Source organism: Flavobacterium psychroterrae (assembly GCF_018380615.1).
Classification (GTDB): Bacteria; Bacteroidota; Bacteroidia; order Flavobacteriales; family Flavobacteriaceae; genus Flavobacterium; species Flavobacterium psychroterrae.
Map to the genome: position 1 here is coordinate 1 of NZ_JAGYVZ010000033.1, position 42,505 is coordinate 42,505.

Below are 42,505 nucleotides of genomic sequence, written 5' to 3' on the forward strand. Positions count from 1 at the left end.
CAAAATGTTCTACTAAAAAATCAGGAAGCATAAATTTTAAAAGATCTATAGGAGTCATATCAAATTCTTAGATTGCAAATTTCTGATTTTATTTTGACATTCCTCCCCAGGTTTTGTTCTTGATCCGTTTTTGCACCTGATCCGTTTTCGTGTTGATCCCTGCTCTTTGATAAAACATGTGCTTTTTGAAAAGTGTGCCAAAACAAAAAAGCCTTTAAACACTAGTGTTTAAAGGCTTTTGACTTTTAAAGTTTCTTCTGAAACTTCTACTGGCGGAGAAAGAGGGATTCGAACAAAACTGTCACATCCCGCTCTTATACTGCATTTTAATATTTTTTTTTGTACTGCGCCACGATTCTGCCATTAGGATTTTCGTTATTTTTATAAATATTGAAACTTCCATACCTATTCAAATCTTACTTAAATTATATTATAATTCATTATTGTCTCAAGTGTAAAAATACAAAATTTTTACAAATTAGTTCGAGGAAATAAATTTGAAATTATTTCAATGTCTAAAAGAAAAATTGCCTTAAGTTTTTGTAGCGAAAAGGTATCAAGTCCATATTTATAAATGGAGATCCTCTGAAAAAATATTTACTAATCCAAAACCAATTATTTCTAAAAAGACAGAAACAGATTCTTTAGAAGTCAAACAACTACGAAAAGCTCTTAAGGAAAAAGAATTAGAACTTGAGATATTAAAAAAGGCCGTTCACATCTTTTCCAAGAGCGATGGGAAATCTACCAATTCATAGTGAGCTATAAACATTTATATCCTATTGAAAAGATGTGCAGCGTTTTAAAAGTAAGCCGAAGCAGTTATTATAGATGGTTTAGCGGCGGGCCTTCTGCTAGATCTAAAGAAAATAGTCTATTTGCAGATTTAATAAAAGAAGTTTTTGATCTAAGCAGTCAAACTTATGGAAGTCCCAGAATAGCCGAACAGCTAAAAAGGAAAGGATATAAAATATCCAAAAGGAAAGTTGCTAAATTGATGCTTCTTAATGGCTGGAGAAGTAAACTTAAAAAACGCTTTAAAGTGACCACGGATTCTAATCATCGATATCCGGTGTGCAGTAATCATCTCAACAGAAATTTCACACCAAAATCACTCAATGAGGTTTGGGTGTCTGACATAACCTATATAAGAACAGCTGCCGGCTGGTTATATCTTACCACGATTATTGATTTATATGACAGGCAGGTTATAGGATGGTCATTAAGCACACGAATGTATACCGATCAAACGATTATTCCAGCTTGGAAGATGGCAGTATCAAAAAGAGAAATAACAGAATCTTTACTTTTTCATTCAGATAGAGGAATACAATATGCTTCGATAGAATTCAGAAAATTGATTAATAAAAATACTCTAATCACTCAAAGTATGAGTAGAAAAGCTAATTGTTGGGATAATGCTGTGGCTGAAAGTTTTTTCAAGACCCTTAAAGCAGAACTTATCTATCAGCACAAATTCACAACCATTGAAGAAGCTAAATTAGCAGTATTTGAATATATAGAAGTATGGTATAATAGAAAACGCCTGCATTCTTCTTTGGGATATAAAACACCTAAAGAAATGGAACTAGAATTTTATAAAATTAAAAGTGTAGCATAGGTCTTAAAAAAATTGTCCGACTTTTTGTTGCAAGTCCAATTTATAGATTTAAATAATAACGGTGTATTTACGGATTCGGGAGAAGAGGTATATTCTATTTTTAGCAGTTCAACTTTGACACCTCAGATTACTATACCCGCATCAGCCTTTACTGGAAATATAAGAATGCGAATCATAGTAAGTTACAACTCAATTACATCTTCTTGCGGCACGTATACTTATGGCGAAACAGAAGATTATACACTGAATGTGTCTGGAGGAACTGCGAAATTTAAACAAAGCAACATTACAGAAGAGATAAATACTTCAATGGTAATTTACCCAAATCCTGCCGTGGATATCCTTAAAATTGATTTTGCATTAGCAGAAAAAGAAGATATTCAAGTTGCTATTTATGATTTTAATGCTTCGCTTCTAAAAACAATCGATGCAAAGGGGAACGTGGGACAAAATAGTGTAGATGTGAACGTTTCAGATTTTAATTCGGGTCAATACTTTCTTATAATCAGAAGGGGTGAAGAAGTCGTAAAACGTTCTAAATTTATAATATCAAATTAATTTTTTTTTTTACGTATTTGCAGGTATAAGCAATTAATGTATTTCCTATTTCTTTACTAGAAATAGTTATTTTGATATTGGGAAGCTATTTTTCAGGCTTCCCAATATTAGATTTTTAGAAAATTGTTTTGTTTTATTTGAATGAATTCTTAAAATTATAAAGAAAAATCATTGTAAAAACTAAAAGTGTACATAAAGTTTAATTAAAAGAGTGGTTTTTATTTTTTAGTTCATTTTTTTTTCTACTTTTAACATCAAATAAAATCAGTTTCTTTTGATTCCAGGAAAAGCAAATACAATCACAAAAACAAAATCTCTGACTTTAAGAGGTCTTCAGCCTATCTTTAATTGCTGAATTAAATTGATATTTATACACCATTCTCAAGTGTATATATCATTATTGTATTTTTTTATCTTCTCAACCAAACCAAACCAAATGAATTTCACCAATTTATCAAACCGATGTATTGATTGCAAATCACTTTATCTAAAAGGTTTGCAGCCAATATTTAATTGTTAAAAGTTTCCCTTCTCAGTTTACAGATTTTTATACCAAAACGCTTCATTTTCATGAATAGTTACGGTATTTCTATTGTCAATTTTATTAAATTTTAAACCAGGAAAATGAAACTAAACAATAAAATAAAACTAATTGTTGTGTTGTTATCATGTATTTCAACATACGCTCAAAAAACTATAAAAGGAACGGTTATAGACAAACAATCCAATATACCAATGGTAGGTGTCAATGTTATTGCTCCTAATTCAAAAGCAAGTACAGTTACAGATTTTGACGGAAAATTTCAACTTCAGATCGCTGAAAATAACACCTCAATAGAACTATCTTATATAGGGTATCAAACTCAAAAAGTAACTCTAGATGGAAAAGACAGTTACACTATTTTCATGACATCCGGCCAAGGTCAAAGCCTGGATGAAGTGGTGATTATTGGTTATGGAACGCAATCTAAAAAGGATGTAAGTTCGAGTATACAATCTATAAAAACCAAAGATTTGCCTCAGGGAACCTCTTCAAGTTTTGAAAACAGTCTGCAGGGGCAAACTCCAGGAGTTAATATTAGTTCATCATCTGCTACGCCAGGAAGTGCTGTAAGTGTTAATATTCGTGGTGTTTCTTCTATTTCAGCCAGTAGTCAGCCTCTATATATAGTAGATGGAATTCCAATAGTATCTCGGAATAATTCAGCGCTGAATGCCAATATACAGCCTGTTAATCCCTTAGCGGATTTAAGTCCTAATGATATCGAATCTTTTACAATTTTAAAGGATGCTGCCGCTGCCGCTATATATGGATCAAGAGGGGCTAATGGCGTAATCTTGATTACCACAAAAAGAGGTAAAACGGGTGCAAGTACGGTTGATGTTAATTATTACACTTCTTTTGCTCAAATTTCGAACTATCCAAAAATGGTTGATAGTGAAAAGTTTAAAAGTTTTTTTAACACTGCTGCTGAATTTGACGGACTAGGTTCAGATTATTTTGATTGGATTGATACTTCAAAAGGAATCAATACCAATATTTATGATGAAATTTTCAGAGTCGGTATAACACAAAATTTAGACCTTAGCGTTAAGGGAGGAAGTGAAAAAACAAGTTATTATTTAAGCGGGAATTATTATAACCAGGAAGGAATCCAATTAGGTCAAGGCTTTAAGAGATTAAGTGCCCGTATGAATCTTGATCATACTATTAATGAAAAATTTAAAATAGGAAACACCTTTTTTGTAACACGAAGTGATCATCAGCGAACAATTGGAGAAAACGATGAATATGGCGTTGTCATTAATGCACAAGGATGGGATCCTACCCAGCCAATTTATGATGATAAGGGGAATTATACCAACCCATTTAAATACAATACTTGGTGGCCGCTTGAGAATCCTGTTCAGATTGCCAAAGAATATAAAAATACCTCTCAATCTACACGTATGCAGGGTTCAGCATATGTTGAATGGAAAATTATTCCGGATTTAAAATTTAAGTCTGCTTTTTCATTGGAATATTCCAACTTAGTTGAGGATTCTTACGTTCCCTCAGGCACAAATAAATCTAAAACTGGCGAAGGTATTTTTGCAACGTATCAAGAAACCAACTGGCTTTTGGAAAATACTTTAAATTACAATAAACAATTTGGCGAAAAGCATAATTTCGGCGCCATTTTAGGTTGGACAATACAAGAAAATGAAACTCGTTTTTCAGACCAGTCTGGTGTAGGATACGCTACCAACACAACCTCTAGTATTTCGGCAGCAAGTACCATAATTGCGAGTACTTCGGGCAGAAATCAATTCGGTTTGCAGTCTTTTTTCGGGAGAGCAAATTATGTTTATGATGAAAAATACATAGCATCATTTACGGTGAGAGCTGATGGTTCTTCCCGTTTTGGAGAGAACAATCAATACGGTTATTTTCCTTCAGGATCATTGGCATGGAGAATCAATAAAGAGAAATTCTTTAAAATTGAAAGCATTTCCGATTTTAAAATCAGGGCCAGTTACGGACTTACAGGAAATCAGGAAATTGGTTCAAACTGGAGAGGAACTTATACTTTGAATGCTAATTATAACGGAGTTCCCGGAATAGCGCCTAATCGATTAGAAAATCCGGACTTAGGTTGGGAAAAAACAAAACAGCTCGATATTGGTTTAGATTTAGGACTTTTTAAAAACCGAATCAATTTGACGGCAGATTATTTCAACAAACAAACAGATGATCTTTTATTGCAGGCTAAAGTTTCGGGGCTTACAGGTTTTAATTCCGTTTATCAAAATGTTGGAGCTATAGAAAATAAAGGATTCGAATTTGGAATTAATGCTGCTGTCTTTGATGGAAATTTTAAATGGAATACAGGAGTAAATTTAACATTGCTTGATAACAAGATCAAAAGATTAATCAATGATGGAGAAGAAGTAGGGAGAAATCATATTCTTAAAGAAGGACAAGAGGTGAGTACTTTGTATTTAATTAAATTTTTGGGCGTGGATCCACAAACAGGAGATGCAAAATTTGATGACGTGAATAAGGATGGGATTATTGATTTTTCTGACAGACAGATTGTTGGCGGTGCATTGCCAACCTATTTTGGTGGGTGGAGCAATAATTTTACATACAAAGGATTTACCTTAACGGCAAACTTCGTATTCTCTGGAGGAAATAAAATATTCAACCAAAGCCGCCATGTTTATGATAATTATGGTTATACAAAAAGCGGGATTCCTTATTCTAATATAAGCGAGAGAGTATATGATAATTATTGGAAAACGCCAGGCCAAATTACTGACGTACCAAGACCTTCTACAAAGGACGGGCAAATGCAGCGTTTTAGCACGCAGTTTTTGGAAGACGGGGATTACATTAGATTGAAAACTTTAAGTCTTGCTTATAAACTGCCTTCTAATGTCATTCGTAAAATAGGTTTGACTAACCTTTCTCTTTACATACAAGCCCAAAATATATTCACTATAACAGATTATTTAGGTTTTGACCCCGAGGTTTCGACAAATACCGCAAGTCAGCAAGATTTAAATAGCATGCAAGGGGAAGATTTTGGAACTTTAGGCCAGGCGCGCACCGTTACCTTAGGATTAAGTACAACATTTTAAAATTTAAAATTATGAAAATTCAAAAGATATATTTATTCTTGTCTATGTTGCTTGCCTTTACAGTTTTAGGATGTGACGATGTATTAGACACTAAACTAGATGATGAAATTCCGGCGGCAACGGCAATAACGGATAATATTTCATTAAAGGCCGCTGCTGTCGGACTATATGATGTGATGCAAAGTGGCACTTACTACGGTGGTGAGTTCATATTGGCTCAGGAATTAACAGGCGGCAATGCTAATGCGACAGGCTTTCAGGAACGTTTTAGGCAGTTGGACAATGCTATTGTTCCGCCATCTAATGCTTATATTCAAAGCAATTGGGTAAATGTCTATTCGCTTGTTAATGCCAGTAATTTAATTTTGCTAAAAATGGAGGAACTTCAGCTTCAAGATGATAATTCCGAAGGAACTGCGCTTTTTTGTCGAGCATTGGGGCATTTTGATGCTTTGCGTCAATTTGGACAGTTTACGGATCCGAACTCAAAATATGGTATCCCGGTTTCAACTAAATATTTAGATGCAAAATCGGCTACTGAAGTTTCCAGGTCCACTGTTGCTGAATCTTATCAGCAGATTATTTCAGATTTAAAGGGAGCAATCGCAATTTTAAAATATGACACTACTAGATTTTTCATTACAAAAGCGGCAGCAGAAGCTTTGCTTGCAAGGGTTTATTTATATCAGGGCGATTATGATAACGCTATAGTATATGCCAGTAAGGTAATTAGCAATACAACATATAAATTAAATACAAAATTTAATGATATTTATGATGTTGAAGGTTCAGCTGAAGCGATATTGGAATTACAGTTTTTAGGTATTGATGGTAATAGTTTAACGGAGTATTTATCCGTTTCCCCTCCAGAGGTTTCTGCTGACTACACTAGTTTTTTTAAAGCCATGGATGGGGACAACGACCCAAGAAGCTATAAATATTATGATTCAGGAAAAGAAGTTTATTGCGATAAGTATGGAACCCGTGACAGCGAAATAGATGGAAACGCAATTATTATCAAACTTTCAGAAATCTATCTAATTCGTGCAGAGGCATTGGCAAAGAAGAATCCTCAAAATTTAACTTTGGCTTTGGCTGATTTAAATGTGGTGCGTCAAAGAGCTTTACCTGCTAAACCTTATATTTTGTCAGATGTTCCAAATCTAGATGCTTTTATTAATGTTCTGATTGAGGAAAATAAAAGGGAATTAGGCTTTGAAGGACATCAGTGGTTTACCATGGTTCGATTAGGAAAGGCATCCTCAATTTTAAATATTCCTGCTTTTAGAACAACCTATCCGATACCACAAAATGAAATTACGATTGCGCGTGGCAAATTAGAACAAAATCCAGGATATTAAAAATTCCCATATGAAACTGCTAATGCGGAATTCATCATAAAAATCGTATTTCGCTTAGCAGTCTTTTTTAAAATTCGAAAAAAAAGAAAAAAGAAATGACAAACAAAATACCCTTTGCACTTTGTATACATGGAGGTGCGGGTGTAATAACTCCCGAGAATCTATCACAAACAGATAAAAAAAAGATAAAAGAGGACTTAATGCTTGCTCTTACTGCAGGAGAAGCAGTTTTAGCAGAAGGCGGTAATGCCGTTGATGCCGTTACAGCTGCAGTTGTAGTTTTAGAGAACAGTATTCATTTTAATGCCGGAAAGGGAGCCGTTTATTCCCGGAAAGGTAAACATTTGCTGGAAGCATCAATAATGGATGGTGCTACTTTAGAGGCCGGAGCAGTAGCGAACAGTATGAAAATTAAAAACCCTGTTGTATTTGCCAAAAGTTTATTAGAAAATAAAGACCTTATAATGATATCGGGTGAAGCTGCTGATAATTTGGCACAGCAAACTAATCATGAACTAGTGGAAAACGATTACTTTGACACTGATTTTAGAAAAGAACAATTTCTGGAGGCGAAAAAAATTTCTGAAACAGCAAGTTTTCTTGATCATACCAATTTAAAGATGGGAACTGTTGGCGCTGTTGCTATTGACAGAAAAGGCAATATAGCGGCTGCTACTTCAACTGGAGGTATGACCAATAAATTGGATGGACGTATTGGTGATTCTGCAATTATTGGAGCTGGTACTTATGCCAATAATAAGACTTGTGGCGTATCCTGTACAGGTGTTGGAGAATATTTTATCAGAGCCACAGTCGCTTCAATGGTTTCAAATTTAATGGAATTTGGGAACATGTCTCTCGAGCAGGCAACTGAAACAACGATAAAAGGCCATTTGACACAGCTAGGAGGAGAAGGAGGACTTATAGCAATTGATAAGGATGGAAATATTAATTTTTCTTATAACTCTGAGGGAATGTACCGGGGTTATGTTAGTGAGAAAAATAGTGAGAAGAAAGTTTTTATTTGGGATCTGGAAGAAAAAAATTAATATCAAAGAATGAAAATTTTCAAACAATTAACAATTGTAATTCTACTAATAAGTTTATCGTGCAAATCAAAACAAAATATTTCGGTCAAGAAGGATAATTTACCAGAAGGCAAAATTGTAAAAAATACAGCCAAAGGAAAGTTATTTGTAATTGGAGGCGGTAAAATATCAAAATCACTGATTGAGGAATTAATAAGCACTAGTAATTTAAGAGATGACGATTTTATTGTGATACTTCCAATGGCAAGTGAGGAGCCAGACTCTGCGGCGTACTATGCTAAAAAAGGTTTTGTTGAGGCAGGAATCAATCCTGATAAAATAAAAGCATTCAATTTAAAAAAAGAGCAGCAAAGTATTTATCAGATTGATTCTATAAAAAGAGCATCTTTAGTTTACATTACTGGCGGTGACCAAAATTTATTTATGTCCCAAATTCTTCATACACCAGCATACGATGCCATCCACACCGCATACCAAAATGGTGCGACAATTGCCGGAACTAGTGCTGGTGCTGCTGTAATGAGCCGGGAAATGATAACAGGTATTGAGTATAAACATTCTCAGTACAGCGGTAACTTTCGAACTATTGAATCAGAAAATTTTGAGATTAAAGAAGGACTTGGACTGCTGCCTTCTGCAATAATAGATCAACACTTTATTTACAGGATGAGAATGAATAGACTACTTGCAGTTGTCTTAGAGCATCCTGATAAAAAAGCAATCGGTATTAATGAATCAACTGCCATTATTGTTCATGGTAACTCGGCAGTAGTTGCTGGAGAATCGCAAGTTATCATTTTAAAAAACCCGAATAAAAATAGTATTAAAACAAAAAATGGCCTTTTGGGCGGTGAAAATATTCTTATAGACATTCTTCTGCCTGGAGAAAAATTTAAACTTTAAAAAAATGAAACTATTACAAAAATTTCCAGATACAATCACTATTATTTTAGTGATAACTATTCTTTTTATTGGTTTAACCTGGGTTATTCCTGCAGGAGAGTTTGACAGGTCACAGGTAAACAATACTGAGAAAATTATTGCAGGTTCGTACAAACATGTTGCGGCATCTCCTCAGGGAATTAAAGCTTTCTTAGAAGCTCCGATTAAAGGTTTTATTTCGGCATCGCAAATTATTGCTTTTGTCTTTCTGGTGGGAGGTGCTTTTTCGATTATAAACTTGACAGGTGCCATAAATGCTGGACTTTTTAACGTAATTGCGTTTAGTCAAAAAAAGCCAAAACATAAAATTTTCATTATTCCTTTTTTAATTATATTATTTTCTTTTGCCGGCGCTACTTTTGGAATGAGCGAAGAGATTTTAATCTTTATTTTAATTACGGTACCCATGGCAAAAGCGATGGGTTATGATGCAATTGTTGGTGCCGCTATTCCAATTGTGGGTACAGGTGTTGGTTTTGGAGGAGCCTTTAGTAATCCATTTACTATTGGTATTGCGCAAGGTATCGCACAAATTCCAATTTTTAGCGGGATGGAATACAGGATTTTTGTATGGTTTGTATTGACAACATGTGCTTGTGCCGTAATTACTCATTATGCAGCAAAAATTGAAAAAAATCCTCAGAAAAGTATATTATTTGGTATTGATGAAGAAAAAGAGAATAGCAATATTGAGGTGTCAGATTTTAAATTAGATGGCGCAAGGAAAATAATTTTATACGCACTTTTTGCTTCAATTATCATATTGATTTATGGGGTCAGTAATTATGATTGGTATATAAACGAAATTGCAGCTTTATTTTTGGCCTTAGCCATTTTTGTTTCCATTATTTATAGAATGTCTATGTCAAAGGCTATTGATGCTTTTATATGCGGTGCTAAAGATATGATGACTGCGGCTTTGGTAATTGGACTGGCCAAAGGACTTTTAATTATTACGCAGGAAGGCAAAATTATTGATACTATACTTAATTCCATTGTATCAATAACGCAGGACACGCCGAAGGCTATATCTGCTGAATGCATCTTTTTTTTTCAATCGTTTTTAAACTTTTTTATTCCTTCAGGATCAGGGCAGGCTTCTCTAACTATGCCCATTATTATCCCAATTTGTGATGCATCAGAAATCAGCAGACAAATGGCTGTACTTACTTTTCAATTGGGTGATGGCTTTACTAATCTTATCATTCCAACAAGCGGCGTTACCATGGGGGCACTTTCTTTGGCTAAGATACCCTATAGTAAGTGGTTTAAATGGATGCTGCCAAGAATGTTGGTGTTTTTAATAGCGTCCATGTTGCTGATTCTTCCGCCTTTATATTTATTTAATTGGTAAAATCATACTAAAATGAAAATACTAGCAATAACTTTTCTGTTGATTTTAAGCGCATGCTCTTCTGAAAACAGTCCGGAAAATTCGGTTCGACAAACACCAGTAGTGAAAAATTACATGTCTTATTTCACAGGAAATAATGTAGATAAAATAACTTTTCCACAAGGCGGAATCTGCTTAATGGGAGGAGCCACTGAAAATGATCAGGCAATGAAATGGTTTTTGCAAAGAGCAGGTGGCGGAGATATTCTGATACTAAGAACTTCTGGATCTGATGGCTATAATTCTTATTTATATACTTCTTTAGGTATTACTGTTAATTCTGTTGAAACGATTGTCTTTAAAAATGCTAAAGCGAACACAGACAAGTATATACTGGATAAAATAAATAATGCAGAGGCTATTTGGTTCGCTGGCGGAGATCAATGGGAATATATTTCGTATTGGAGAAACACTCCAATTTCTGAAGCTATTAATAAAGCTATAAAAAGAAAGGTAGTTGTGGGCGGAACCAGCGCTGGTATGGCTATTCAGGGAGGTTTTTATTTTTCAGCTCAAAACGGAACGATAACTTCCCAAGAAGCACTACTGAATCCTTTTGATAGTAAAATGACAGTATCAAATGATCCTTTTTTAGATAACGCCATATTAAAAGATGTAATTACCGATACGCATTATGATAACCCTGATAGGAAGGGGAGGCAGGTGACTTTTTTAGCCCGAATTATAAATGATTATAAAGTCCAGGCAAAAGGAATTGCTTGTGATGAATATACATCGATATGTATAGACGAAAAAGGAATCGCAAGAGTCTTTGGCAATTATCCTTCAAAGGAAGACGTCGCCTACTTTATAGTGCCGAATTCGGAAATTCCCGATAATAAGCCAGAAATTTTTAAACCAAATAATCCATTGGAGTGGAATCAGGGACAAGCCGCAATTAATGTATATGAAATTAAAGGCACCAGTTCTGGAAGCAATACATTCAATTTGAATAATTGGAAAGATGGAGATGGTGGCGTATGGAAAAAATGGTTTGTGGAAAGTGGCAAGCTGAAAGAGTAAAGATGCAGAAGGAATGTTTTTTAATTAAGTTTTAAAAAGAAAATATCAATAAAATTAAACATGTATTATTATCATCAAGAACACAATAAATTCATGCTGCCATTAAATGTAAAGAACGAGATGTCAAGACTGCGTGCAGTAGTTTTGGGTTCGGCCGTTCATAATGGGCCAACTCCATCAGTAGATGAAGCTTACGATCCTAAATCATTGGAACATATTAAAGCAGGAACATATCCTATAGAAAAAGACATGGTTGCTGAAATGAAGGCTTTTAATGCTGTTTTTAAAAAATATGATGTAAAGGTTTATCGTCCTGAATTGATTGAAAATTACAATCAGATTTTTGCAAGGGATATTGGGTTTGTAATTGATGACATTTTTGTAAAATCGAATATTTTACCAGATAGAGAACGCGAATTGGATGCTATTCAATATATAATCGACCAAATGGATCCTCTAAAAGTAGTTCATCCACCGGAAGAAGTTCATATTGAGGGTGGAGACGTAATGCTCTGGAATGATTATATTTTTATCGGAACTTATAAAGGAAGCGATTATAAAGATTATATCACGGCAAGAACCAATATGCAGGGAGTGAACTATATTAAAGAATTATTTCCAAATAAAATTGTAAAAGAGTTTGATTTGATAAAATCTAAGCTGGAAGCCCGTGATAATGCTTTGCACTTAGATTGCTGTTTTCAGCCAGTTGGTAAAGATAAAGGGATAATTTATAAAAGAGGTTTCCGTGAAGAAGCTGATTATTTGTATTTAGTTAATCTTTTTGGAAAAGAAAATCTATTTCATATTGAGAGAGAAGAAATGTACAATATGTTTTCGAATGTATTTTCGATTGATGAAAATGTTGTGGTTTCTGAGAAAAATTTTACCCGTCTGAACAATTGGCTTCGTGCAAACGGATTTACTGTTGAAGAAATTCCATATGCTGAAATTGCAAAGCAGGAAGGGTTACTAAGATGTTCAACTTTACCATTAATTAGAGATTAGAAAATCCAAGTTTCAGGTTTCAGGTTTGCTATAACTTGAAACCTGAAACCTGAAAAAAAAAACGTTTAGAAAATGAGACAAACTACAAACGCTATTGTAATGATTCGGCCAGTTGCTTTCAGAATGAATGAGCAGACTGCTGTAAATAATTACTATCAAAAAGTATTGGACGGACTTTTGCCAGGCACAGTAAATGCAAAAGCGCAACAAGAGTTTGATGCTTTTGTTGAAAAACTAAGAGTTGTTGGAGTTGATGTTACGGTTATTGATGATACTTTAGAAACGGACACTCCAGATAGTATTTTTCCAAACAACTGGGTTTCTTTTCACGAAAAAGGAGATGTAGCCCTTTATCCAATGTTTGCTGAAAATCGCCGTCGCGAGCGTCGTGAAGATATTTTAGAAACTCTTGAAGAAAAAGGTTTTGAAATTTCTACCATTATGGATTATACATCTGCCGAAGAAGCTGGTTTGTTTTTAGAAGGAACAGGAAGCTTACTTTTAGATCGTGCCAATGCAAAAGCATACTGCGCATTATCCCCACGTGCCGATAAAGAATTATTCATTAAATTTTGTCAGGATTTTGATTATACGCCTGTTATTTTTAAAGCTTTTCAAACTGTTGATGGGGAACGTAAGTTAATTTATCACACTAATGTAATGATGTGTTTAGGGGAAACTTTTGCAGTTATGTGTGCAGATTGTATTGATGATAAAAAAGAGCGTAAAATGGTTTTGGAGAATTTAAAAGCTGATAAAAAGGAAGTTATTTTAATTACAGAAGATCAGGTAAATAATTTTGCGGGAAATATGTTGGAAGTAAGGGGGACAAATGATAAGAAATATATCGTTATGAGCGCATCGGCACATCAGAGTTTGACTTCAATACAAATTGGGCAATTAGAAAATCATGCTGAAATTTTGAGTTCTAGTTTAGATACTATTGAAGCCTGTGGGGGTGGAAGTGCCAGATGTATGATGGTTGAGGTTTTTCTGTCAAGGCCGACTCGTACTTTGCGCCAAAAAATAAAAGTCAACTTCAATAAATACTAAAGATTAATTATTAGAGAAATAGTTCATTCAACTAAACTGAAACTGGACAAATATTGATTATTAATATTTTGTATTGCCTCCTTTTAAAGCGACTTAGCATAATATAATATAATTGTTCACATTTCTGAATATGAACAAAAAGGGATGTTTTATTTTTTTAGTTAGAGTGAAAAATCAATACGTTTGTCAGGAAATTATTCATGACTTGTATATCAAAATTTTAATTGTAGGAGTTAAAATGATTAATATGAAGTTTCATTAATACATTTAGTTCAAAAAAGTTTTGGTTAAATTTTTTTTGCATTAGTAGCAAGGAGTGGTGTCGGGATTTTTCGTTAAGATGGGAACTAATCTCGATACGCTTTTTGTATTAAAAAAAAATGAGCTATATATGTTTATATGTATTTTCTCGATTTTGCTCTATATCTCAGAGCTTGAAAATTAAATCTTCTCTACAATATTGCTTGTTCTATACTTCCTTTTCTTTTAAAATCTTTGGGTGTAAATCCGGTTTCCAATTTAAAAAATGTATTAAAAACAGACTTAGATTTAAATCCTGCCTCCAAAGCGATTGCCTCGATGGTTAGATTTTCATAATTTTCGTCCAGCAGTAGTTTTTTTGCTTCTTCGGCTCTGTATTTATTTATATACTTATTAAAGTTTTGGCCGGAATACTGATTAATGAGATAAGAAACTTTTTTAGGATGTATATCTACAAATTCTGCAAGGTTCATAACCGTTAAATTAGAATTTTTGTAGCATTTGCTTTCCTGTATAAAATCTTCAATCTTTTTAAAGTCAACACCGTCATTCACCGTTGTATCCTTATTGTTTTCGGGAATAATATTTGTTTTTATATAAATTTCAAAATCGGCCGGGATATGATTTTGCTTTATTCCAAAAATTGTTATCCAGTACAGAAATAAAAGAGATATAATACTATCTAATAAAAAAATAATGTCACGCAGTGTATTATCAAGAAATGATGATAAAGTGATCAGTTGAAAAGCATATGTGAGTAATAAAAAGATAGATGTTGAAATCAGCCATTTTAAATTAACTTTTTGAGTATTGGAGAAAAAATCTAAATATTTTTTATTATAATTTATAACTCTGTTCAGAGTGCGGGCTATCACTACAATTGAAAGTGAAGGCAGCAGTATTCCATATACTACGGTGAAGAACATAACATTGTTAATCCTGAATTGAAGTGAAAATTGTTCTGGCATACAGAACATTGTAGTCATAAAAAGGCATTCAATTATTCCCGGAATTAAAAATAACACTATTTTTTTTCTGCTTAATTTTTCCAACAAACTTTCGGCATAGAGATAGTAAACAGGCGCTACAAAAAAATAAAATCCGGTCGGGGTGTAAAAAAATCGGGGGTGCTTATCGATTGATATCTGGGTGGAGATTAAATGGTCAATAACAGGGCTGACAAATGCTATTAGAAAAGAACCAAAAAGTACCGCGGTAGTTTTCATTTTTTTGAAAAAAAGTAAATAAACCAAGGCAAAAAAAGCCTGAGCCAATCCAATATATAGAAATATTATGTTAAAATCCTTAATGTCCATAATGTTTGTTTGGGCAAAAATAGGTATTTAAGTCTTACTAGAAATGTTAAAAAGTTGTTTTTATCAGGGAATTTAGGAACAGAATAGTAATGCGATGATAATACTTACTAAAATCACAAGTGTCAAAAATACCATTTAAAGAATAGTTGTTTCAAACTAGTAATACCTTATAAATTGTGGCTTCTTTTCATTTGTTTTTTGCTTCCCGATAAAATTTTTCTTTGCATTGACCTTTCACTTTTAAAAAGAAGTCTTTGTTATTTGTTCGTATTTCTGAATTAGAACAAAAACACAGCTTATAAAACTTTTTACCGCATGTTTTAACTTTAGTTTTACATTTTGATAACAATTTTAACAAGTTAATATACTTCTGTAGGTTTAGGGGTATAGACATGAAACAGTTTATAAATGATTAAAATTAATAAATACAAAATCATATTTATAGCCATTACCGTGTGCATATTGATATTGAAATTACTGGCCGTGATGATCTTGCTTAACTAAATTAAAGCCTTTTAATTTATGTTCTGTTTGATTCACAGCTCTGGAACAACCAAAAAAACAACCAAAAAAACAACCTATTTATGAAAAAAATTATTCTGACAGCCATTTTAGTATTTTGGTCATCGTATAGTTATTGTAGATTAAATAATGACACTAAAAGTTTTAATCATAAATCTTTTATTTGGACTTCATTATTGCTTCATAAAGCTGCATTAACTACTGTTGACAATTCTAAAATTTGGGAAAAAACTTCAGTTGGCTTATATTCCGGCATGTCTGCCAGAAATAAGGATTATTCATCTGGCAGTGTTCTGAAGAAGAAAAATGTGAATCGGACAGCTGCATGTGATCAGCCAGCCTATTTATATGCCTCAGATATTACTGCAACTGCTGCAAAGCTGCAATGGTATGGTGGCTCTTCCGAGTATATTGTGGAGTACGGGCTAAAAGGATTTACTCCCGGAACAGGTACTATCGTTTCATCGATAAGTACAACGTTTTACGATGTCGAATCACTTAGTCCTTCAACAGAGTATGATTTTTATGTAACAGGAGTGTGCTTTGGTATTAACAGCGACATTTCACTTGTCGGAACTGTAAAGACAAGCGCTATTGGATCATTGTGTAATGAAGCGATACAAGTTGCCGGTCTTCCTTTTTTTACAGCTGATAATACTCTTAATTATGGTAATAATATTTACGACAGCTACCCGGGATGCGGAACTTCGTATGGATTTTTAAGAGGTAATGATGTCGTTTATTCTTTTACAAATTCCACTATCGGCGATAAGTCTTTGTCTGTTACCCTGGATCCGTTACAAACAAAAGGATTAGGAGTTTTTGTTTTTGAGCAGTGCAGTGACATAGCAAACAATTGCAGATTTTCCCAAGCTGATAACACTTCGTCGGTAAGAAATATTCCAGAGGTTATTGTAAATGCTGGAAAAACGATCTACATTGTTATTTCGTCCTCCGGAGCTCCGGAGGATACAAATTTTAATTTTAGTATCCAGGAAATTGCCTGCAAGGCGCCAATTGAATTGAAGGCGTCCGCCATTATGCTAAACACTGCAAAACTGAGCTGGCAGGATACCGCAGGGGCACCTGCCTGGCAGGTCTTTGTACAGACTGCTGGTGGCTCACTTCCAACCACCGATGGAGTAACGACCACTGATTCAAATAATTTTGTTGCCTCACAATTAACAGAAACGGCAGAGCCTCTTCTAGCCGATACAGGGTATCAATACTGGGTGCGATCAGATTGCGGAGACGGGCTTTTTAGTCCTTGGGCTGGCCCGTTGCGATTTAATTTACCATCCTGTTCTTCTGCTTGTCCGTACACTTTCAAACTTACTGATTCGGCTGGTGATGGATGGAACGGAACTACAATGGATGTGGTACAGAATGGCTTTATCGTGGCTACTCTGGGAGGGAACTTTAAGGATGGTACAGAGCAGGTTGAATCTCTTGCGTTATGTGAAGGACCCTTTGAGTTGTTTTGGAACGGAGGATTTTCTGATGATGAGCAGGTAGGGCTTTCTATTTTAAATCCTTTTGGACAAACGATTTATAGTCTGGACCAGACATTGGTCTATCCGGGTATTCAAATATTTGCAGGTACTGCAAATTGTAGTACCCCGGAATGTTTTCCTCCTAAAAATTTGCAAACTAGTGCAGTTTCAACAGATAAAGCTACTTTTTCATGGGAACCAGACGGTCCATTACCGGTTTCATGGGATATTTATATCAGTAAAGTTGGGGCTGCAGCACCAGGGAGCACTACTTTGGCGACAGAGAATACCACTTTATTTCCGTACGTAAATGGTATTGCATTAGAACCTGATACAGATTATAATTTTTATGTTAGAGCTGTTTGCAGTTTTTCAGGAGAAAACAGCTGGTCTAAGCCTGTTGCGTTTAAAACACTTGAAGTATGTGCTAGTCCAACTGATTTACAGCTTTCTGCAAGTACTTTAAATTCTGTGGATTTAACATGGAATGGAACTGCTTCGTCGTATCAATATATTGTGCTGACCGCGGGATCGCCAGAACCAAACGCTATGGATCCTGCCTGGGATCTTAAGCAGACACCAACTAATGGGGTTTCTATTACAGGACTTGCAACAGCTCGTCAGTATGATATTTATGTCAGATCTGTTTGTACTGCGGGAGTTTACAGTAAGGCCAAGAAAATTACTGTCAACACGGCTACTTGTCTGGCTGACAACCGCTGTTCCTATACTTTTACCATGACTACCAATTCTGAAGGAGGATGGGTAAGCCTGGACCAACAAATGGAAATCAGACAAGCAGGTACTGTAGTGGCAACAATAGGTCCTGATTTTGATGGTGGGGGACTTTTTGAAAAATCGGTGCAGGTATCACTTTGCGAAGGGGTTCCATTTGAAATATTCTGGAAAGAAGGTGGGTATTATTTTATGGAGGTTGGTCTGGCTGTAAAAGATGCTAATGGAAAAGGAATTTTTTACCTGCCTGCAACCAATTTGAACAGGCTTAAACCGGGAACTGTAATTTTTACCGATACGCCTGTTTGTAAAGAACAAACCTGTTTTGCGCCTACTACTCTGACTGTCAACAATATTCTTAGCGATTCAGCACAGGTGTCCTGGACAGAAAATAACAGTACGCCATTCACTCCCTGGGACATTTTAATTTTGCCGGCAACAGATCTGCCTCCAACCCAGGATGCTACGGGCTGGACAACCGTTACAACAAATCCTTTTAATTTGTCAGGATTAAATCCCAACACTACTTATGTTGTATATGTAAGAACAAAATGTTCTCCCACTGATCAAAGTTATTGGAGTTCGGGGACTGAATTTCATACTTTACTAGGTTCTGTTGCAGATTATTGTGATTACACATTTGTTTTAAAGACTTCCGTGGCAGGTTCAACATGGCATCCTGATATGTCATTGAGTGTTTTACAAGGGGGAAGAGAGATAAAAAGATTTACCGGTCCACCTACAGCTTATTCTGAATTTCCGGTTAAAGTGCCTTTATTTAATAATGAACCATTTGAATTGTATTGGAATGTAGGGGGAATTTTTGATTATCTGGTTGGTATAGACGTCTTGGATCCTGATGGTCTTTTAGTATATTCAAAAGATTTTGGGGTAGGTGAGCAAGGGACTGTTTTATATTCCGGTATATCCACCTGTACACCAAATCCATGTGGTGCACCTCTTCAATTAACGGCTACCAATCCTTCTACAGATAAAATTACCCTGGGTTGGACTAGTGTTGGCACACCGGATAAATATGAGGTATTAATTTTGCCTGCCAATTCATTATTTCCCGCTACAGATGCAGCAGGAGCAGTTGAATCCACTACAGCAACCTTTATACCGACTGTCTCCTCGGGTCTGGTAAAGCCCGGCGTTTTATATGAGTATTATGTTCGGGCTGTATGTGATGGAGGAGACAGGTTAAGCACCTGGTCAGGTCCTAAGAAATTCAGCCTGTTGCTAGCCAATGATGAATGTACCCAGGGTATTAGTATTCCTGTTAATCCTGGAGCTGATCTTGTAAATACAATAAACTCGACTATAGCTGGTGCAACCCAGTCCTCAAAGGCTTTAATGTGTTCTGGTGACGGAATGGGAAGTGTTGTTCCGGATGATGATGTGTGGTTTGAATTTACCGCTGCCTCAACAAATCACGCCATCGTAATTAAAAACATTAAAGGAATTTTGGATGCTGAGCCTTATTCGATCTTATCGTATCATTTGTTTGCGCCAAATGCATGCGGACTGGATGCAGCCCCGATAATTTGCCAAAGATTTAATGACTTTATTATTGCAAGAGATTTAATTCCTGGCCAAACTTATAAACTCAGAGTATATACTTTTGATGTAACACCCGACAGAGAAACACCCGATCTTACTATTACGTTCGATATTGGTGTCATTACCCTGCCAAATTACCTAAAAATTGATCCAATAGCTAATACAACTGCCCTAGAGGCACAAACATTGACAGAAAATTTAGTAAACAATGTATTGCTAAATGGAACATGTGGAACAGCAACTAATATTACATTCTCGACTGGTTTTCTGCACAATTATGCCGATTATGGTGGTACAGGTAATGGAATAGGAAGTTTTGATAAAAACGGATCTTCTTTTAGTCTGAATAAAGGAATAGTACTGGCGACTGGTACGGCCAAAAGAGGAGAAGGACCATTATCAGGTTTTCAGGGAGACGGAGGAGTGTACTGGCCAGGTTGGTCAGACGCATCCGGCGATAGTGATTTGAATAAGGAATTGGAAGATAATGGCCTGGCTGGGGGATCTGTAAATTCTACTAAATTAGAATTTGATTTTATACCTTCAGGAGATAAGATAGACTTTAATTTCGTTTTTGCCTCACAGGATTATGGAATTTCTGACTGCCGTAAAATATCGGATACCTTTATGGTTTTATTGACCGATGAGGAAACGGGGGTTACGAAAAACATCGCGGTAGTACCGGGAACACAAAAACCAGTTTCTGTTGCGACTGTTAATAATAATGATTTTTATAATGATGCTTTTGTAGACGGAGATCCTAATCATGGGACTGACGATTGCCCTTCGGCCAATGCAGCATACTTTGACAGGTATTTTACACCTTTAGGAGAATTTCTATCTGATGGTGGCAGCACCCTGCCAGGTGAGAATCCTTACCTAAACCCTATTAATTATGAAGGTTATACCAAACCTTTAAAAGCAACATCGAGTGTTGTTGCGGGAAAAAAATATCATTTAAAATTTGCCATCGCAGATCTTACTGATGATTGGGGACATGATGCTGCAGTTTTTATTGGAAGTTTTGATCTGGAGACAATTAATCTGGGAGCTGATTTATTGAAATCAAACGGTCAGGCAGTTTGTTTTGGAAGTACCCTTACACTGGATTCAAAACTTGATCCTGCTAAATTTAATATTGTATGGGAAAAAGACGGAGTAGTACTACCTGGAGAAAATAAAGCTACTCTAATGGTAAGTGCCCCTGGAGAATATAGGGTTTTATCACGATATGCAGATGTTGTCTGTTCGGGACCCACTACCGGATCTGATTCAATTATTGTTGAATATAACAATGAAATTGTTACAGGAGTGCCGGTTGACATTACGTTATGTTCTGTTGAAAGTTCAGCCACTTTTGATTTAACACAAAACTCGGCTATTATTTTAGGAACTCTGGGATCTGATTATTCGGTTTCTTATTTTACTTCCGCAGTAGATGCTGCAGCTAATCTAAATGTTATAGCATCACCTGGAGCATACACCAATACATCGAATCCGCAAGCCATTTTTGCAAGGGTTTCCAATTCTTTAAATAGTTGTTATAAAGTAGTTTCATTTACGATACAGCTCAAGGATTTATATCCTCAATTTACTCTAACGCCTGATTTTAGCTTATGCGAATTTGAAACGGCCAGCTTATCTGTTACGCCATTAAATTTTAATATCCCAGATGTAATGTATGCCTGGACTTTGGACGGTGCCGCATTACCTGATAGTACACCAACAATTGCCATTGTCGAAGGCGGGCGATACGAAGTAACAGTTTCCAATGTGTCTTGTTCCTCTAAAAAGCAGACCGTTGTTACTACCATTTTTGCCACAACGCCAAACTTTTTAGAAATAGGGCCTATATGTAAAGGTTCGGCAGCACCAATATTGGAAACGAGATCTCCAAATGGAATTTCAGGAGTTTGGTCTCCGGCAGTAGTTGATCTTTCTAAAGAGGCAACTTATATGTTTATTCCTAATGCAGATCAATGTGCCAACTCTCAGTCACTTGTAATAAAACCGGTTATCTGCGAGCCTCAGAAAGGTATTTCGCCAAACGGTGACGGATTGAATGATTACTTTGACCTGTCAGATTTCAAAGTTAAGAAACTAACTGTTTTTAACCGATATGGCCTTGTGGTGTTTAGTCTTGATAATTATACTAAACAGTGGTACGGGACAACAAATAGCGGGAAAGAATTGCCAGACGGCACTTATTATTATGTAATCGAGCAACAAAACGACAAACCTTTGACGGGATGGATTTACCTTACCCACTAGAGAATTGTAATTGGAACAGGGCTGTTGAGCGTGCCGGAAACTTAAAAACCAAAAAACTAAAATAATGAAAAAGATATATTTAACGTTAATTACAATCTTACTGGCATTACTTGATGCTCAGGGGCAACAGAATCCGCAGTATACGCAATATATGTACAATTTAAATGTAATTAATCCTGCCTATGCAGGATCTAAGGAAAATTTATCTTTTGCCTTATTGTATAGAAAGCAGTGGGTCGAGATAGAGGATGCCCCAACAACGCTGACTTTTTCAGGTTCAATGCCAGTGGGTAAAAATGTTGGTATAGGTCTTAGCGTAATATCAGATAAAATTGGTCCCGTTGAGGAAAATAATATATATGGAGATTTCTCCTATACTTTAAATCTTGGAGCAGAGCATAAGTTAGCATTCGGTTTAAAAGCCGGTGCAACGTTACTTAAAGTAGGTCTTTTTGATATAAACAATACACTGCCGGATCAGAATGACCCTGCATTTTCTGAGAACGTAAGCAGGGCAGACATGAACCTGGGGGCCGGATTGTTTTATTCAACGCAAAAATATTACGTTTCGTTTTCCATTCCTAATATTTTTACCTCTCCACATTTGGATATTGATAGGAGCGGCGAATCCCTGCAATATGGATCGGAATCCCTACACTATTTTTTGACGGGAGGATATGTATTTGATCTTAATGCGAACTTAAAGTTTAAGCCCACTGTAATGTTTAAATCAGCTTTCAGTGCGCCGGTCTCTGTTGATCTTACAGCCAATTTTTTAATTAATGAAAAAGTAGAGGCTGGTGCTGCTTACCGCCTAGATGATAGCTTTAGTCTCATGATGAACTTTGCTGTATCGCCTAATTTTAAAATAGGATATGCTTACGACCATATTATTTCAGATCTGAATGTCACAACACCTTCTTCTCATGAGATCGTATTGTTATTTGATTTGAATTACCCGAAAAAGATTTCTCAATCACCAAGATTTTTCTAACCCAAAAGCAATTCCTAAAAATGAAAAAGTTATATGTTATCTTTAGTTTTGTGATTGCAAATTCGATTGCCAATGCACAAAACAGCACTACCAAGCAGGCCGATAAATTATTTGACCAGTTTGAATATGTATCTGCAGCAAAGGAATATCAAAAAATTGTTGATGAAGGAAAGTCAGATAATTATGTCATTAAACGTCTGGCCGTTACCTATTACAATATGTTCAATAGTAAAGAGGCAGTAAAATGGTACGAAAAGCTGGTTCAGACGCAGCAGGATCCCGAAACCTACTACCAATATTATCAAATGCTGAAAGCCAATGGAAATTATGCAGCTGCCAATGAGCAAATGCAAAAGTTTGTAAGTCTGGCACCAAATGATCAAAGGGCGATTGCTTTTAAAGAAAATCCAAATTACATTCCAAGACTACTGGATCAGCAGAAATCTTTTGAAGTGAAATTATCGCAAATCAATAGTGATAAATCTGATTTTGGCGCAGTGCTAAATGGCGAGACAGTATATTTTACCAGTGCCAGAAATTCCTCCACCAAATCATATGGTTGGAATGAAGAACCTTATCTGGATGTTTATCAGGCTAAGTTTACTTCGGATCAAAGTGTGGGCGATGTCAGTTTATTAAAAGAAATCAACAGTAAATTTCATGATGGCCCAGTAAGTATAACTGCAGATGGAAAAACACTCTATTTTGCAAGTAATAGTTTCAGGGTATCCTCATTTGAAAAAGACAGAAAGAAAAATTTAAAAATAGGCAGAAACAGTTTATTTAAAGCTTCCTGGCTGGGTGAAAAATGGGGAAATATTACTGCTTTACCCTTCAATAGTACCAGTTATTCAACCAGTAATCCAAGTATCAGTGCTGATGGCAAGACACTTTATTTTTCTTCTGATATGCCAGGGAGTTATGGGAGTGTAGACATCTGGAAAGTAGATGTCAATGCGAATGGTACCTACGGAAAACCAGTGAATCTGGGAAAAAACGTAAATACAGAAGGAAAAGAAACTTTTCCTTTTATCACAGAAGACAATAAAACCTTGTATTTTGCTTCCAGTGGAAGGCAGGGATTGGGCGGATTAGATGTTTTTCAGGTAGATTTATCAAAAGACAGTGCTGCCACTAATCTTGGTGCTCCAGTAAATACGGAGAAAGATGATTTTGCTTTGACTTATAACAAAAATAAGAATATTGGCTTTTTATCAAGTAACCGCAGCGGAGTTGATAAGATTTATATAGCAACGCCATTATGTGCTTTGCAGGTTTTGGTAACGGTGCGAAATGCCAGTACAAAAGAATTGTTACAAGATGCCAATGTAGCAATTGTTGACTCTAACAGTAATATAATCTCCACAAAAATTAGTGATCAGAACGGCGCAGTAAGTTATAAAGTCGATTGCCATAAGCTATTCACAATACAGGTTTCCAAAGAGGGTTTTGCAAGTAATACATTTAACGTTGCAGATAGTACCGGAGAGACAAATGTGCTAGCAGATTTACAGCCAATTAATGCAATCATAACCGATACAGAGGTTCTTTTAAAACCTATTTATTTTGAGTTTGACAAAAGCAATATTACACAGTCAGCCGCTTTCGAACTTGATAAACTGGTTCAGGTTATGACGCTGAATCCTGAGATGATAATCCAGGTTAAATCGCATACAGATACAAAAGGATCAGAACAATACAACGATTTGTTATCAGAGAAAAGAGCAAAATCAACTGTTCAGTATTTAATTTCTAAGGGTATTGTGGAGAACAGGATATCAGGAAAAGGTCTTGGAGAATCTGAACCTAAGATTGACTGTCAGGATAATTGCACAGAAGAGCAGGACACTATTAACAGACGTTCAGAATTTATCATAGTAAAGTAAGTTTTTGCTTGCATGTATGTCAATATGTTCTGCTACTATAATTTGTTTTTTATTTAATCATTTGAAAAACGGCAGTGCATTTATTTAACAATTATAATAACCAATATTTAACCCAACTTTAATCTTAATATTTATTTTTATGAAAAAATTATTCTTTTTCCTTTTAATTGGCAGTTCCCTGATATCCGTTTCGTGCAGTAACGATGAAGATTCCCCTAAAGCGAGCGCCATTGTTTTAACTTCTAGTGCCCCTTCTATTGATCTGGGCAAGTCGGTAACTTTAACAGCAATTGATGATTTAAAACAGGATATTACATCAACGGCTGTTTTTACTGCAAACGGCATTACTTTAGAGAGTAAAGTATTTACCCCTAAAACTGCCGGTAGCTATAAGATTACCGCTAAAAAAGACGGAATTGTCAGCAACGAAGTTGTTGTGACAGTTAATGCCGTTGCAACCTCAATTGTGCTAAGCTCGACTGCAACTACTGTAGATCTAGGAAGCGCTGTAACATTAAAGGTATTAAATGACCTTACTCAGGATGTAACATCCTCAAGTACTTTTACAGCAAATGGTACTAGTATTTCAGGAGCAACCTTTACTGCGACAGTTGCAGGGACTTACAAAATTGTAGCTAAAAACGGAACCTTGACCAGCAATGAGATCACTGTTACAGTGAAAGAGGTTGTCGCTGTTGAGAATTCTATCTTTACAGGAGGTAAGAATTATGCCGTTTCAAATTCTGCCATAGAGTTTATCGCTAAGGCAGCAGCAGATGGTTCCGCAACGGCTACTCATGCCGTTTTCAGACTGGTTGCCTACAATAGCACTGCAGATTACTCTGCTATTAAAGCTACTTTACCTTCCAATACGATCAGCCTGACATTCCTTGTTCCACTAAGTGCAGCAGGTGAGATATTGGCTCCTAGTTCTTCCAACATTATTTTGCCTAAAATAGAGTTATTAATAACTGATAGTACAGGAGCAGTTATCACAAGCAAGGAGGAAGCAACATTAACTTTTAATAGCGCTTTGCCAAGTACAAAAAATGCTCCTTTTTCTTTCAAAGCTACTGCTAAGTTTAATAAAGGATCTAATGTGGAGCTAAATTTCAACGGTAACCTAAATGGACTTTACTAAAGTAAATTTTAAAATAAACCAGCTGGATTCATGACCGGCTGGCGAATACTTTGTTTTATACTTTTTTGCCCCTAAGTCGAATTTGTTAAGTCCGGTCTATTAAAATAGGCCGGATTTTTTTTAAATGAATTTCTACATTATTAATAAGTAAAAAATTTAGTTGAACATCTAAAGTTGGTTGTGCAAATTTTTGTTATTAAAGAAAACAGTATCGTTTGTAACTCATTATAAGAATTAACTTAACAAAGCTTATTAATGTTAGATCTCTTGATAATATGCAGACTACAGCAGGTTATTAATTTAGTTCTAAATCCTGAATCTATACAAATACAGCCATTTTGCGTTACAACTACCAAGGTGATTAATGTTAAATTTGTGTCAATAGTATATTAATTTATTAATAATATGAAGTATTTTATAACGTTTTTTTTGTTTCTTAGTCTAAACTGTTTGGCACAGGGTGAGGCCAATTTTTGGTACTTTGGCCTAAATGCAGGGTTGGATTTTAACAGTGGTGCCCCAATCGTTAAAACTGACGGACAATTGCAGACTTTTGAAGGTAATGCTACTATTAGTAATGCTGCCGGAGAACTTTTATTCTACACAGACGGAATTACCGTATACAATAAAAATCATACTGTGATGTTAAATGGAACAGGGTTGTGGGGAGATCCCTCTACAACTCAATCCGCTACCATAGTTCCAAAACCGGGTTCAACAACAGAGTTTTATATTTTTACCATTGATGCCGAGGCAAAGCCGCACGGCTTGTCGTATTCTATTGTCGATATGAGCCTTGCTGGTGGGCTTGGAGCCGTAACTACAAGAAATGTGTTTGTAAAAGCACCTATGTGCGAGAAAATATCTATTGTCAAAAATTCCGATAAAACTGGTTTTTGGGTATTGACCCATCTCTGGAATACTAATACATTTGAAGCCAGATTATTAACTTCGGCAGGTCTGTCGGGCGCGGTAACAAGCAATATAGGGGACATTGTGACCAGTACGAATTTTGTAACCCCCGGCGTGCTAAATGTTGAAAATACCTTAGGATACATGAAGTTTTCACCTGACGGTACAAAGGTTGCGGTTTGTAATTATGGCGATCAGGCCACCAATCAGGGAAGCTTGCAGTTATTTGATTTCAATAATGTAAGTGGAACACTCTCCAATGCTCAAACATTAATGAGCAATCAATACGGATTGTACGGACTGGAATTCTCGCCCAATGGTAAAGTTTTATACGCAACATTAAATAAATTTGGAAAATTATATCAATTTGATTTAACGGCCTCCAATGTAGCTGCATCACGAGTAGCTTTATTTGATAGTCCGACAAAGCAAAGAATTGCTGCCTTGCAGCTGGCACCGGACAAAAAGATCTATATCGCGACCTTTACGGATCCATTTTTAGGTATCATCAATAACCCCAATGAGCTTGGTGCAGCTGCTAACTTAAACATAAATGGACTTGATTTGGGGACTATTTCATATGGAGGATTGCCAACATTTAATCAATCTATCTTTTTTGATCCAACAATCTATTTTGAAAAAACCTGTTTAGGTGATCTGACAGAATTTGAATTGATTGCTGATCAGGATATTACCACTGTAACCTGGGATTTTGGTGATGGTAGTCCACCTCAGACGGTGCTTAATAACAATAAAATAAACCATCAGTTTAATACCAGTGCACCGGGAGTTTATACCGTAAGAGCTACTAATGTTGTAGGTACTTATGCAACCAATATTGTACCCGATTTGATTGCTACCGTTGAGATATTTAAAACGACTGCTACCACCCCGGTAAACAGGAGCTTGATCCAGGTTTGTGATAACAATAATAATGGACTCTTTAGATTTGATTTGACCCTCAATAGTGCTCAAATATTAAACGGTCAGGATCCTGCAAAATGTACTATACGCTATTTTGAGAATGCGGCCAGATATGCGGCTAATATCAGTATAACAGATCCAACAAAGTATACCAATTTAGTGGCTTATCAGAGCCAAACGATATATGCTGAGGTAACCAACACCAGCAATCCCTTGTGCAAAGCTTTTACCACTTTTGATATTGATGTTTTTGATTCTCCAGGAGCGGGACCCACTGCGGTCTCAAAACTTATACAATGTGATAATACCTCGGTAGGCACTGCAACAGATGGACTTGTGCTTTTTGATTTAACGCAAAGAACTAAGGAATTGTTAAGTACACAAATTACAAAGCCGGGCACAAACTATGTGGTTTCTTTTTACTCAGATGCAGCCCTTACAACTTTAATTAATAATCCTTCAGCTTATCCCAACGTATCTAAAACTCAAACGATTCATGCCAAAATCTATAATCAGGATAATGCTGATTGTTTTGTCCCGGCTTTCTTTACCATTGAAGTAACAGCTATCCCCGTTGTAAATAATACCCAATTGTATATCTGCGATACTGACAATGACGGTTTTGCTCTTTTTAATTTAGCAGATGCAAAACCTGCTATTTCAACTAATTATTTAAGCGAAACTATTGATTTTTTTGAAACATTGGCAGATGCCCAATTGGGTACCAATATGATTTCAGCAGTAAGTGCTTATTCCAATAAAACGCCATTCAGAGATATAGAGATTTACGCCAGAACAAATAATGGCGGGTGCTTTAATATCTCGCAGGTAACTTTAAATGTTGCTTATACCAAAATCCCAGCTTTATTCAGAAGAGAATTTAGCACTTGTGATGATGATATTTCAGGTACTAAAACAGATGGAATCAGCACTTTTGATTTTAGTAGTGTAACTGCAGAAATTGAAAATTTATTTCCCGGCCAACTACATTTTATTACGTATTATACAAGCCAGAGTGATGCAGATGCAGAAACAAACGCTATTGCCAATATTGCCAGCTTTAGAAATACCGATTCTCCAAACTTGCAGAATATCTATGTAAGAGTTGAGAATCAGCTCAATTCAGCTTGTTTTAGCACAGGAAATTTCATCACTTTAAAGGTTATTGCATCCCCATCGCCAACAGTTGTCTCTACTGTAGTTTATTGCAAAGATGCAGCTGCTAGTGCATTAACAGCAACGGGAACAAACTTACTTTGGTACACAGTACCCTCGGCTGGTTCAGGAAGTCCTGTGGCTCCCGTTCCAGTTACAGCAACGGCAGGCAGCGCTACTTATTACGTAAGCCAGACCATAAATGGTTGTGAAAGTGCAAAGGCTTCTATAACCGTTACGGTTCGGCCTCTTCCGGTGGCTCCTGTTGTTACCACTCCTGTAAGGTATTGCCAAAATAATGCGGCTAATCCATTAACTGCCACAGGAACCAATTTATTATGGTATAGCGCAGCAGCAGGCGGGGTTGGAAGCAACGTCGCACCCACTCCCAATACATCGACTGTTGGATCAGTGTATTATTATGTTAGCCAGAGTGTTAATGGTTGCGAAGGTTCAAGAGCAGCGATAGAAGTTATAATATCCCTTACTCCCTCAGCGCCAGCAATTTCTTCTCCTGTTTTGTATTGTCAGGATGAAATTTCAGTTCCACTTACCGCCACAGGGCTAAATTTATTATGGTATACTTCATCTACCGGTGGGAGCGGAGTGCCTAATGCACCTGTTCCCGACACTAATAAAGCAGGCATAGTGACGTATTATGTTAGCCAGAACAATGGTTGTGAAGGCCCCCGTGCTGCTATTGAGGTGCTTGTAGATGCTGCTCCAGTGCCAGTCTTACCTGAAAAAGGCACTATTTGTGTTGACAGCGACAGCAACACCTTGGTTTCTCCGTATACCATTACTACCGGAATGTCGGCTGCGACATATAGTTTTGAATGGTTCACCGTAACAAATGACATTTATAGTATAATATCTGGCGCAACTTCTGATAGTTATCAGGCAACTTCAATTGGTAACTATGCAGTTATAGTTACCAGTACGCTTACAGGGTGTAAATCTAAACCTGTTGCTACGCAAATTACTGCATCTTTTCCTCCAAAAAGCATTGAAGTTGCTGTGCCGGATTATTTTTCGAGTCCAATGACTGTTACTATAAATGTTAAACCACAAGGAAATTACCAATACCGAATAGATGATGGAAATTATCAGGACAGTAATGTTTTTGACCATATTCCCTCGGGCATTCGATCAATAACAGTGCGAGAGAGCAATAATTGTGGAGAAATTACAGAGGATATACTACTAATTAACTATCCTAAATTTTTTACCCCTAACGGGGATGGATTTAACGATGTCTGGAACATATTTGATTTGCGGGATCAAAAAAGTGCTGTCATTACCATTTTTGACCGATATGGCAAGCTTATTTCTGAAATTACACCTTCAGGATCAGGCTGGGACGGAACTTACAATGGTCATATGCTTCCCTCAAGTGATTATTGGTTTGTGGTACATTACAAAGAAAATAATACAGACAAGATCTTTAAATCGCATTTTTCCTTAAAAAGATAAATAAAAGTAAAGATCAACGAGAAATCTATTAAATAAAAGCATCAATTAACCTATACACTATGAATTATTCTCGCCTTATATATATAAAGTCCAAAACAAATATTCTGATTGCGTTTTTTATGGCTTTTAGCTATAGCTGTACTTACGGACAGGAGGGAATACCTGTTTATTTTGATTATTTATCTGATAATTATTACCTGATACATCCCTCAATGGCTGGGGCATCAAATTGTAGTAAGATTAGATTAACGGCCAGAAAGCAATGGCTGGGTCAGGAGGATGCTCCCTCGCTTCAGACCTTAAGTTTTAACGGCAGAATAGCAGAGCGATCAGGTGCCGGAATTATTGTATTTAATGATAAGAATGGCTATCACTCGCAAAAAGGGGTGAAGCTTACTTATGCGCATCATATTATGTTTTCCAGAGATGAAATCGATTTGAATCAGGTCTCCTTTGGTATTAGTGGAGGGATGATACAGAACCAGCTCGATGAAACCCTGTTTACCGATAGTTTTGATCCTACGGTTTTTGGTTCTATTCAAAGTGATAATTATTTTAATGTTGATGTAGGTGCGTCCTACAATTATATGGATTTCTATGCCCATGCCACTGTTCAGGGGGCATTGGAGACAAGAAAGGAACTTTATACGGATTATGAGAGTGATAACGTAAGGAAGTTTTTACTTAGCGCAGGCTACGTTTTTGGACAAAGAGAAAATTTTACATGGGAACCTTCGGTGCTTTTTCAGCTGTATGATCAAACCAAAGAGAAATATATTGATATTAATCTTAAGACTTATAAGAATATGGATTTTGGCAGTATGTGGGCTGGTTTGTCTTACAGAAGAAGTCTTGATGGCGGCAAAGCCAGTACGGCCATCTCAAATGCTTCTCCTGATATACAATACTTTACGCCAATTGCCGGGGTGAATTATAAGAACTTCATGTTCTCTTATACCTATTCACAGGTAATGGGAGATGTAAAATTTGATTCTGGAGCCTATCATCAGCTTACATTAGGTATTAATCTGTTCTGTAAAAAAGAACGATATGATTGTAGTTGTCCTGCTGTTAATTAAATAGTATTAATGTAAATAATTTTTAAAATTATTTACCAAAAACTTTTATTTTGAAAATTAAGGTAATAAATGTGAGCAAAGATAGCAATGATAATTTTCTTTGGAAAAGTATGATAGCAGGTGATGAGACATCCTATTCGCTACTGTTTAAAAAATATTTTCCTATAGCGATAAGCTATGGAAAATCGTTACTGTCAGATCATGATAAGGTACAAGATTGTATTCAGGATGTCTTTGTAGATATCTGGATCTATAGAAATTCCTTAAGCAGGGAAGTAATTGTAAAGGCTTATGTTTTAGCAAGTGTGCGAAAGAGAATTGCCAGGCTTCATAAAAGAGATCAATTTTTTAAAAAGACGGTCTCTATTGATTCTGTTAGCTTTTACTTAGACTTCAGGATTGAAAATGAATTAATTTTCGATAGCGAGAGTGCTATAAGGGTAAAAAAATTAAACCTGTTAGTGAATAATTTGCCAAGTCGCCAGAAAGAAGCTTTGTATTTGCGTTACCATCAAAGTCTTAGCGTAGAGCAAATAGCCGTCATATTAGATGTTAATTACCAATCCGCTATTAATCTTTTACATCGCTCTTTGCTAAAACTCCGTCAGGAAGGTAAAAATTTAAAACAATTCGTATAAGCTTAAAGTTAATTTAGTTATAGAAACTTCTAACTTAAGACAAGTATTCTCTTTGGTCTAAATCAGATAAAAACCTCGTCGAATTCAATCCCTATGGATTTTTTTAAAATTACTGATAGGGCCACAATAAATAAAAAAATGATTTTCATCTATAACTATTGGTAAATTAAGTACTCGTCTTAAATCAAGAAGTGGTAACACTAAGAATTTTTTTTAAACAAGCCTAAAAGGTTTATTTTAATAGTCTTATTTGTTCAATTCCTGCATTTTTCGAACCTGTTTAAGCATTGCTTTTTTAGGCATAAAAGGAATTGCAGCAATCATAACTTTTTGCATCGGGGTAAGTCCTGCTACAATATCGAGTTTTCCATCCAGCATTGCATTATAACCGGCAAGTGCCACCTCTTGGGGCTGGGCCGTCTTGTTGAACAGCTCTGTTCTGTCCATGCCCGAAGTTTTGGCAAATTCTGTTTCTGTTGCTCCTGGCATTAGGGCTGTAACTGTAATTGCCGTATCACTAAGTTCTTCTGATAAAGCATAGCTAAAAGATGTTACATACGCTTTTGATGCGTAATAAACGGCCTGTAAGGGTCCCGGTATAAAGCAGGCCGTCGAGGATACGTTTAATATTTTTCCGTCATTTCTCTTTACAAAACCAGGCAGGAAATATCGGGTAAGGGCTGTGAGGGCCAGGATATTTACCTGTATCATCTGTAAATCGCTTTCCCATTTCCTTTCATGAAATTTACCATGTCCGCCAAAACCTGCGTTATTGATAAGATATTTTACTTTGATGTCTAAGGCGGTTACTTCCTGATATATTTCCTGAACAGCATTGCGCTGTGTAAGATCTTTTGTTATTACCAGTACTTTTATCCCGTGTTTTTTTTGTAGTTCGTCCTTAAGGATTTCCAGCTTTTCTTTTGTGCGTGCCACTATAATCAGATCCCCTTTGTTTGCGGCGTGTATTCTTGCCAGCTCCCTTCCAATTCCACTGCTTGCGCCAGTAATTAATGCTGTATTTTTCATATTTATGTGCTTTGGGCTAAATTATTTTGCTTGCAAATTTCCATATATAAATAAAAAACACGGAACACAAAATGCAGGAATCCAAACACTATTTCCCGATCAAAGAAGATTTTTAAAATACTACAGCTAAGTGCTAAACTTAGTTCATGGTTCTGTATTGTATGGGAGACATTCCGGTCTTTGTTTTAAACAGCCTGCTGAAATAGTGTGGATAGTTAAACCCCAATGAATAGGCAATCTCACTTATATTATCTGGTGAGGCCAATAAAATTTTTTTAGCTTTATCAATTATAAAATCATTGATATGCTCTAAGGCACTTCGTCCGGTTTCCTTCTTAAGAAGATCACTTAAATAGTGAGCAGACATGTTCATTTTTTCGGCAAGATAGCCAACACTAGGGATTCCATGCTGGGTGAGTAAACCTGATTGATAATAGGTTTTTAATAATTGTTCAATTCTGGAAAGGATATCTGAATTTTGTTTATTTCTACTGCCAAACTGCCGATCATAATATCTGGAGCAAAAATTCAAAAGCATTTCAATACAGTTAACAATTAATTTTTGTGTGTGATAATCTATGTTTTCTCCTATCTCCTCTTGAATCATATTGACACATTGCGTAATAGTTTGCTCTTCTTTCTCACTTAAGTGAAGTGCCTCATGCAGATCATAAGAAAAAAAAGAGAAGCTGTCTATGGTCTTTTCCAAAGGCGTGTTTCTTAAAAGATCGGGGTGAAAGAAAAGCATCCAGCCTTGCACTTCATCTTTTTTTTGTTCTTTTTGTAGAGAATAAACCTGATGAGGTCCTGTAAACATCAGAACTCCTTCGCTAAAATCATAGATGTTACGTCCATAATGCATGCCACAGGCTGCATCTTTTAACGAAATACAATAGAGTTCGGATGTCATTTTTACATTGAGCCATTGCTTGCCAATTTCAAATTTTGAGGCATTAATTAGACTTATATAGGGATGCAAAGGTTTCGCCAGTCCCATAAGCTGGTGCAGGTGATCAATTGATTTTATTTTTAATATCTCTCGTACCATTTGATTCTGTTTGATTTTTCTGAAAATCGCTGTTATATACTATGCTAAAATAAAAAAAACGGCTGTTCAAAAAAACAGCCATTTTATTATTTCCAATTGTCGCAATTGTAAAATTTCATTTTATCAATGAAATAAGTTTACCGGATCATAATTTTTTTTGCAATAGTTTGTATTCCGTCACTAACCCTCAGAAAATAAATACCAGTTGCAAGGTTATTTACGTCAATTTTGCTGGAAGTATCTTTTTTATAATAACTCTTATGCACTATTTGTGAAGAAGCTGATACAAGTTCAATACTGGCATGCTCTTCTATTGATGAATTTAATTGTATCTCAAGCACATCATTTGCCGGATTAGGAAAAACAAGTATATTGTCATCTTCCTGGCTTAATGGCTCAAGATCTGCGACACTCAACGTTGTTTCTGCACCAATTGAAGAGGATAAAGGTATAAAGCGTATATTATCAAAAAGTACTTCTCCGGTGAAATTATCGGCACTAAAGAAAATCCTTTTAATGAGTGTAGGGTTTCCTAATTGAGCAAGGCTAATAGTAATCTCTTTCCACGTATTGGCCTCAGTGCTAAAAGAAATCTCTGTAGATGGACCAGTAGTATAATCGGATTGTGTTTTGAACTTCATTTTACGCGCTGTTGTACTGTAGACCCAAAACTTAAAAGAGGCTACATTCGCTGTAGGAAGGACGTCTGTTCTTGCGAGAGAAAGCGCTCCGTAAGGATTGGTATAATTAAATTGAATTGACCTGGATCCTTCTTTTGTGTTATCGCCATAAGCAAGATTGTGAGTTCCACCGAAACTAACCTCTGAGCTCCATTCTATATCAAGTGCATCCTGATAAAGATTTTGTATAGCAGGGGTAATAGTGATTCCAGCCGCTGGTGTACCCTGAAATTCATAGGCACCTCTGTCTGATCTTCCTGCTGATGTACGTTCGATTCCTAAAATATCTTTAACGCTATGCTGTCCACTAGTAGTATTGCCCGAATTTATAGCAGGACTATTATTTTTGAGACTAAAATCAGCAGTGCCATCAAATGCTAATTTTATAAACTCCGGATTTCCAATAAGATCTGCATTTCCTTTTCGGAATGCACGACCATTGAAGTAGAGATTGTAATTATAAATTGCCGTATCATCGTCTGAATTGCAATCCCCTCCTGAGCGGGCATACATAATATTGTTGTAAATTTTTACATCGGCCGCGTCTGATCCAAAAATTTCCGGATAGCCTACAACATTACCATTGTGATATGCTGTATTGTTTATGATGTCAACATGATTGGCGTGGAAAGAATGTATACCACTTCCGCCATTGTTGTATGATATGTTATTTTCAACGAGTGTTCGCCCTGTATATACTGGAGTTTCCTGGTCTCCATTATTTACATCTATTATGATTCCGTTACCATCTGATAATTTGTATATGCCCGTTTTGATACTATTATCTGAAAGCCATGGTACCTGAGTTTTATTATTATAGCAGATATTTCCTCTAACAAATAACTTATAGCTAGTTTCAATATCAATAGGTTTTGGACCTAAAATACTGATACCGCTCGTTGCGTACATAGTGTACCAGGAGTTATTATAAACCATATTATTTTCAATAGTAATGTAATCTGCGGATCCAACTCCAATTCCTCCGGCAGGAAAATCATGGACTTTACAATTACGGATAATTATGTGATGGGCAGTACTTTCTTTGCCTATCGATATAGCATTTGTATTATATTTGCCCTTAGCTGGTGCAATTTTATCGCGTGTGTCTTCAAAAGCTTTAGTGGCGCCTGCTAAATCAAGTTTATGATTATCACCTATAAACTCTAAGCCTTCTATTATAATATAAGAACCATCAATAACAGTAGCGTTGAAAGCTTCCTCTCCGCCTGATACAATTGGGGAGTGACCGGGATATGATTTAAAAGTAATGTACTTTCCAGATGTTCCTGCAATGTTTATATCCATTACTGGTTTGTAATTGTCTGTCCTGTAGGTACCATTGAGTAAAAAAACAGTACCACCAGGTTTAACTCTTTTTACAGCCTCTTCGATAGTTTGCAGCGGCCTGTCAAATGTACCTTCGTAGGAGTTGGAACCCGTGGGAGAGACATGATAATTTTGCTGGGCCTGAGAAAACGCGCTGCAGGAAAGTAATAATAAACAAAAAAAAAGTGTAAGATCTAATATACGTTTTGGTATGACACTAAAATAGGTAATAATAATTCTTATTTTCATAAAGTTAGGTTTGGGGGTTGTATTTTTTTAAAATTAATGATAGGTTGTTTTGAGAGTGATTTAGTCTCGTGTAAAGCAAAAAACATATTGTTTAGACAGTCATTCATTTTGGATTAACACTTTTATTAAATGGACCTACAAAAATGCTTTGAGAAAATATAGCGTAAATATATTGGGTTGAAAATTATTTTGAGAGGGTTGATCCTATAAAATTGTTCTTAATTCCGATTATTGAACATTTTCCTCTGGCCATAAGGTTTAAAAAGCTGATGGCATCAATCCTGTTACTTTTTCTGAAAGTGAATTAAAATAAATTAAGAGTTAAAATCCGGATTCCTTTGCATGGCTTGAATCATTAAATATCTAATTATGATATTTTCATTAAGCAGTATTAGATTCAAAAAAAACTTCCATGGGTGTGCAAATAATTTTTTCTAAAATTTAAAGGACTCTGTTGATAGCGCATTTTAAATTGTGAATTGAAATTCGATAAATTATTAAATCCACTATCCAGACTTATTTCCAATACACTTCTTTGTGTTTCGATCAACTGTGTTGTAGCATACGCAAGTCTTATTTCATTTAAAAAACTGGTAAAGGACTGACGGGTTCTTTGACTAAAGTATCTGGAAAATGAGTTATTGGCCATATTAGCAATTCCGGCTACAGTTCCAATTGTAATGTCTTGCTTAAAATTCTGGTAAACAAAATGTAATACTTTTTTCATCCGTTCGGATTCCACCCCATTTCTTCCAACTATAAAATTAGTAGTAATTAATTCTAAATGATCTGATTCGGCTATACAGTTTAGAATTTCCAAAAGTTTAAGCCATCTTGCCATACCATTTAATTCCAGCACCTCAAAAAGCATGCTGGTTATAAGTGTATTTGTTCTGCCGGTTATATTTATTCCCTTTGATGATTTAATTAAAAGATGATTGAGGTTTTTACTTTCAGGCAGAGAAAGAAATCCATCACCAAAAGTTTTGTGATCAAAATGGACCACAATTGATTTAGCCTTTAGGTCAGTGTTAGGTAAATAAAATTCGGGAGTATTCCGATAGAGATGTGGTAAATCAGGTCCTATTAATACAAGATTTCCGGGGCCAAATTCACTAATGTGGTCCCCAATGATCCTTTTGCCGGTGCTTTCCACTACCAGAACTAATTCATACTCCGGATGGAAATGCCAGGGAGTTGGGAAATAATTGTAGTCGAATAATCTTGTAGCAAAGGATTCGTCCAAATTTTTAACCAGATAATCTAAAACAGGTTTCATTATTGATTGTTTAGTAACTCAAATATAGAAGAAACTATTTTCAAGTGCAAAAAATGTTAGAAAACCATCAGTTTTGAATAGATTACTGGTAGAATTTGGCGGTGCTGCTGGCCTATCTTAGCAAAAAATGTAACATGAGAAATGAAATATCAGAACAGCAGATAAAGGAATATCAGGATAAGGGATTTATTATAGTAAAGAACTTCTGCAGCAGGGAAGAAATCGACCTGCTATACCAGACCGCCCTGAATGATCAGGCGATGTCTAAAAATGCACTTGACTTAAACGATCAATCCGGAAAGAAAACTAAACTTTCCCTGTGGTTTACACCTGGAAATGATGTTTTTGGCTACCTCACCCGTTCCAATAAAGTTGTAAAAGCCGTAAGTCAGATTCTAGGGAATAGCGCTCCGGTTTGCCATTACCACTCTAAACTTATGCAGAAAGAGCCAAAAGTGGGAGGTGCATGGGAGTGGCATCAGGATTATGGATACTGGTATAAAAATCAGTTTATGTTTCCTGAACAAATGATGAGTGTACTTATAGCATTGACTCCGGCAAATAAAGAAAACGGCTGTCTGCAGGTTATCAGTGAATCTCACAAGATGGGCAGGATTAATCATGGTTTTACAGGCGAACAAGTTGGTGCTGATATGCAGATGGTTGATAATGCTCTTAAAACAATGGAATTGGTTTATGCGGAGCTGCAGCCGGGCGATGCCCTTTTTTTTCATAGTAATCTAGTGCACCGCTCAGAAGCAAATTTTTCAGATTATCCTAGATGGTCTTTAATATCCTGTTATACGCTGCAGTCCAACATTGCTTACAAGGAAACGTCTGAATCCTGGAAAATACCAGTAGATGTTGTTCCTGATGAAGCTATATTGAATTGGGATCATGAGTCCTTATCGTCTGCTGATTTTTTAAAAAAAGAAAATGATCCTGCTTTAAAAGAGTCGGGATGGGAAAATCAGGTTTAATATTTAAAAAATATAATTTAAAAATTAATTAAATTCAATTGCTTAATTCCAAGAGGTTAAAAATCGACTTTGTCTTTTTGAGAAAAGCTATATAAAAATGAAGATGAAAATAAAATTCTTTTGTCCAAGATGGGGTTCTGAAAATTTGCCATGGAAGGAATTCGTACAAAAGGTGAGGGCCGCTGGTTTTGATGGAATTGAAGCTTCAATACCATTAGAAGAAAAGCAGAAACTTGAGATAAAGGATGCTTTAAAAAGTGAAGGACTGGAATTAATAGGGCAATATTACCAATCATTTGAAAGTGAATTTGAAGTGCATAAGGATAATTTTGAAAAGCATTTAGAAAATATAATCGAATTAAAGCCCATACTGATTGTTTCACAAACCGGAAAAGATTATTTTCAGCGTCGCAAAACCAAAATCTCTTTCAAATTGCCGATCAGATTAGCCAAAAATCAGGAATACCCTTGTCACACGAGACCCATCGCAATAAAGCCTTATTTGCTGCACATATCGCAAAGAATTTGCTACAAGAAAATCAACAGGCAAAAATAACGGCCGATTTTTCGCATTGGTGCGTCGTTTCTGAGAGTTTATTGGAGCAGCAGGAAGATGCGGTTAATCTCGCTATTTCAAGAGCCATTCATATTCATGCCAGAGTTGGCCATACGGAAGGACCTCAGGTTAATGACCCAAAGGCTCCTGAATGGCAAATTGCAGTTTCAGCTCATCTGAAATGGTGGGATCAAATTGTAAAGGAAAGAGTGGATGACGCAGCAGAATTTTTAACCATTACTCCGGAATTTGGACCAGTGCCTTATATGCAGACAATTCCCTTTTCAACTATGCCGGTTTCCAATCAATGGGAAATTAATGTATATATGATGAATTTGCTTAAAAGCCGATATGCGGAATTTTTATAATAGATTTTGCCTAGCAAACAATTCTCTTTTTTGAATATAGGCGTTATATACAAATAGTCTATTACTAACCAAAAATAAAACCATGTTAAAAAAAACAATACTTCTGTTAATTTTAATTTTGCCATTTACTGCTGTCAAAAGTAATGGTATTGGTGATTGGGGCTTTACGTCCTTGGGGCTCCCATTTTATCAATATACGGGTAATCTTCCATTTTATATCAATGATAAAACAGGTCAGGATTCCGGACTGCCTAATTATAGGCTATTAAATAAAATGTACATAAGTAACTAATAAAAAAAGGTCGAAAAACTCACTAAAATCAAGGCTTAACATAAAAAAAGGTCGAGAAAAGGAATAATTTAAATTGTACACTTTAGTACCATTATGTACAATTTATATACCGGTTAAATAGTCTTAATTACACGTATAAGACACGAACTACCACAATTAGTATAAATATACGTGAAAGCAACGTTTTCAAGCCATAAATCCACTATTTTATAATAAAGCTTGCCAATCATGGCAGGCTTTTTTTATACTTAAAAATCAAACTAAACAAAAAAAGATAATTAGGTTAAAAAACTTTAGGTAGTCAAATAGATGGTCAAATACATGGTCAAAAAACTGTAATATAATCACTCGAAAGTATATTTAAAAAACATAAATATAGCATTATATATAAAAAAATACGTTGAGTTAGAGGATGTAAATACATTAAAAAATAACAAAGTAATGAGTTAAGTCATTAATAATCAATCGTATTACGTATTTTTATGGGCTTTACTTGTGTGAATTACAATACTGCTTTGGTTTCTCTTTACATTACCTAACACTTGATAGAGTCTTGTTACATCATCGATATGTACATCGAATGGCTCATGGATCAAACGCCCGGAACTCTCATATTTTTCTTCATTTACGGAACAAGCCAGCCAATTCTGTGGTAAATCACTTTTTTGAAGTCGTTTAATAACCCTGTATTCTGATGTTTCTAATAAATAATCCTGACCATACACAACCAGTCGCTTATTTTTTACCTCCCTCAATGCTGCGATACTTCCTGATTTATATTCTGGGTACATGCTATCTCCATGAACACGCATTGCAGCGGTGGCATCCCGGAACCAATCTCCTGCATCGATCATTTCTGCGGGTTGTTGGGTTGGGTCTAGTATTGCAGTTTCCTGCATACCCGCTGTTACAACACCATCGTATAAAGGAATTAGATTTTTTTCTTCACGTCCATATTGTGAAGATGTATCATTCAAAACATTTTCTTTTAATATAGATCCTTTACCTGTTAGTAGCCACTCTAAATTTAAATCTGAAATCTCCGATAATATATTTTCGATGGTTTTTGAATTAACAGGAGTTTCACTTGCTTTTCCTCTGAAATTTGCAGATGTAACACCTATTTTTTTGTAAAACTCTTCTTTGGCAATCCCTTTATATTCAAGTAGTTGAATAATTCTTTTCTTTATCATCGTAAATATATTATCGATTGTTTGTTTTATAGAAAATATATTTTCTATATTTGTAAAACAAAATACAAAATACAAGTTTCAAAACACGCTTTCAAAACATAGTATAAAACGCAAAGATATGAAAATAAGAATCGCTCCCGAGTTTAAAACTCAAATGGCAAAAGAATTTAAGACAAGTAAACAAAACGTAAAAACAGCACTTGACTATTACAACAACTCTGAGCTCGCAAAGAAGGTTCGAGCTCGTGCAAAAGAGTTGTTATTGACAGAAGCTAATAATGTCACTGTATGAAACAAAGATTAGTTATCGCCTTTGATATTCAAAATCAAGAGGGACAATCATTGCTAAGTGGAAATAACGCTAACGGTTATGTAGGCGATATAGAAGCGATAGAAATTGAATCAAAGGGAATTAACTTGGATTTAATTCAAATTAGATCATTCGTATCGGAATTTCATCTGGGTCTAATTGTAAAACTTGCTCCAAATGACGATTTGTCCCTTGAAATTCCTGATATAATTCAAGAGGGAAAAGCTCTAAATCTTCATCAAAGATTTTCTTCATTAACGGAACTGCATCAGGTTGGGAAGTTTCAAATAAAGGAAATGGAAAACAGCCGTGTTTGTCGACTGCGAGAACAATCTTACGAACCACAACCGAAGGGTACTGGGTTTGCATATTGGAAATCTCCTGATTAAATTTTTGGTTTCTTAAATCATTTTCGTCTTTCGACTGTTCCGTGAAATACAAATGGTTGTATTCATAAAAGGCAAAACGTTTCATCATAATTACTATAATTTATAAGTGAGACTGTAAATATAGTAATTCCTCCCGAGTGGCACACTCCCGGTTTCGAGTACCGGGCGGGAACAAAAAAAGACCATTTAAAGAACGTTTAAGTTATGTACGAATATCATAATAACATACTCTCAATACCTGCCAGGCTTCTTTATGAAGATTGGGCATTGATTACTTATAACAATTATCAAAATCTATGCAAACGAGGGAAATTAATCCGTACCAAGGAAGGACGCGGACCAGGTAATGAACCTTTTGTAAGTTTTCATGATCTACCGGTACATCAAGGAGTAGATTTTAAGAAAGTCTGCAAAGAAGGATTGGGAGAACCTAAAGAAGTTGTGGTTCGCAATAAGTTAGAAAGTTACATTATACCCGATGTAAAAGCAATAAGATTTTTTGCTGAACACAGAAAACCTTGCGGGAAATCTATATCACTAGAAGATCAAAGAATAAAAGCAACCAATGCTATTATTTTAAATGCCATTCGAATGGTACTTAATGACCGTTTAAAGAAATCTAAAACATTTGGTAGAAAACCAACTGAGATTTGGAAAAATATTAGCGAAGCTGTTAATGCAATAGATCCCGATAAATGGGTTTTCTCATTACCCGGAAATCCTCGCAGACTTAAAGCAAAATACGAAGAGTATTTAAAACATGAGTACGAAGTGTTTCTTCATAAAGGTGAAGGTCAAAAGAATGCACAGA

28 protein-coding genes and 1 pseudogene are annotated in these 42,505 nt (G+C 35.7%); 22 read left to right on the forward strand and 7 right to left on the reverse strand.

The genetic code is table 11. The features are described 5' to 3' along the window. Positions 1-700: 700 nt before the first annotated feature. The 10 genes from KHA90_RS22370 (at position 701) to ctlX (ending at position 13,632) form a co-directional block, all read left to right on the forward strand. Entirely contained in the window at positions 701-1,621 is a 921-nt protein-coding gene (locus KHA90_RS22370) for an IS3 family transposase (protein WP_213306992.1), read from the forward strand. 24 nt (positions 1,622-1,645) lie between these two features. Next, entirely contained in the window at positions 1,646-2,179 is a 534-nt protein-coding gene (locus KHA90_RS22375) for a GEVED domain-containing protein (protein WP_213306921.1), read from the forward strand. A gap of 624 nt (positions 2,180-2,803) precedes the next feature. Next, on the forward strand, positions 2,804-5,803 hold the full coding sequence (locus KHA90_RS22380) for a SusC/RagA family TonB-linked outer membrane protein (protein ID WP_213306923.1): 3,000 nt from the start codon (positions 2,804-2,806) through the stop codon (positions 5,801-5,803). An 11-nt stretch (positions 5,804-5,814) separates the two neighbouring features. Beyond that, positions 5,815-7,164 (forward strand): RagB/SusD family nutrient uptake outer membrane protein, encoded by a 1,350-nt coding sequence (locus tag KHA90_RS22385; RefSeq protein ID WP_213306926.1) that lies wholly within the window; start codon positions 5,815-5,817, stop codon positions 7,162-7,164. A 95-nt stretch (positions 7,165-7,259) separates the two neighbouring features. After that, entirely contained in the window at positions 7,260-8,213 is a 954-nt protein-coding gene (locus tag KHA90_RS22390) for an isoaspartyl peptidase/L-asparaginase family protein (protein ID WP_213306929.1), read from the forward strand. A gap of 9 nt (positions 8,214-8,222) precedes the next feature. Continuing rightward, on the forward strand, positions 8,223-9,116 hold the full coding sequence (locus tag KHA90_RS22395) for a cyanophycinase (protein WP_213306932.1): 894 nt from the start codon (positions 8,223-8,225) through the stop codon (positions 9,114-9,116). A 4-nt stretch (positions 9,117-9,120) separates the two neighbouring features. Then, positions 9,121-10,509: a YfcC family protein gene (locus KHA90_RS22400; protein WP_213306935.1), complete on the forward strand. Its 1,389-nt coding sequence runs from the start codon at positions 9,121-9,123 to the stop codon at positions 10,507-10,509. Between the two features lie 12 nt (positions 10,510-10,521). Next, positions 10,522-11,571, forward strand: coding sequence for a cyanophycinase (locus tag KHA90_RS22405; protein WP_213306938.1), 1,050 nt, complete (start codon positions 10,522-10,524; stop codon positions 11,569-11,571). Positions 11,572-11,664: 93 nt separating this feature from the next. Beyond that, the gene (locus KHA90_RS22410) at positions 11,665-12,579 is read left to right on the forward strand and encodes a dimethylarginine dimethylaminohydrolase family protein (RefSeq protein ID WP_213306995.1); all 915 of its coding nucleotides are present in this window, start codon (positions 11,665-11,667) and stop codon (positions 12,577-12,579) included. Positions 12,580-12,651: 72 nt separating this feature from the next. After that, positions 12,652-13,632 carry a citrulline utilization hydrolase CtlX gene (gene ctlX / locus KHA90_RS22415; protein ID WP_213306940.1) on the forward strand — a complete coding sequence of 327 codons (981 nt, stop codon included), beginning with the start codon at positions 12,652-12,654 and terminating at the stop codon, positions 13,630-13,632. A gap of 452 nt (positions 13,633-14,084) precedes the next feature. On the opposite strand, the gene KHA90_RS22420 is transcribed toward ctlX, so the two are convergent. Further along, on the reverse strand, positions 14,085-14,861 hold the full coding sequence (locus KHA90_RS22420) for a helix-turn-helix domain-containing protein (RefSeq protein ID WP_213306943.1): 777 nt from the start codon (positions 14,859-14,861) through the stop codon (positions 14,085-14,087). 932 nt (positions 14,862-15,793) lie between these two features. Here KHA90_RS22420 and KHA90_RS22425 point away from each other — a divergent pair. From KHA90_RS22425 to KHA90_RS22455, 7 genes are all read left to right on the forward strand, one after another. Next, positions 15,794-21,793: a fibronectin type III domain-containing protein gene (locus KHA90_RS22425; protein ID WP_213306946.1), complete on the forward strand. Its 6,000-nt coding sequence runs from the start codon at positions 15,794-15,796 to the stop codon at positions 21,791-21,793. A gap of 64 nt (positions 21,794-21,857) precedes the next feature. Beyond that, positions 21,858-22,787: a PorP/SprF family type IX secretion system membrane protein gene (locus KHA90_RS22430; protein WP_213306949.1), complete on the forward strand. Its 930-nt coding sequence runs from the start codon at positions 21,858-21,860 to the stop codon at positions 22,785-22,787. Positions 22,788-22,807: 20 nt separating this feature from the next. After that, entirely contained in the window at positions 22,808-24,673 is a 1,866-nt protein-coding gene (locus tag KHA90_RS22435) for an OmpA family protein (RefSeq protein WP_213306952.1), read from the forward strand. Positions 24,674-24,812: 139 nt separating this feature from the next. After that, the gene (locus KHA90_RS22440) at positions 24,813-25,814 is read left to right on the forward strand and encodes a hypothetical protein (protein ID WP_213306955.1); all 1,002 of its coding nucleotides are present in this window, start codon (positions 24,813-24,815) and stop codon (positions 25,812-25,814) included. Positions 25,815-26,312: 498 nt separating this feature from the next. Continuing rightward, positions 26,313-30,278 carry a T9SS type B sorting domain-containing protein gene (locus KHA90_RS22445; RefSeq protein WP_213306958.1) on the forward strand — a complete coding sequence of 1,322 codons (3,966 nt, stop codon included), beginning with the start codon at positions 26,313-26,315 and terminating at the stop codon, positions 30,276-30,278. Between the two features lie 83 nt (positions 30,279-30,361). After that, entirely contained in the window at positions 30,362-31,357 is a 996-nt protein-coding gene (locus KHA90_RS22450) for a PorP/SprF family type IX secretion system membrane protein (protein ID WP_317197413.1), read from the forward strand. Between the two features lie 50 nt (positions 31,358-31,407). Beyond that, positions 31,408-31,995, forward strand: a complete 588-nt coding sequence (locus tag KHA90_RS22455) for an RNA polymerase sigma factor (protein ID WP_244860537.1) — start codon at positions 31,408-31,410, stop codon at positions 31,993-31,995. Between the two features lie 246 nt (positions 31,996-32,241). Here KHA90_RS22455 and KHA90_RS22460 read toward each other — a convergent pair whose 3' ends face one another. The 4 genes from KHA90_RS22460 to KHA90_RS22475 form a co-directional block, all read right to left on the reverse strand. Beyond that, positions 32,242-33,024 (reverse strand): SDR family NAD(P)-dependent oxidoreductase, encoded by a 783-nt coding sequence (locus tag KHA90_RS22460; protein ID WP_213306964.1) that lies wholly within the window; start codon positions 33,022-33,024, stop codon positions 32,242-32,244. 139 nt (positions 33,025-33,163) lie between these two features. After that, a complete protein-coding gene (locus tag KHA90_RS22465) occupies positions 33,164-34,072 on the reverse strand; it encodes a helix-turn-helix domain-containing protein (protein WP_213306967.1) in 909 nt (302 codons plus the stop codon). A 137-nt stretch (positions 34,073-34,209) separates the two neighbouring features. Beyond that, the gene (locus tag KHA90_RS22470; protein WP_213306970.1) at positions 34,210-36,327 is read right to left on the reverse strand and encodes a T9SS type A sorting domain-containing protein; all 2,118 of its coding nucleotides are present in this window, start codon (positions 36,325-36,327) and stop codon (positions 34,210-34,212) included. A gap of 397 nt (positions 36,328-36,724) precedes the next feature. Next, positions 36,725-37,606, reverse strand: coding sequence for an AraC family transcriptional regulator (locus KHA90_RS22475; protein ID WP_213306973.1), 882 nt, complete (start codon positions 37,604-37,606; stop codon positions 36,725-36,727). A gap of 134 nt (positions 37,607-37,740) precedes the next feature. Here KHA90_RS22475 and KHA90_RS22480 point away from each other — a divergent pair, with 134 nt between their 5' ends. From KHA90_RS22480 to KHA90_RS22490, 3 genes are all read left to right on the forward strand, one after another. Next, entirely contained in the window at positions 37,741-38,586 is an 846-nt protein-coding gene (locus tag KHA90_RS22480; RefSeq protein WP_213306976.1) for a phytanoyl-CoA dioxygenase family protein, read from the forward strand. Positions 38,587-38,689: 103 nt separating this feature from the next. Beyond that, on the forward strand, positions 38,690-39,142 hold the full coding sequence (locus KHA90_RS22485; RefSeq protein ID WP_213306979.1) for a hypothetical protein: 453 nt from the start codon (positions 38,690-38,692) through the stop codon (positions 39,140-39,142). After that, positions 39,112-39,510, forward strand: a complete 399-nt coding sequence (locus KHA90_RS22490) for a hypothetical protein (protein ID WP_213306982.1) — start codon at positions 39,112-39,114, stop codon at positions 39,508-39,510. Before KHA90_RS22485 ends, KHA90_RS22490 begins: the two co-directional genes overlap by 31 nt. Before the next feature lie 762 nt (positions 39,511-40,272). On the opposite strand, the gene KHA90_RS22495 is transcribed toward KHA90_RS22490, so the two are convergent. Beyond that, a complete protein-coding gene (locus tag KHA90_RS22495; protein WP_213306985.1) occupies positions 40,273-40,995 on the reverse strand; it encodes a S24 family peptidase in 723 nt (240 codons plus the stop codon). Positions 40,996-41,113: 118 nt separating this feature from the next. Here KHA90_RS22495 and KHA90_RS22500 point away from each other — a divergent pair, with 118 nt between their 5' ends. Beyond that, positions 41,114-41,287 carry a hypothetical protein gene (locus tag KHA90_RS22500; RefSeq protein ID WP_213306987.1) on the forward strand — a complete coding sequence of 58 codons (174 nt, stop codon included), beginning with the start codon at positions 41,114-41,116 and terminating at the stop codon, positions 41,285-41,287. 141 nt (positions 41,288-41,428) lie between these two features. Here KHA90_RS22500 and KHA90_RS22505 read toward each other — a convergent pair whose 3' ends face one another. Then, the gene (locus tag KHA90_RS22505; protein ID WP_213306989.1) at positions 41,429-41,782 is read right to left on the reverse strand and encodes a hypothetical protein; all 354 of its coding nucleotides are present in this window, start codon (positions 41,780-41,782) and stop codon (positions 41,429-41,431) included. 116 nt (positions 41,783-41,898) lie between these two features. On the opposite strand from KHA90_RS22505, the pseudogene KHA90_RS22510 reads away from it, so the two are divergent. Beyond that, a pseudogene (locus tag KHA90_RS22510) lies at positions 41,899-42,505 on the forward strand (hypothetical protein); the annotation flags it as partial.

Coding starts and splice junctions, on each gene's coding strand:
- KHA90_RS22380 (WP_213306923.1), top strand. CDS start 2,804: ATGAAACTAAACAATAAAATAAAACTAATTGTTGTGTTGTTATCATGT.
- KHA90_RS22385 (WP_213306926.1), top strand. CDS start 5,815: ATGAAAATTCAAAAGATATATTTATTCTTGTCTATGTTGCTTGCCTTT.
- KHA90_RS22390 (WP_213306929.1), top strand. CDS start 7,260: ATGACAAACAAAATACCCTTTGCACTTTGTATACATGGAGGTGCGGGT.
- KHA90_RS22395 (WP_213306932.1), top strand. CDS start 8,223: ATGAAAATTTTCAAACAATTAACAATTGTAATTCTACTAATAAGTTTA.
- KHA90_RS22400 (WP_213306935.1), top strand. CDS start 9,121: ATGAAACTATTACAAAAATTTCCAGATACAATCACTATTATTTTAGTG.
- KHA90_RS22405 (WP_213306938.1), top strand. CDS start 10,522: ATGAAAATACTAGCAATAACTTTTCTGTTGATTTTAAGCGCATGCTCT.
- KHA90_RS22410 (WP_213306995.1), top strand. CDS start 11,665: ATGCTGCCATTAAATGTAAAGAACGAGATGTCAAGACTGCGTGCAGTA.
- ctlX (WP_213306940.1), top strand. CDS start 12,652: ATGAGACAAACTACAAACGCTATTGTAATGATTCGGCCAGTTGCTTTC.
- KHA90_RS22420 (WP_213306943.1), bottom strand. CDS start 14,861: ATGCCAGAACAATTTTCACTTCAATTCAGGATTAACAATGTTATGTTC.
- KHA90_RS22425 (WP_213306946.1), top strand. CDS start 15,794: ATGAAAAAAATTATTCTGACAGCCATTTTAGTATTTTGGTCATCGTAT.
- KHA90_RS22430 (WP_213306949.1), top strand. CDS start 21,858: ATGAAAAAGATATATTTAACGTTAATTACAATCTTACTGGCATTACTT.
- KHA90_RS22435 (WP_213306952.1), top strand. CDS start 22,808: ATGAAAAAGTTATATGTTATCTTTAGTTTTGTGATTGCAAATTCGATT.
- KHA90_RS22440 (WP_213306955.1), top strand. CDS start 24,813: ATGAAAAAATTATTCTTTTTCCTTTTAATTGGCAGTTCCCTGATATCC.
- KHA90_RS22460 (WP_213306964.1), bottom strand. CDS start 33,024: ATGAAAAATACAGCATTAATTACTGGCGCAAGCAGTGGAATTGGAAGG.
- KHA90_RS22465 (WP_213306967.1), bottom strand. CDS start 34,072: ATGGTACGAGAGATATTAAAAATAAAATCAATTGATCACCTGCACCAG.
- KHA90_RS22470 (WP_213306970.1), bottom strand. CDS start 36,327: ATGAAAATAAGAATTATTATTACCTATTTTAGTGTCATACCAAAACGT.
- KHA90_RS22475 (WP_213306973.1), bottom strand. CDS start 37,606: ATGAAACCTGTTTTAGATTATCTGGTTAAAAATTTGGACGAATCCTTT.
- KHA90_RS22480 (WP_213306976.1), top strand. CDS start 37,741: ATGAGAAATGAAATATCAGAACAGCAGATAAAGGAATATCAGGATAAG.
- KHA90_RS22485 (WP_213306979.1), top strand. CDS start 38,690: ATGAAAATAAAATTCTTTTGTCCAAGATGGGGTTCTGAAAATTTGCCA.
- KHA90_RS22495 (WP_213306985.1), bottom strand. CDS start 40,995: ATGATAAAGAAAAGAATTATTCAACTACTTGAATATAAAGGGATTGCC.
- KHA90_RS22500 (WP_213306987.1), top strand. CDS start 41,114: ATGAAAATAAGAATCGCTCCCGAGTTTAAAACTCAAATGGCAAAAGAA.
- KHA90_RS22505 (WP_213306989.1), bottom strand. CDS start 41,782: ATGATGAAACGTTTTGCCTTTTATGAATACAACCATTTGTATTTCACG.